The sequence below is a fragment of the Pseudokineococcus marinus genome, assembly GCF_013004605.1.
In the GTDB taxonomy this organism is placed as follows: domain Bacteria; phylum Actinomycetota; class Actinomycetes; order Actinomycetales; family Quadrisphaeraceae; genus Pseudokineococcus; species Pseudokineococcus marinus.
This window is the reverse complement of sequence record NZ_JABEMA010000006.1, coordinates 1-41,469: the sequence shown is the minus strand read 5'-3', so window position 1 is coordinate 41,469 and position 41,469 is coordinate 1. Positions and strand designations below refer to the sequence as shown.

Annotated in this window: 39 protein-coding genes and 2 pseudogenes; 24 read left to right on the top strand and 17 right to left on the bottom strand. The window is 73.8% G+C overall.

Features of this window, described 5'->3' with window-relative positions:
* The 5 genes and pseudogenes from HLB09_RS01280 to HLB09_RS01260 form a co-directional block, all read left to right on the top strand.
* Positions 1-1,281 (top strand): annotated as a pseudogene (locus HLB09_RS01280) (hypothetical protein); the annotation flags it as partial.
* A gap of 4 nt (positions 1,282-1,285) precedes the next feature.
* On the top strand, positions 1,286-2,899 hold the full coding sequence (locus tag HLB09_RS01275; protein WP_171201598.1) for a hypothetical protein: 1,614 nt from the start codon (positions 1,286-1,288) through the stop codon (positions 2,897-2,899).
* Positions 2,899-4,788 carry an ATP-binding protein gene (locus tag HLB09_RS17625; protein ID WP_212755703.1) on the top strand — a complete coding sequence of 630 codons (1,890 nt, stop codon included), beginning with the start codon at positions 2,899-2,901 and terminating at the stop codon, positions 4,786-4,788. Before HLB09_RS01275 ends, HLB09_RS17625 begins: the two co-directional genes overlap by 1 nt.
* A complete protein-coding gene (locus HLB09_RS01265; RefSeq protein WP_171201597.1) occupies positions 4,785-6,602 on the top strand; it encodes a type IV secretory system conjugative DNA transfer family protein in 1,818 nt (605 codons plus the stop codon). The genes HLB09_RS17625 and HLB09_RS01265 overlap by 4 nt, the downstream gene beginning before the upstream one ends.
* A complete protein-coding gene (locus HLB09_RS01260; protein ID WP_171201596.1) occupies positions 6,599-7,243 on the top strand; it encodes a hypothetical protein in 645 nt (214 codons plus the stop codon). Before HLB09_RS01265 ends, HLB09_RS01260 begins: the two co-directional genes overlap by 4 nt.
* A 331-nt stretch (positions 7,244-7,574) precedes the next feature.
* Here HLB09_RS01260 and HLB09_RS01255 read toward each other — a convergent pair whose 3' ends face one another.
* On the bottom strand, positions 7,575-9,887 hold the full coding sequence (locus HLB09_RS01255) for a copper-transporting P-type ATPase (RefSeq protein WP_171201595.1): 2,313 nt from the start codon (positions 9,885-9,887) through the stop codon (positions 7,575-7,577).
* Between the two features lie 943 nt (positions 9,888-10,830).
* Between HLB09_RS01255 and HLB09_RS01250 the strand changes: the two genes are divergently transcribed.
* Positions 10,831-11,535: a DUF305 domain-containing protein gene (locus HLB09_RS01250; protein WP_171201594.1), complete on the top strand. Its 705-nt coding sequence runs from the start codon at positions 10,831-10,833 to the stop codon at positions 11,533-11,535.
* Positions 11,536-11,741: 206 nt separating this feature from the next.
* A complete protein-coding gene (locus HLB09_RS01245; protein ID WP_212755698.1) occupies positions 11,742-12,521 on the top strand; it encodes a F510_1955 family glycosylhydrolase in 780 nt (259 codons plus the stop codon).
* 251 nt (positions 12,522-12,772) lie between these two features.
* Here HLB09_RS01245 and HLB09_RS01240 read toward each other — a convergent pair whose 3' ends face one another.
* The 6 genes from HLB09_RS01240 to HLB09_RS01215 all read right to left on the bottom strand — a co-directional run bounded on the left by HLB09_RS01240 (position 12,773) and on the right by HLB09_RS01215 (position 17,171).
* Positions 12,773-13,462 carry a cation diffusion facilitator family transporter gene (locus HLB09_RS01240; protein WP_171201593.1) on the bottom strand — a complete coding sequence of 230 codons (690 nt, stop codon included), beginning with the start codon at positions 13,460-13,462 and terminating at the stop codon, positions 12,773-12,775.
* Complete coding sequence (locus HLB09_RS01235; RefSeq protein WP_246233963.1) at positions 13,459-13,947, bottom strand: ArsR/SmtB family transcription factor; 489 nt, start codon at positions 13,945-13,947, stop codon at positions 13,459-13,461. Before HLB09_RS01235 ends, HLB09_RS01240 begins: the two co-directional genes overlap by 4 nt.
* A 459-nt stretch (positions 13,948-14,406) precedes the next feature.
* On the bottom strand, positions 14,407-15,027 hold the full coding sequence (locus HLB09_RS01230; protein WP_212755696.1) for a methyltransferase family protein: 621 nt from the start codon (positions 15,025-15,027) through the stop codon (positions 14,407-14,409).
* On the bottom strand, positions 15,020-15,868 hold the full coding sequence (locus HLB09_RS01225; protein ID WP_246233961.1) for a cation diffusion facilitator family transporter: 849 nt from the start codon (positions 15,866-15,868) through the stop codon (positions 15,020-15,022). The genes HLB09_RS01230 and HLB09_RS01225 overlap by 8 nt, the downstream gene beginning before the upstream one ends.
* A gap of 74 nt (positions 15,869-15,942) precedes the next feature.
* Positions 15,943-16,728, bottom strand: coding sequence for a cation transporter (locus tag HLB09_RS01220; RefSeq protein ID WP_171201605.1), 786 nt, complete (start codon positions 16,726-16,728; stop codon positions 15,943-15,945).
* Positions 16,728-17,171 (bottom strand): ArsR/SmtB family transcription factor, encoded by a 444-nt coding sequence (locus tag HLB09_RS01215; protein ID WP_171201591.1) that lies wholly within the window; start codon positions 17,169-17,171, stop codon positions 16,728-16,730. The genes HLB09_RS01220 and HLB09_RS01215 overlap by 1 nt, the downstream gene beginning before the upstream one ends.
* An 86-nt stretch (positions 17,172-17,257) precedes the next feature.
* Between HLB09_RS01215 and lnt the strand changes: the two genes are divergently transcribed.
* The 6 genes from lnt to HLB09_RS01185 all read left to right on the top strand — a co-directional run bounded on the left by lnt (position 17,258) and on the right by HLB09_RS01185 (position 24,184).
* Positions 17,258-18,955 carry an apolipoprotein N-acyltransferase gene (lnt, locus tag HLB09_RS01210; protein WP_322789973.1) on the top strand — a complete coding sequence of 566 codons (1,698 nt, stop codon included), beginning with the start codon at positions 17,258-17,260 and terminating at the stop codon, positions 18,953-18,955.
* A gap of 383 nt (positions 18,956-19,338) precedes the next feature.
* Positions 19,339-19,926: a DsbA family protein gene (locus HLB09_RS01205; RefSeq protein WP_322789972.1), complete on the top strand. Its 588-nt coding sequence runs from the start codon at positions 19,339-19,341 to the stop codon at positions 19,924-19,926.
* A 304-nt stretch (positions 19,927-20,230) separates the two neighbouring features.
* The gene (locus HLB09_RS19655; protein ID WP_171201590.1) at positions 20,231-21,457 is read left to right on the top strand and encodes a peptidoglycan DD-metalloendopeptidase family protein; all 1,227 of its coding nucleotides are present in this window, start codon (positions 20,231-20,233) and stop codon (positions 21,455-21,457) included.
* 5 nt (positions 21,458-21,462) lie between these two features.
* On the top strand, positions 21,463-22,068 hold the full coding sequence (locus tag HLB09_RS01195; protein ID WP_212755694.1) for a TlpA family protein disulfide reductase: 606 nt from the start codon (positions 21,463-21,465) through the stop codon (positions 22,066-22,068).
* A complete protein-coding gene (locus HLB09_RS01190) occupies positions 22,065-22,883 on the top strand; it encodes a cytochrome c biogenesis CcdA family protein (RefSeq protein WP_322789971.1) in 819 nt (272 codons plus the stop codon). Before HLB09_RS01195 ends, HLB09_RS01190 begins: the two co-directional genes overlap by 4 nt.
* 350 nt (positions 22,884-23,233) lie before the next feature.
* Positions 23,234-24,184 (top strand): cytochrome c oxidase assembly protein, encoded by a 951-nt coding sequence (locus HLB09_RS01185; RefSeq protein ID WP_171201589.1) that lies wholly within the window; start codon positions 23,234-23,236, stop codon positions 24,182-24,184.
* Between the two features lie 126 nt (positions 24,185-24,310).
* On the opposite strand, the gene HLB09_RS01180 is transcribed toward HLB09_RS01185, so the two are convergent.
* From HLB09_RS01180 to HLB09_RS01170, 3 genes are all read right to left on the bottom strand, one after another.
* Complete coding sequence (locus HLB09_RS01180) at positions 24,311-25,546, bottom strand: IS30 family transposase (RefSeq protein WP_246233959.1); 1,236 nt, start codon at positions 25,544-25,546, stop codon at positions 24,311-24,313.
* A 188-nt stretch (positions 25,547-25,734) separates the two neighbouring features.
* Positions 25,735-26,094, bottom strand: a complete 360-nt coding sequence (locus HLB09_RS01175; protein WP_171201588.1) for a DUF5615 family PIN-like protein — start codon at positions 26,092-26,094, stop codon at positions 25,735-25,737.
* Positions 26,091-26,321: a DUF433 domain-containing protein gene (locus tag HLB09_RS01170; protein ID WP_171201587.1), complete on the bottom strand. Its 231-nt coding sequence runs from the start codon at positions 26,319-26,321 to the stop codon at positions 26,091-26,093. Before HLB09_RS01170 ends, HLB09_RS01175 begins: the two co-directional genes overlap by 4 nt.
* A 136-nt stretch (positions 26,322-26,457) precedes the next feature.
* On the opposite strand from HLB09_RS01170, the gene HLB09_RS01165 reads away from it, so the two are divergent.
* The 4 genes from HLB09_RS01165 (at position 26,458) to HLB09_RS01150 (ending at position 28,808) form a co-directional block, all read left to right on the top strand.
* Positions 26,458-27,093, top strand: a complete 636-nt coding sequence (locus HLB09_RS01165; protein ID WP_171201586.1) for a recombinase family protein — start codon at positions 26,458-26,460, stop codon at positions 27,091-27,093.
* Between the two features lie 167 nt (positions 27,094-27,260).
* A complete protein-coding gene (locus HLB09_RS01160; RefSeq protein WP_171201585.1) occupies positions 27,261-27,494 on the top strand; it encodes a hypothetical protein in 234 nt (77 codons plus the stop codon).
* Between the two features lie 174 nt (positions 27,495-27,668).
* Positions 27,669-28,079: an NUDIX domain-containing protein gene (locus HLB09_RS01155; RefSeq protein WP_322789970.1), complete on the top strand. Its 411-nt coding sequence runs from the start codon at positions 27,669-27,671 to the stop codon at positions 28,077-28,079.
* Between the two features lie 57 nt (positions 28,080-28,136).
* A complete protein-coding gene (locus HLB09_RS01150; RefSeq protein ID WP_171201583.1) occupies positions 28,137-28,808 on the top strand; it encodes a nucleoside/nucleotide kinase family protein in 672 nt (223 codons plus the stop codon).
* Between the two features lie 121 nt (positions 28,809-28,929).
* Here the strand turns inward: HLB09_RS01150 and mobF are convergent, their stop codons facing one another.
* A complete protein-coding gene (gene mobF / locus HLB09_RS01145; RefSeq protein ID WP_171201582.1) occupies positions 28,930-32,940 on the bottom strand; it encodes a MobF family relaxase in 4,011 nt (1,336 codons plus the stop codon).
* Positions 32,941-33,332: 392 nt separating this feature from the next.
* On the opposite strand from mobF, the gene HLB09_RS01140 reads away from it, so the two are divergent.
* Together HLB09_RS01140 and HLB09_RS01135 are read left to right on the top strand one after the other, a co-directional pair.
* Entirely contained in the window at positions 33,333-33,677 is a 345-nt protein-coding gene (locus HLB09_RS01140; RefSeq protein ID WP_171201581.1) for a hypothetical protein, read from the top strand.
* Positions 33,678-33,702: 25 nt separating this feature from the next.
* The gene (locus HLB09_RS01135) at positions 33,703-34,215 is read left to right on the top strand and encodes a hypothetical protein (protein ID WP_171201580.1); all 513 of its coding nucleotides are present in this window, start codon (positions 33,703-33,705) and stop codon (positions 34,213-34,215) included.
* 19 nt (positions 34,216-34,234) lie between these two features.
* On the opposite strand, the gene HLB09_RS01130 is transcribed toward HLB09_RS01135, so the two are convergent.
* The 3 genes from HLB09_RS01130 to HLB09_RS01120 form a co-directional block, all read right to left on the bottom strand.
* The gene (locus HLB09_RS01130; RefSeq protein WP_171201579.1) at positions 34,235-35,182 is read right to left on the bottom strand and encodes a hypothetical protein; all 948 of its coding nucleotides are present in this window, start codon (positions 35,180-35,182) and stop codon (positions 34,235-34,237) included.
* The gene (locus HLB09_RS01125) at positions 35,179-35,472 is read right to left on the bottom strand and encodes a hypothetical protein (RefSeq protein ID WP_171201578.1); all 294 of its coding nucleotides are present in this window, start codon (positions 35,470-35,472) and stop codon (positions 35,179-35,181) included. The genes HLB09_RS01130 and HLB09_RS01125 overlap by 4 nt, the downstream gene beginning before the upstream one ends.
* A gap of 200 nt (positions 35,473-35,672) precedes the next feature.
* Entirely contained in the window at positions 35,673-36,782 is a 1,110-nt protein-coding gene (locus HLB09_RS01120; protein ID WP_171201577.1) for a hypothetical protein, read from the bottom strand.
* Positions 36,783-36,894: 112 nt separating this feature from the next.
* On the opposite strand from HLB09_RS01120, the gene HLB09_RS01115 reads away from it, so the two are divergent.
* Complete coding sequence (locus HLB09_RS01115) at positions 36,895-37,815, top strand: nuclease-related domain-containing protein (RefSeq protein ID WP_171201576.1); 921 nt, start codon at positions 36,895-36,897, stop codon at positions 37,813-37,815.
* A gap of 63 nt (positions 37,816-37,878) precedes the next feature.
* Positions 37,879-38,151, top strand: coding sequence for a hypothetical protein (locus HLB09_RS01110; protein WP_171201575.1), 273 nt, complete (start codon positions 37,879-37,881; stop codon positions 38,149-38,151).
* Positions 38,152-38,242: 91 nt separating this feature from the next.
* Here the strand turns inward: HLB09_RS01110 and HLB09_RS01105 are convergent, their stop codons facing one another.
* On the bottom strand, positions 38,243-38,473 hold the full coding sequence (locus tag HLB09_RS01105; RefSeq protein ID WP_171201574.1) for a hypothetical protein: 231 nt from the start codon (positions 38,471-38,473) through the stop codon (positions 38,243-38,245).
* On the bottom strand, positions 38,449-38,886 hold the full coding sequence (locus HLB09_RS01100; RefSeq protein ID WP_171201573.1) for a hypothetical protein: 438 nt from the start codon (positions 38,884-38,886) through the stop codon (positions 38,449-38,451). The genes HLB09_RS01105 and HLB09_RS01100 overlap by 25 nt, the downstream gene beginning before the upstream one ends.
* Positions 38,887-39,112: 226 nt before the next feature.
* Here HLB09_RS01100 and HLB09_RS01095 point away from each other — a divergent pair, with 226 nt between their 5' ends.
* Together HLB09_RS01095 and HLB09_RS01090 are read left to right on the top strand one after the other, a co-directional pair.
* Entirely contained in the window at positions 39,113-39,634 is a 522-nt protein-coding gene (locus HLB09_RS01095) for an ArsR/SmtB family transcription factor (protein WP_212755692.1), read from the top strand.
* Complete coding sequence (locus tag HLB09_RS01090; protein WP_171201572.1) at positions 39,631-40,413, top strand: cation diffusion facilitator family transporter; 783 nt, start codon at positions 39,631-39,633, stop codon at positions 40,411-40,413. Before HLB09_RS01095 ends, HLB09_RS01090 begins: the two co-directional genes overlap by 4 nt.
* A 98-nt stretch (positions 40,414-40,511) precedes the next feature.
* Here HLB09_RS01090 and HLB09_RS01085 read toward each other — a convergent pair whose 3' ends face one another.
* Entirely contained in the window at positions 40,512-40,718 is a 207-nt protein-coding gene (locus HLB09_RS01085) for a hypothetical protein (protein WP_171201571.1), read from the bottom strand.
* A 437-nt stretch (positions 40,719-41,155) separates the two neighbouring features.
* On the opposite strand from HLB09_RS01085, the pseudogene HLB09_RS01080 reads away from it, so the two are divergent.
* Positions 41,156-41,469, top strand: a pseudogene (locus tag HLB09_RS01080) (hypothetical protein); the annotation flags it as partial.

The following is a 41,469-nucleotide window of genomic DNA, read 5'->3' as shown; positions in this document are numbered from 1 at the left end:
GTCCTGGGCCTGACCGGCGCGCTGACGGACTCGATCATCCGGTGGGGCATCGCCGGCAGCGTCGAGGAGACCACCGGAGCGCTCAACGACGCCATCGCGGCGGGCAACTCCGCGCAGATGGTCGGCGGCGCCGCCGTCGCCATCATCCTGTTCATGTGCCTGATCCTGGCGCTGCTGCTGGTCTTCGTCGTACTGCTGGTCATGCTCGTCACGCTGTACCTGACCGGCGTGCTGATCCCGCTGTCGCTGGTGTGGCTGGTCCACCCGAGACAGCGGTCCAAGGGCCTCAAGATCCTGATGGTCTGGCTGGGCATCTGCTTCTCCCACGTCCTGCTGTTCCTGCTGCTGGGCGTGGCCTTCCGCATGGTCGGCAACCTGGCGACCGAGTGGGACGAGCCGGGCATGGTGATCCTGACGAACCTGGCCGTCGCGGTCATCGCCCTGCTGCTGGCGACGCTCTCGCCGGTCGCGCTGCTGAAGTTCGCGCCGATCGGTCCGGGCGGGGTCTCGACGGCGGGGCCGTCCCTGTCGGTGCCCGGTGGTAGCAGCGCCAGCGCTGGCCCGTCCTACCCGGAGTCCTCCTCGGACTCCCAGCTCGGGCAGATGTCGCGCGACACCGACGGCGGCGCCGACGCCAGCGCGGACACCGACAGCACCTCGACGTCGGCCACCGGCGGCCTCGCCGGGCGCCTGGACGACCAGAAGGCGTCGACGTCCTCGATGGAGGCCAGCGGCAGCGGCGGCGGCGGCGCGGCCGGCGAGGCCGCCGGTGCTGGGGCCGGCGCGGGTGCGGCTGCCGGTGAGGCCGGCGGCGCGGCGTCCAGCGCCGGGTCGACGGCCGCCTCGGGTGCCTCCGCGGCGGCTCCCGGCGTCGGGGTGGCGGCGGCCGCCGCCAACAGCGACGTCGAGGCCGGTCCCGGCGGGGCCGGCGGCAAGGGGCCGGACCCGATCGGTGCGCCGGCCACGGCCGGGGGGGACGCGGCGGAGACCGCCGACACCGGTGCCCCCGGCGAGAGCTCGGGCAGCGCGACTGCTGGTCTCGCGGAGGCCGGCGGCCAGACGCAGGAGACCGGCGACAAGGTCACCTCGGCCGGGTCTCTGGCGATGGCCTCGGGCGCCGGGGCCCCGGTGGGCGTGGGCCTGATGGCCGCAGGCCAGGGGATGAAGGCGGCCGGTGCCGCGGTCTCCAAGACCGCGCAGGCCGCCCAGAGCGCTGGCGACCTGGCCGGCGAGCAGATGGACCACGGCGCCGACGACAGCGCCGCCGACGGGAAGGAGTAGGGACGTGCAGACCCGCACCCTCGGCGGTGAGGCCGGAAGTCGCGGCTTCTTCGGCGGCACCCAGGGCAAGACCCGCACCGTCGGGCTGATCGTCGTTGGCATCGCCGGGGCCGTGGCCACGATCACGCTCCAGACCCCGGGACTGATCGCCACGGTCGTGGCGGCCGCGGTGGTCTACGTGGCCACGATGCGCACGCACCGCGGCTCCCCGCTGGTGCGCTTCCAGGCCCGCCAGCGGTGGGCCGAGCGCCAGCGCACCGGCACCGTCGACTTCGCCCCCGTGGCCACGCGCCCGGACGACGTCGACGGCACCCCGCGCGGGCGCGGCCGGGCCGCCAAGGCGCAGGCCGCCCGGGAGTGGGCGCGCTACCGGGACTGGCCCGACGGCGCCGAGGGGATGCACTGGCTCCAGCGCGGCCGCGGTGAGCCGGGCATCGCCTGGCACACCCCCACCGGGGAGGACGCCTACCTGTCGGTGGCCTTCGCGGTCGAGGGCCAGATCAGGGGCATGGAGTCCGACGCCTTCCTCGAGCTGGCGATGACGTCGTGGGGGGCGATGCTCGCCCGGTTGGGGTCCAAGGGGTCCCTGGCCAAGCGGGTGCAGTCCTTGACCCGGGTGGTGCCGGTCGACTCGGCCTACCACGAGGCGTGGGTGTGGTCCCAGCTCGACGACGCCGCCCCCAGGACCCTGGTGGAGTCCTACGACGAGGTGGTCACCCGGGTCTCGCGGTCAGGGCTGATGCAGCGGCACTACGTGGTGGCCCGCTGGCCCCTGACGCCGGACTTCATCGCTGAGGCCGCCCGCCGCGGCCCCGCCCAGGAGGGCTGGCGCCGGCTGATGAAGGCCCAGATCACCCAGGTCCGCTCCCAGCTCAAGGGGGCCAAGCTCGGACAGGTCACCCCGGTCTCGGCCGCGCAGCTCGCCGCGGTGCTGCGGCACATGCAGCAGCCGTCGTGGCCCATCGACCAGGCCGCGGACGTCGACATCGACGCCCCGTGGGCGCCCTCCCGCGACGAGTGGTCGGCCACGGTCACCAGCGGCGTCGACCCCGACGGCAACCCCGAGCAGTGGTGGCACCGCACGGCGCTCCTGCCGATCGAGGCGTTCGAGACCGGCCCGCGCACGTCGCTGTGGATCGCACCGCTGCTGTCCCAGCTCCCCTACCCGATCGTGCGGACCCTGAGCCTGCAGACCGAGGTCATCCCCGCCGCGGACGCCCGGCGTGCGGCCCGTACCGACGTCACCACGGACCTGGCGGACCTGGAGGCGCAGAAGGAGAAGGGCGTGCTGACCAGCGAGGAGCTGTCCGCCGGCCTGGCGGCGGCCCGTGCGCGTCTGGACGACCTGCGGCCCGGATCGGGCCACCACGGCGCCGGGTGGGCGGGGCACCTGACGATCTCCGCCCGCTCCCGTGAGGAGCTGATCGAGGCCCGCGCCCGGATCGAGGAGGCCGCCGGCAACGCCGGCATCGCCTCGCTGGAGTGGCTGGACACCCAGCAGGCCGCCGCGTCGGCCTGCACCTGGCCGCTGGCACGCGGCATGGCCCCGGTCGGGCGCTCGACCGGAACGACGGTGCGCGGCCTGCTGGCCGGCACCGGGAGCAAGGAGGCGATGTGATGGCCCCCCGCAGCCCCAGGCGGTCCAAGCACGGCGCGAAGGCGGACCTGGCCGACGCGGGGCCGATGGCCCTCGACGCCGCCAGCTACCCCGCGCCGGCGCAGGCGCCCAAGGCGCCGCGTCGCGCTCGTCGCGGGCGCGGCGCCCGTGAGCAGATCCCCGCGCCGACGGCCCCGGCCGTAGCCGCCTCGGTCACGGGTGCTCTGGCGCAGGCCGGCGGGCCAGCCCTCGACGACGACCCCGCCGCCACGAGCTCGAGCACCGCGACGGCGCCCATCCCGACCCAGGAGCCGGTCGAGGGCACCGACGCAGGCGGGCTCAGCCGCCGCCAGCGGCGGGCGCTGGCCAAGCGCGAGCAGTGGTACGCCGCGGTCGAGGGCACGCCGGCCCCCTCGACGACCCCCGGCGCCGACTCCAGCGCGGGCCGGGCCGGGGCGCCGGCGTCCCCGGCCGACTCCTCCGACACGCGCCGTCGTCGACGTCGCGGCAAGCGGGGCGAGCAGGAGGACGCGCCGAGCACCCCCGCGCCCGCGGCCGACGACGGCGTGATGGTGCTCCCCGAGCCCAAGGGCTACGTCGCGCGCAAGAACGGGCGCCGGGCCCGGCGGGGCTGGTACGCGCCCGTGGCCGCGCCCGCGCTGACCTCGACCCGTCAGGCGGAGGTCCTCAACACGACGCTGGTGGCGGCGCCGACCGACGCCCACGGCATCGTCGTCGGGCGCGACCGGCTGTCGAACACGATGGTCGCCCACGACCCCTTCACCGCCTACGAGCAGGGCGTCGTGGACTCCCCGGCCGTGGTTGTCCTCGGCGGCATCGGCAACGGCAAGTCCTCGCTGCTCAAGACCGTCTACGTGCTGCGCCCGCTGATCCTGCGAGGCCGGCGCGTGGTCGTGATGGACCGCAAGGACCAGAACGGCGAGGGCGAGTACGCCGAGGTCGCCCGCCAGTTCGGCAACGAGCCCTTCCGGATGGTCCTCGGCGGCGGCGGCACCACCATCAACATCCTCGACCCGGTCGTCCTGGCCTCGGCCGGTATCGCCGGCCAGTACCGGCTCCTGCGGGCGGTGACCGAGCTGGCCAACGACGGCGAGGGCCTGACCAAGTGGGAGCGGCCCGCGCTGCGCGCGGCGCACCGCGCCACGCTGCGCCAGGCCGAGGCCGACGGCATCACCCCCCGCCTGGAGCACCTGCTGGCCCAGCTCGGGCGTCTGCACCCAGAGTTCGCCGACCACTCACCGGCCACCAAGGAGAAGCTGCACCAGGGCGGCGTCGCGGTCCGGCACATGCTCTCCGCGCTGCTGTCCGACGAGCTCGCCGGGCTCTTCGACGGCGAGACCAGCCCGGAGGTGCGCCTGGCCGACCGGCTCACGGTCTTCGACGTCTCCCAGCTGCCCGACGAGGGCCCGGCCGTCTCGATGGTCATGGCCGTGGCGAACGTCTGGCTGCTGGGCACGCTGCGCCAGCAGCGGGGCCTTCGCACCAACTTCGTGGCCGAGGAGGGATGGGACCTCGTCGGCGGGCCCGGCGGACGGGTGTTCCGGCGCAACTCCAAGCTCGCCCGCGGCCTGGGGCTGTCGAACATCGCCGCGCTGCACCACGTCGCGGACATCCCCGTCGACGACCCGGCCATCGCCATGCTCAAGGAGGCCGGCACCGCCCACCTGTTCAAGCAGGAGCGCGACGACGACGTCCAGGCAGTCATCCGCACCTACGGCCTGGACCCGTCCTCGGCCGGGGTGCTGGCGAACCTGAACACCGGCCACCACCTGCTCAAGATCGGCTCCCGCCGCGAGATCCACGTCGAGCACGTCCGCTCGACGATGGAGCGCGTCATCACCAACACCGACTCCGCGATGATGCTCGACGGCCGCGGGCGCGGGCTGTGAGCGCCCCCCGCCAGCTCGGCAGCCAGCTCGGCCGCACCGACCAGACCACCTCGGTCCTGTCCTGGCGGGCCCGGGCCAACCTCACCCTCGCGCTGCTCGTGGCCGCCGTCGCCGGCGGCTGGCACCTGGCGGTGGCCTGGACGGCCTCGGGCGTGGCCACGCCCGACGTCGCCGTGACGCTGCGGGCGCTGCTGTCCGGCCACCCCCTCGACGTGCCCGGGGCCGCCTCCACCACCACGACGCTGGCCGTCTTCGGCGCCCTGGCCGTCGCGGCCTTCGGCCTCTTCGTGCTGTGGGCCTTCACCTGGGCCGCGTGGCGCGCCAAGCACCGCCGCACCAAGGGCTTCGCCGGCGACGCCGCCGTGCGCGAGGGCCTGGGCGAGGCCCGCGCCCGCGCCGGCGCCGCGCAGACCCGGCCCGGGATGACCGACGCCCAGCGCAAGAAGGCCCCCGTGTCCGAGGTCGGTCTGCCGATGGGTGCCACGACCGGCGGTCAGCCGGTCGTCCTGGCGCTCGAGGACCACGTCGGCGTCGTCGCCCCGACCGGCGCCGGCAAGTCCCGGGACGTGATGATCCCCGCGGCCCTGGACGCCCCCGGCGCCCTGGTGGTGACCTGCACCCGCGCCGACATCCTCGACGTCGTGGCCACCCGGCGCGGCGCCAAGGGACGGGTGTGGGTCTTCGACCCCCTGGACCGGCTCGGCTGGCCCGAGCCGATGGTCTGGAACCCCGTGGCCGGCTGCGCCGACGCCCAGACCGCCATCTCCCGCGGCCTGGCCTTCGCCGCAGGCCTGTCCGCCGACGACAAGTCCTCCACGAACGCTGGCTTCTTCCGCGCCAACGCCAGCTCCGCGCTGACGCGGCTCCTGCACGCCGCCGACCTCGACGGCCGCCCGGTTTCCGACGTCATCGAGTGGGCCATCCACCTCGACGACGGCGCCGAGGAGGCCCAGGCCATCATCCGCACCTCGACCGACGAGCGGGCCGAGACGATGTGGGCCGGGCTGCTGCGCTCGGTGGCCACCGGCGCCGACGAGACCGTGGCCTCCTCCCGCCAGACCCTCCAGCAGGCCGTCGAGCCGATGGCCATGCGCCGGGTGACCCGGTGGGTCACCCCCCGCGAGGACGTCCCGACCTTCGACCCGGCCGCCTTCGTCGCCTCCACCGACACCCTGTTCCTGGTCGCGGACGCCAACGCCTCGACGAACGTGGCGCCGCTGTGCGCGATGCTCCTGCAGGAGGTCGTCGACGCGGCTAAGGCTGCTGCCGCCCGCCTGCCCGGCGGGCGTCTGGACCCGCCGCTGCGCCTGGTGGGAGACGAGATCGCCAACGTCGCCCCGCTGCCCAAGCTGCCCGACCTGGGCACCGACGCCCGCGGCTTCGGGATGCAGCTCGTCCTCGCGCTCCAGTCCCTCGCCCAGGCCCGCCGGCGGTGGGGGCGAGACGGCGCGAACGCGCTGATGGACAACATGCCCGCCGAGCTGCTGCTCGGTGGGCTCACCGACACCGACGCCCTCAACCGCTACTCCGCCCTCGTCGGGGACGTCGAGCTGACCCGCGCGACCATCTCATACGACCAGACCACCGGCCGGATGACGTCCTCCTCCGAGCAGCTGGCGGACCGGAAGGTCCTGCGCGCCGACGAGGCCCGCCAGATCCCCGACGGCCACGCCCTGCTGATCTACCGCAACCGCGGCGCGGTCCTGTTGCGGATGACGCCCTGGTTCGAGCGGTCCGACGCCAAGACCCTGTCCGCCGACCGGGACGCCGTCGAAAAGCGTCGCCTCGCGGGCAGCGCGGCGGCGCGCTCGTGAGCGCCGGCACGCCCGAGGACGGCGCGGGCGACGTGCCCGAGGACGTCGAGGACCTGCCGCCGCAGACCATCGAAGGGCGCGTCTCGGAGCTCGAGGACGTCGTCGAGGACCTGGGTGCTGCCCTCGTCGACCTCGCGCGTCGTCGTCCCGCTGGCACGGGAGCCGGGCAGGCTGAGGACGAGGGCAAGCCGAACGCCGAGGACGCCGCCCCCGCGCGGTCGTGGGTCGCTCGGGCCAGCACCGAGGACTGGCGCGAGCTCGCGGCCTGGGTCGACTGGCTCAACGCGACCTACGACCTGCGACCGTCCAAGAGCGTGTTCCCGTGTTGGCCTGCTCACAGCGGCGTCGTGCTCGAGCTCGCGGCCCTGCGGGCCGCCTGGGTGTCGGCGGCCACGGTCGAAGCCAGCGACGAGCCGGGCGACGCGATGACGTCCTGGCACGGCGACCTGCTCCGTCCGTGCCTCGCGCGGCTGCACGAGGACTACCAGCTCGGCGCCTGCGAAGACCGCCACAAGCCGCCTCGCGCCCCGCGGCCGACCGACGCGGACCTGCTCTCCGCTGCACTCGAGCGCGTGTCCTCCACGTCCGACGACGACCTCAACGAGGGCGACGTCAACCGCTCCACCGGCGAGCTGCGTTAGCTCCGCATGGCGCGGCGGCAGCGAGAGCACCGACGTCTCATCATCTCGTCACGAACGTCGGGCCGACCGAGCGAGGCCGTCGTCGTCGGCCTTTCGCTACTTCACCTGACGCCCGTTGACCGGGACGGCTCTCCGGGCGGGTCTGCTGGGACACGAGCCGCGAGGCGCTGCCTCAGCGCGGTCCTGACCTGCACCGTCGCCGGTTGAGGGTCGACAACTGGGACGCGACTTGTGTGTCCCGACTCAGTTGTCGTCTGCTCGTGCAGCACGCCTGATCCTTGGGGTGGCGACCCGGGCTGTTGGGGTGTTTGACGACGGAGGCAGGTTCTGGTTAGGCGCGGGTGGTGCGCAGTCGCAGTGCGTTGGTGATGACGCTGACCGAGGACAGGGCCATCGCGGCGGCGGCGATGACGGGGGACAGCAGCAGCCCGGTCGCGGGGTACAGGACGCCGGCGGCGATCGGGATGCCGGCGCCGTTGTAGACGAACGCGAAGACCAGGTTCTGACGGATGTTGCCCATGGTCGCCCGCGACAGCCGGCGGGCGCGGACCAGTGCGGTCAGGTCGGCCTGCAGCAGGGTGATGCCGGCGCTCTCCAGGGCGACGTCGGTGCCGGTGCCCACCGCCACGCCGACATCGGCCGCGGCCAGGGCGGGGGCGTCGTTGACGCCGTCACCGACCATCGCCACCACGTGCCCCTGCTCGCGGAGCTCGCGGACGACCTCGTGCTTGCGCTCGGGAGTGACCTCGGCCTCGAAGCGGTCGATGCCGACCTGACCGGCGACCGCGGCGGCGGTGGCCTCGGCGTCGCCGGTGAGCATCACGACCTCGACGCCCTCGGCGCGCAGCACTGACAGTGCCTCGGCGGTGGTCTGGCGGACCGGGTCGGCGATGGCCAGCACAGCGGCGGGCGTGCCGTCGACGGCGACCAGGACGGCGGTGGCGCCGCCGGCACGCACCCCCTCGGCGAGCTCCTGGACAGGGGTCGGGTCGACGTCGTGCTCTCGCAGGTGCCTGGCGCTGCCGACCAGGACGCGGTGGCCCTCGACGAGCCCGGACACCCCACGGCCCGCCGGGGCGGTGAAGTCCTCGACCGCCGGTAGCGATCGCCCAGCACCGACGCCGCCGACGCCACCACCGGAACCGGCGTCGGCGGCGGTCACGACGGCGTGAGCCAGGGGGTGCTCGGAGGAGCGCTCGAGCGCCGCGGCCAAGACCAGCACCTGGGTGGGGTCGGCGTCGCCGTGCACCTGGACGCCGGTCAGCTGAGGGCGGCCCTGGGTGAGGGTGCCGGTCTTGTCGACGACGACGGTGTCCACCCGCTGCAGCTGCTGCATCGCCTGGGCGTCCTTGACCAGCACCCCGGCGCCGGCGGCGCGGCCGACGCCGACCATCACCGACATCGGCGTCGCCAGCCCCAACGCGCAGGGGCAGGCGATGATCAGCACGCTGACCGCCGCGACCAGGGCGTGCGCCAGGGCCGGGTCAGGGCCGACCAGCGCCCACACCACGAAGGCGGCCACGGCCACGGCGATGACGACGGGCACGAACACCGCGGCGACCTTGTCGACGGTCGCCTGGATCGGGGCGCGGGAGCGCTGCGCCGCCGAGACGAGGTCGACCACCCGGGCCAGGACGGTGTCCCCGCCGACGGCGCCGGCGCGCACCAGCAGCCCCCCACCGGCGGCCAACGTCCCTCCGATCACGGCGTCACCCTCGGACTTGGTCACCGGCATCGACTCCCCGGTGACCATCGACTCGTCCACGCTCGCGCGGCCCTGGACGACGGTCCCGTCGACCGGGACCTTCTCGCCCGGGCGCACCCGCACGAGGTCGCCCACGGCGACGTCGGCGAGGTCGACGTCGTGCTCGGACCCGTCGGCCTCGACCCGCCGTGCGGTCGGCGGCGTCAGGTCCAGCAGGGCACGCACCGCCCCGGAGGTCTGCTCCCGGGCGCGCAGCTCGAGGACCTGCCCGAGCAGCACCAGGGCGGTGATGACCGCGGCCGGTTCGAAGTAGACGTCGACCGTCCCGCCCGGACCGCGGAAGGCCGCCGGGAAGATCCCCGGCGTCAGGACCGCCACCACGCTGAAGGCCAACGCCACCCCGGTCCCGAGGGCGACGAGGGTGAACATGTTCAGGTTCCGGCTGCGGACCGAGGCCCACCCGCGCACGAAGAACGGCCACCCGGCCCACAGGACCACCGGGGTCGCCAGTGCCAGCTGCATCCACACCGACACCGCCGGCGGCACGAGGTCGTGCACCGCCGGGACCAGGTGCGAGCCCATCTCCAGGACCACCACCGGCACCGTCAGGGCCACCGCGACCCATAACCGCCGGGTCATGTCCGCCAGCTCCGGGCTCGGCCCGTCGTCGGCGCTCACCGTCACCGGCTCCAGTGCCATCCCGCAGATCGGGCACGAACCGGGCCCCTGCTGGCGCACCTCGGGATGCATCGGGCAGGTGTGCTGCACCGCGGCGCCGGTACCAGGTGACGCGCCGCGGTGGCGGCGACCGTGCGCCTGTCCCGGGCCAGGAACCAGCTGGGTGGATGACATGCCCACCACAATACCCCTGGGGGGTATGCTTGTTCCCGGCTCCTCGGTCGTCGGGCGTGCGCCTGTGCCGCGTCGTCGAAGGGCCATCGAGGGGCTTGGGGCGGATGCGGCTGGTCCGCGACGACACCGCCGTCCTCGTCGATGACCTGCGCCAGCACCTGAGGAGCGGACCGACGCACGCGCAGCCCTGGCCCGGTGGTTACCGGGGCAGGGCCCTGCCGCAGGCTGGCGGCTGGTGTGGTGCCATCGTGCTGGTCCACGGGCGCCGGCGCCGGCGCCGGCAGCCCGGGAACCCGAGACCAGGAGGAGACGGCGGTGAAGCGCGGTAGTGCCCCGGCCCTCACCACGAGGGGCGCGTGGGCCACGTGGGGCCTGCTCCTGCTGGTGCTGAGCGGTCTCCTGGCCATGCACGGCCTGTCGGCCACGCACGGTCTGAGCGCTGCGGCGGCACCCTCGAGCGGTGCTTCGTCTTCTCTCGCGGCACCCCGTGCCGCGCACAGCCCTGCGGAGCACCCGGCAGGTCAGCCAGCCCAGGGCCATCCGCCGTTCGCCGCCCGCGCAGACGACGCGGCCGCCGCCGCGGCCGACCGTCGACCTGGTCTCTCGGACCCGAGCTTGCCGGGCGCCCTCACCGAGGTGCCGGGTGCCCATGTCGTCCCTGTCGACCCGACCTCCGCGCAGGTCCTGTCTGCGGAGGAAGACCACGGGGGCGACCACCTGATGGCGGTCGGGTGCCTGCTGGCCCTGGTCGGGGCCGGCGTGGGTCTGGGCGCCCTCGCAGCGGCGCGTCTGCTGCGCACGCCGTGGTCGACCGCCGCGGCGCGGTGGCTGGCCCAGAGCCACACCCTTCCCGGAGGCACAGGCGCCCGCGGTGTGCCGTGGCGGCGCCCACGGATCTCCTTGTGCGTGGTGCGGGTGTAGGAGCCGGCGCGGTCCCGACCAGGGACCACGAGCTGCCGCATCCCTTCCCCCGCCCGTTCCACCCGCTTCGCCGTGGCATCCCACCCGGAGCGGCTACAGGAGACCCCTCATGAAGAAGACCCACCGACTGGCCGTTGCCGTCGCCGCTTCAGCCGCCCTGTCCCTGGGGCTGGCCGCCTGCAGCACCGACGGCTCCACCGTCACGGCAGGCCCCAGCAACACCCCCAGCCCCAGCACCCCCGGCCCCAGCACCCCGAGCAGTCCCGGCTCGAGCAGTCCTGGCAGCACGGGCACGGCGACGGTCGCCGCAGAGCACAACGACGCCGACGTCGCCTTCGCCCAGCAGATGATCGTCCACCACCGCGGCGCACTGGCGATGGCGCAGATGGCTGACAGGCGGGCGCAGAGCCCGCAGGTCCAGGCCCTGGCCGAGCGCATCACCGCGGCGCAGGGCCCGGAGATCGACGCCATGAGCTCGTGGCTGCGCACCTGGGGGCAGGAGGTCCCCGACGGCATGTCCATAGACGGCATGTCCATGGACGGCATGGGAGGCATGGGGGGCATGAGCCACGGCCCCGAGATGACCGGGATGATGTCCTCGGAGCAGATGGACGAGCTCGAGGGCATGTCAGGTGCAGGGTTCGACCAGATGTGGCTGACCGGCATGGTCGCCCACCACGAAGGCGCGGTGGAGATGTCGCGCACCGAGCAGGACCAGGGAGCCAACCCGCAGGCGCTTGCCCTGGCCGAGGTCATCGCAGCCGACCAGACCGCCGAGATCGACGAGATGAACCAGCTGCTGGAGCAGCTGTGAGCGTCTCGGCGGCCCGGGGCGCTCGACGGGGCGCTCGACGGGGCGGGAGCGCGGTCGGCGGGGTGGTGCTGGTGGCCGTCCTGGTGGCCGGGTGCAGCGCGGACGACCCGCAGGGCGAGGCCTTGCCCGACGCCCCGGGCGCCGGTGCTGGTGCCTCGGCTGGTGCAGGTGCAGGTGCAGGTGCAGGTGTTGGCAGTGGAGGCGAGGTGCAGGGCCAGGAGACCGCGGCAGCGCCGCTGCCCAGCGATCACGTGCATGGCGTGGGCATCAACCCCGCCGACGGCGTGGTCCAGCTGGCCACCCACGACGGGCTGTTCTCCTACCAGGACGGCACGCCCGTCCGGGTCGGCCCGGTCATCGACCTGATGGGGTTCACCGTCGCCGGGCCGGACCACTTCTACGCCTCCGGCCACCCCGGCCCGGGTGTCGACCTGCCACAACCCGTCGGCCTGATCGAGTCCACCGACGGGGGACGGTCGTGGTCGGCCCTCTCCCGGCAGGGCCAGTCCGACTTCCACGCCCTCAGCGCGCTGCAGGGCGCCGTGATCGGCTTCGACGGGCAGCTGCGGATGAGCGCCGACGCCCGGACCTGGACCACGACCCAGGCGCCGGTGCAGCCCTTCGCGCTGGCGTCCTCACCGCAGGGGACGACGGTGCTGGCGACCAGCCAGGACGGTCCGGCGCTCTCGCGCGACGCCGGCGCCTCGTGGTCGGTGCTGGAGCAGGCACCCCTGCTGCAGGTCGCGGCGATGGCTGACGCCACCACGATCGTGGGCATCACCCCCGACGGCACGGTCGCCGTGAGCCAGGACACCGGCGCCACCTGGGCCACACCCGGCGCCGTTCCCGGCCCGCCCCAGGCCGTGGCCGCCTCCCGCCAGGACGGTGGAGCGCTGCAGGTGATGGCCGTGACATCAGCAGCTGTGCTGTCCTCCGCCGACGGGGGAGTCAGCTTCGCCCCCCTCCAGGGGACCGACGACTCCTGACCCCGTCCGCCAGGCGGGGGTCAGCCTCAGCGGCCCAGTGGTACGGGGCCGCGCTGGTGCACGGTCCGCCGGGACTACCCCGGTCGTCTCGGTGACCGGCAGCTGCACCGTCCTTCATGACCCATGGGCGGTGCAGCCTGCCGGACCACCCGGGGGGGCCGGGTGACTGGTGCAGCGTCAGCGGTGGGCGTCGCGGCAGGCAGGTGCTCTGTCAGGGCAGTGGGCCTCAGGTCTACGGCGCGATGCTCAGGTCAGTCGTCGTCCTCGTCGCGGTCTTCGACGAGCTCGCCTTCCCACGCTTCCCGGCCTTCGTGGATGGCGAAGGCGGCGATGACGAACCCGGCGACAGGGTCCAGCCACGCGGCGCCGGTCCAGGCGTAGAGGGCCAGCCCGGCCAGGGTCGAGATGGACAGCAGCACGCAGATCTTGGTCTCTGCGGCGTCGGCGAGGACGAGCTGGTCACCACCGAGCTGCTGGCCGACCCGGCGCTTGGCACGGGCCAGCAGCGGCATGATCACCACGGAGGCCAGCAGCAGCGCGATCCCGACCCGGGAGGTGTCTGGTGCCTGCCCACCGAGCAGCCCGCGGATGCCCTCGACGGTGACGTAGGTCGCCAGGACGAAGAAGGTCAGGGCCACCAGTCGCAGCGCCCGGCGTTCCTTGGCCTCGTCGGTGGCGCCGTTGCGCAGCCGGGCGGCCAGGCGCAGACCCACCAGCACTGATGCCACGGACTCGATGCCGGAGTCGAGGCCGAAGCCGACCAGGGACACCAGGCCGGCCATCAGGCCGGCGGTGATCGCGATCGCGCCCTCGGCGACGTTGTAGACGACGGTGAACTGCGCCAGGCGCAGCCCGCGTCGGGTCAGCCGCTCGACCTGGACCTCGTCCGCTCCGGCGGGCGGGGTGACCGGTCCTCCCGCAGCGGGAGTGTGCTCGCTCACCGCGCGCCCCTGACCGTGCCGGAGGTCGTCGCCTCGGCCGGCGGGCCCGGGGCCGGAAGGCTCGAGGCAGGGGTGTCAGTGGTGCTGCCGCCGGCGTCGGCGGTGCTGTCGGCGCCGTAGGTCGGGCACAGGGTCACCGCGTCACCGGTGGCAGCCAGCACCCGCTCCGCGGCCACCAGCAGCTCGAGCAGCTCGGGGCCGACGGCCAGGGAGAACAGCGAGGCGCGCCCCTGCGGGCGGGAGGTGACCAGGCCGCAGTCCCGCAGGCAGGCCAGGTGACCGGAGACCGTCGCCTGCGCGAGCCCCAGATGGGCCATCAGGTCCACCACCCGGCGCTCACCCAGGGCCAGGTGCCGCAGGATCGACAGCCGCGACGGGTCCGCCAGGGACCGGAACAGGCACGCCGCCGCCAACAGCGCCGTGCCCTCCTCGGATCCTCGAGCCGTCTGGCGCGCGACCACGCCGGGACCAGCCGTCATCGTCATAGGCCGATGTTAGCGGGATGGTGCGGGGTCTCTCTCGGGGCGACGCCCTCTCGCGCCGCGCAGCGACTGCGTGTCCACCGACGAGGACGAGGCCGTGGAAGAGACGATGAGAACGTGCGGTGGGTTCGCCACGTCGGCTTCGGTCTGCGCGCCCTCCGGCCTCGAGCGGGTCCTCGCCGTCTGCGCCGTCGACAACACCGCCTCGACGCCGACGACGATCGAACGGTGCGGCGGGCAAATCGCGGCAGTCCGTCCGACCCCGCTCACGGTTCCGCCCAGCGGTACTGCACCGCTTCGTTAGTTGAGCGAAGAGTCATGCGGGCATCCCAGTTGAGGATCCCCAGTGACACAAGATCACGACCGCGAGCCCGGACCGCGCCTGGAGTCGCGAGGTGCTCCAGTAGGCGGTCGCTTGCTGGGACGGGGGCCGGTCGTGTTCCGGCTGGTGATGGAGCAGCTTCAGGCCGGTGTGGGCCAGGGGTCTACGACGGTGGGTCGTCCGAGCCAGCGGGGTGTCCTGGTGTGGTAGTCGCGGTAGGGGGCGCCGAAGTGGTGGGTGAGGTGGCGCTCTTCGGTGGGGACCCAGGCCCGGTAGACGGCGGCGAGGGCGGCGGTCAGGGCCAGCGCGGTAGGGGAGCGGCGGGCGGCGGCAGCGCCGGTGAGCGCGGCGACGGCGCCGGTGTACTGGGGGTTGCGGCTGTAGCGGTAGGCCCCGCCGGTGACGAGGGGCCCGGCGTCGGTGCCGGTGAGCTGGGCTGGTCCGGCGAAGCGCCGGAACCCGGCGAGGAGGAGGGCGCTGCCGGCGCCGGTGAGGGCCAGGGCTGCCGCGCGTGCCGGTGCTGGTAGCGGGGGCGAGGTCGGCCGTCGGGCCAGAGCGGTGGTGAGCAGGGCGGCGTGGGCGGCGTAGCCGGTCCACATCCACGCGGCGGTACCGGCATGTAGCCGGCCGTCGCGTTCGAGGTCGCGGCGCATCCGGCCCAGCAGCACCGGGATAGCGGTCAGCACCGGTGCCGTGACCACGAGCACGGCGCCGCCGTTGGGACGGCCCGCGTGTCGGCGGGTGGGCCGGGGCTCAGGCATGGGAGGGCGCCTCGTGCCGGTGGTGGGTCCGGGGTTCGAGCTGGAAGGTGGAGTGCTCGATCGAGACGGTGAAGTGCTCGGCGACGCAGGCCTGGAGGGCGTCGAGCATGCGGGGGGCGTGGCCGTCGTGGAAGCAGGAGTCGTCCACGACGACGTGGGCGGACAGCACGGGCAGGCCGGTGACGATCTCCGAGGCGTGCAGGTCGTGCACGGCGTGGACGTGCTCGAGATCGAGCAGGTGGGCGCGTACGGAGTCCAGGTCCAGTCCGCGGGGGGTGGACTCCAGCAGTACCCGGGTCGCCTCGCGCAGGATGCTCAGCGTCCTGGGAATGATCAGGACCGCGATGAGGATCGAGGCCAGTGCGTCGGCGCGCTGGAACCCGGTGGTGGCGATCACCACGGCCGAGGCGAGCACGGCGACCGACCCCAGGGCGTCGTTGAGGACCTCGAGGAAGGCGGCGCGGGTGTTGATGCTGGACCCACGGCCGCGGACCAGCACGAGCAGGCCGACGACGTTGACGGCCAGTCCGACGGCGCCGAAGACGACCACGGCGGTGGCCTGGACCGGTGGGGGGTCGAGCAGGCGTCGTACGCCTTCGACGAGGACGAGGATCCCGACGGCGAGCAGGACCGAGGCCTGCACGCTGGCGCCGAGGACCTCGGCGCGTCGGTAGCCCCAGGTCCGTTGGGCGGTGGCCGGGCGTAGCGCCAGCGTCGCGGCGACCAGGGCGATGGCCAGGCCGGCGACGTCGGTGAGCATGTGCCCGGCGTCGGCCGCTAGCGCCAGGCTTCCGGAGATCAGCGCGCCGATCACCTCGACGACCATCACGGTCGAGGTCAACGCGAGCACCACCACCAGTCGGGTCCGCTGCGATCCCGCGCTGCTACTGGCAGCCGGTGCGTGGGTGTGTCCGTTCACCGGGCCGCGCCCGAGGGCGGCCGGGGCGAGGTGTCGCTGCTCGCCGACGTCGGGGTGCAGCACCCATCGGTGCAGCAGCTACCACCTGCCGGGGCGGACTGCTCGACGCCGGAGTCGGTAGGCGCCGGCGGGGTCACCGCGGTGACCGGGGTGCAGCAGGCGTCCCCGCGCCACGCCTCGCGGCCCTCCTTGACGGCGACAGCGGCGATGACCAGGGCAGCCAGCGGGTCCGCCCAGGCCCACCCCAGCAAGCTGTTGAGCAGCAGCCCGGCCAGCAGCACCCCGGACAGGTAGGTGCACAGCAGCGTCTGCTTGGAGTCCGCGACCGCTGAGGCCGACCCGAGCTCACGACCGGTGCGGCGCTCGAACCACGACAGGAACGGCATCACGACGAGGCTGAGCGCGGCCAGGACGATCCCGACGCTCGAGTGCTCGGCCTCGGCGGCCCCGAGCAGGGTCCGCGCGGCGTCGACCGTGACGAAGGCCGCCAGGGCGAAGAAGGACACCGCGATCACCCGCATCGCCGTCCGTTCCCGGGCCTGCGGGTCGGGGGCGGCGAACTGCCACGAGACCGCGGCCGCCGAGGCGACTTCCACCACGGAGTCCAGACCGAAGCCGACCAGGGCGGCCGAGGAGGCCATCCGCCCGGCGGTGATCGCGACCACCGCCTCGACCACGTTCCAGGTGATCGTGGCGGCCACGACCAGGCGCACCCGCCGGGTCAGCACCGCCCGGCGCGCCGGGTCGTCGGTCGCCACGGGCACGCGGGAGGTCCTCGCCATCACGCCACCACCGCACTTGGGAGGTCCAGCGGTCCGGCGGGCCGGCCCGCGCCCGGCTGCTCGGTCGCCACCGTGTCGGTAACCCCGTGAACCCCGTGGACGCGGGGGATGCCGAGAACGCCGAGCAGCTCGTGCCCGAGGGCGGTCAACCGGTAGACCACGAGCTTGCCGTCGCGGCGGGAGGACGCCAACCCGCACGAGCGCAGGACGCGGGCGTGGTGGGAGACGAGGTTGGCCGCCAGGCCGGTGACCCAGGCCAGGTCGCACCCGCACATCGGCCCGCCGGTGGCGAGGGCCAGCGCGATCCGCAGCCGGGTCGGGTCGCCGAGAGCCTTGGCCCGGGCAGCGGCCCCCTCCAGGTCCGGTGCGGGCGGTAGCGCGGTCCGCACCGCCTCGGCGTGCGGCAGGTCCAGACACAACAGGTCACACGCCTCGTCCTCCACGTCCACATCCTAACCCTCGTTGATTCGTTGTGGGCGAGTCGACGCCCGTGCCGGTGCGGGTGGAAGGCGGACGTAGCGTCCGGTGGGTGGCAGTCGACCGTAGGTGGCCAGCTCTACACGCGCAGTGGGCCGGCGGCGCGGGCCGGTCGCCGGTTTCTGGTACAGGCGCGGCGCCGCCGCTGCCGGTTGCCCTGGTGCTCGCCGCGGTTGGCGGTGGGATGACGTGGTCGGCCTTTCCCGGCGCGCTCGGAACGGGTGGGGTGTGGCCGGCGTCGGTGGTGGGGGTATGTGCGCTGGTGCTGGCCACCCGTGGGCGGCGGGCCCGGGCGGGGCTGGGGGTGGGGTTGGTCTTCGGGCTGGCCTTCTTGGTGCCTCATCTGGCCTGGAGCGGGACCTATGTAGGACTGCTGCCGTGGGTGGCGTTGGCCACGGCTTGTGCGGGCTTCTATGCGGTGCTGGGGGCGGTGATGCCCTTCCTGCAGCGGCTGCCCGCCGGGTGGTCGATCGTGGCGGTGACCGGCGGGTGGGTCGCGATCGAGGCTGCCCGGGCGCGGGTGCCCTTCGGTGGGTTTCCGTGGGGGCGCTTGGCGTTCTCCCAGGTGGACTCCCCGGCCGCGGGGTGGGCCGCGGTGGGAGGTGCGCCGTTGGTCACCGCGGCCGTGGTGGCCGCCGGGACGGCCCTGGCCCTAGCGGTGTTGGCCGCTGCGGCGGCAGCGGGGACGGGCGGCCGGGCGCCGTCGGCGTCGCCGCGCTCGGCAGTTGTGGCAAGCAGGGCTGTGGTGCTGACCTTGACGGCGGTACTGGTGCTGGCGGCGGGGGCGATGGTGCCTCGCCCGAGTGCGCCGCAGGCCGGGACGGCGCAGGTGGCCGCTGTGCAGGGGAACGTGCCGCGCCCGGGGCTGGACTTCAACGCCGAGCGCCGCGCCGTCTTGGACAATCACGTGCAGGCGACGCTGGAGTACGCGCGCGAGGTTCAGGTCGGCGCCGCGCCACGCCCGGACCTGGTCCTGTGGCCGGAGAACGCCAGCGACATCGACCCCTATCTCGATGACAAGGCGCGCCGCGACATCGAGGCGACCGCCCGGGCTGTGCAGGCGCCGCTGCTGGTCGGGGCGGTGCTGGATGGGCCGGGGGAGTACCTGTCCAACGCCGGGCTGGTGGTCACCCCAGCCCAGGGCCTGGAAGGTGCCACCGCCGTGCCCGGCCGCAGCTACGTCAAGCGCCAGCCCGCGCCCTTCGGGGAGTACATCCCCTACCGCGACTTCTTCCGCCTGTTCAGCGACAAGGTCGATCTGGTCGCCCGGGACTTCCTGCCCGGCACCAAGGGGGGTGTGGTGGTGATGGGCGGTGTCCGCGTCGGCGACGTCATCTGCTTCGAGGTGGCCTTCGACGACCTCGTGCGCGACTCCGTGCGCGCGGGAGCGCAGATGCTCGTCGTCCAGACCAACAACGCCACCTTCGGGTACTCCGACGAAGCCGTCCAACAGCTGGCGATGTCCCGGCTGCGAGCCATCGAGACCGGCCGCGCCGTCGTGCAGATCTCTACGGTGGGAGTCAGCAGCATCATCGCTCCCGACGGCAGCGCCCCGGTGCGCACCGACCTGTTCACTCAGGCGGTCTTGCGCGGCGAGGTCCCCTTGCGGACCTCCCAGACGCTCGCTACCCGCTTGGGGCCGGTCCCGGAGGTGGTGCTGGGGGCGGGGGTGCTGCTGCCTTTGGTGTCCCGGTGGTCCCGGAGGCGGCGGTCGCACCGTCAGCGGGGTGGATCAGGTCGCCAGCCCTGAGCCGACCATGAGCACCGCGCCCACCACTACCGCTGCCTGAGGCCGCTGGGGGCCTCTTGGGCACGAAGGACCCACCCAGTGCCTTCGCGGGGCCCGGGCAGAGGGCTGCCTGCGGTTGTGCAGACGGGCCCCGACCGGCGCGCGACCGCTCACACCTCAACCCAGGTTGCTTTGTTACCGTCGGGTCACGGACGTCAGTCCGGCTTGCGCATCAGCCCGTCACCACATCCTTGACCTGGAGGCCGACCGTGCCCAGTACCCCTGCGCGACCGCCCGCCGGGGCGGCTGCGCTCAGCCGCGTCCAGCGGCGGGTTCACAGGACGGGTCGGGTTCTGGGGGGCCTGGCGGGTGGGTTCTTGGCCGCGGTGGCCGCCTTGGTGGTGGTGACGCTGGTCACTGGTGGCCGCAACGCGCCGCCGCCGCCCGGCGCCCAGGTGCCGGTGGTGGCGTCGGACAGCCACTACTTGTCCGACGCCGGGCCAGATGCTCCGGTGCTGGTGGAGTTCTTGGACTTCGAGTGCGAGGCGTGCGCGGCGGCCTACCCGCTCGTCGAGCAGATCCGGGAGGAGTACGACGGCCGCTTGAGCGTGGTCGCCCGGTACTTCCCTCTGCCCGGGCACGCCAACGCTGAGAACGCCGCGGTGGCCGTGGAGGCTGCCGCTGGCCAGGGCGCCTTCGAGGCCATGTACCAGCGCATGTACGCCACCCAGGCGCAGTGGGGCGAGCAGCAGCAGTCCCAGGCCGACTTGTTCCGGACCTTCGCGGCCGACCTCGGGCTGGACCTGGCCGCCTACGACGCGGCGGTGGCCGACCCGGGGACCCTGTCACGGGTGGGGCGCGACCTCACCGACGGGCAGGCCCTGGGGGTCCAGTCCACCCCGACGTTTTTCCTCGACGGCCAGCGCATCGAGCCGACGAGCATCGAGGACTTCCGTGCCCAGGTCGACGCGGCCCTCGCGCAGCGGCGGTGAGGACCGCCGCCAGCGTCACCAGCACGGCGGTCGGCGTCGTCGACAACCGCAGCTGCCAGCCCACGGGGCCGTGCCGGTCCTACCCCTTCACGAATCTTGAGGACGCACACCTGTGAAGCGCACCACCGCATCCGTCGGGACCGCTCCCACCCGCCCGGGGAGCCGCCTACGGGTCCCTCCGAGCAGGCGGGCGCAAGCCCGCCGGTCCCTGGCGGTCGTCAGTGCTGCGGTCGTGGTGTCCCTGGCCACCGGTGCTAGCCCGGCGACGGCCGCTCCCGCTCCCGAGGCGGGGCAGGCGCCGGCGGTGCAGAAGGAGGCTGTCGACGCGGCTCTGGAGGCGTTGCAGGAGGACCTCGTGGGCACCTCGAGGGAGTTGACGGCGGCCTACGCCGAGTACGCCGCCGTGCAGGAGCAGCTGCCCGGGGCCCAGCGGGCCGCGGATCTGGCCGCCGAGGTCCAGGTTCGCGCGCAGGCTGCTGCGCAGGAGCTCGCCAACCGGCTGGCCGCCTCGCGGACCGCGCAGGCCGCCGCCGCGGCAAGCGTGCAGGCCAGCCAGGAGTCGATGGACGCCTCTGCTGCCGCGATCGGGCGCCTGGCCGCGGAGTCCTACCGCAGCAGCGGCACCCCCAGGGCGCTGTCGCTGGCGTTGGGGTCCCAGGATGCGGCGGACTACGCCTCTCGGACCGCGGCGATCTCCGGGCTGTCCTCGGCTGAGGCCGGCCTGCTCGCCGCCGCTGAGGCCGACCAGGCTGTGCGCTCCAGCGCGGCCACACGCCTGGACGCCGTCCGTGAACAGGTCGCCGCCCTGGAAGCCGAGGCCCGCGAGCAGGCCGAAGTCGCCGAGCAGGCTGCCGTCGACGCCCGCGCCCGCCAGGCCGAGATCGAGGCGCTGGCCGTACGCAGGCAGGCCGCGGTCGCCACCATCGAGAGCCGCCAGGACGAGGAGCAGGCCCGCCTGGACCAGTTGCAGGCCGAGTCCGATGCCCTCGGCAGCCGGCTCCGCGAGATCGCCGAGGCCGACAAGGCCCGTGCCGCCGCGGAGGCGGCCGAGGCAGCGGCCCGCGCGAGCGCCCAGAGCGCGCCGCAGGAGCAGGCCTCGCGGGCGCCCTCGGCGGCCAGCCGTTCGGCCAGCCGTGACAGCGGCAGCACGCTGCGGCGCCCTGAGGGGCGCATCACCTCCCCGTACGGCATGCGGATGCACCCCATCCGCGGGTACATGCGTATGCACTCCGGTGTCGACCTGGCCGCCGGGTGCGGCAGCCCTATCCGTGCCGCCGAGGACGGTGAGATCGTCTCGGCCGGCTACAACGGCAGCTACGGCAACATCACCGTGGTCAACCACGGCCTCATCGACGGTCAGTCCGTCGCGACCGCTTACCCCCACATGAGCGGCTTCACCAAGACCTCCGGGACGGTCACCCGCGGAGAGATCCTCGGCTACGAGGGCCAGACCGGCGCCGTGACCGGCTGTCACTTGCACTTCGAGGTCCGGGTCAACGGCAACGCCGTCGACCCCATGGGCTGGATCTGACAGCGGTGGCCGGGGTGGGCTGGTTCGCGCCCGGCGGGTGGAAGGTGGCGGTCTGGGCCGTGGCGGCTGCCGTCGGTGTCAGCGGCTGCGCGACATCGGCCTCGCCAGGGGGCACCCAGCAGGTCGACCAGGGGTACGTCGCCGGGGACGGCAGCTTGGTGCAGCTGGCAGCCGAGGAGCGCGCTGACCCGGTCGAGATGTCCGGGCAGTCCTTGACCGGTGAGCAGGTCGACATCACCGACTGGCGTGGTGACGTGGTCGTGCTGAACACCTGGTTCGCCGCCTGCGGGCCCTGCCGCAAGGAGGCGCCGGACCTGGCGGTGATCTCGGCCGAGACCGCCCCGGACCGGGTCCGCTTCCTGGGCATCAACACCCGTGACGGGGCTGCTCAGGCCATCGCCTTCGAAGAGCAGTACGGCGTGCCCTACCCCTCGCTGCTCGACCGCGACGGGCTCGCGGTGCAGGCGCTGCACGGCGCGCTGCCCCCCTCGGCGACCCCGACCACGCTGGTGCTGGACCGTCAGGGACGGGTCACCGCCCGCTTCCTCGGCCAGATCGACCCGTCCCTGCTGCGCGCGGTGATCGCCCAGACGCTGGAAGAGGCGACGTGAGCCCGGTCCTGCACGCCGCACCGGACACCCTCGGAGCGATCACCTTCGCCGGGCCGATGCTGCTGGCCCTGCCGGTCGCGGCACTGGCCGGACTGGTCTCCTTCGCCTCCCCGTGCGTGCTGCCGCTGGTGCCCGGCTACCTGGGGTACGTCACCGGGCTGGCCAGCACCGGGGGAGGCGGTACCAGGCAAGCCGACACCGGGGTGGGCGCTGGCGGGCTGGAGGGCCGCGGCCGCCGCAGGCTGCTGGCCGGAGCCGTGCTGTTCGTCCTGGGGTTCAGTGTCGTGTTCATCGTCATCGGCTTCAGCGCAGGAGTCCTGGGCGGGCTTTTGACCCAGTGGGCCAGTGAGATCGCCCGGGTGCTGGGGGTATTGGTCGTCCTGCTCGGCTTGGCCTTCGCCGGCGTCCTACCCGCGTTGCCCGTGTTGGGGCGCACGGTCACCGCCCGGGTGCGACCACGCCCCGGTCTGGCTGGTGCGCCGCTGCTCGGGGTGACCTTCGGCCTCGGGTGGACTCCCTGCATGGGACCGACGCTTGCGGCGATCACCTCGCTGGCCTTCGTCTCCGGCTCCGGCAGTCGCAGCATCGTTCTGGCCGCGGCCTACGCCGCCGGCCTGGGCATCCCCTTCGTCCTGGTCGCCCTGGCCGCTGCCCGAGGTGTCCGGGGCCTGAAGGGCCTGCGCCGTCACCGCCTGGTGCTGGCCCGTGCCGGCGGGGCGCTGCTCGTCGTGGTGGGCCTGCTGCTGGTCACCGGCCTGTGGGGGCAGTGGACCAGCGCCCTGGGCGCGCGTTTCGCCAGCTGGGCTCTCCTTTAGAGGTCCACATCGGCGCGACGTCCAGGTCTCGCGCCGGCACGACACCCCACCACGGCGAGAGGAAGGACAAGAATGCTGGGGATCCCGGCCGCGCTAGCCCCTAGCCTGTTCGTCGGGTTGCTGTTCTGGTGGGTGATCCGATCGATGCTGAACGGTGACCGCCGCGAACGCGAAGCCCTGGCCAAGTTCGACGCCCACGAGAGCCAGCGTCCACGCACAGGCCAGGACCATGCTCCCGAGCCCGCCCACGAGGCGCCGGATGCCGCTGCGTTGGGTCGCAATCGCAATTCCTCCCGAGGCGAGCACAGCCTCAGGGCTCCGGGGGCGAGCAGGGCCGGAGAGGTGCGCTGATGGACACCTGGGGGCCGGTATGGGTCCCGACGGCGCCGCCTTCGCTGGCCACGTTGTTCGCCCCGACCCTGCAACCACTGCCCGTCCTGCCGGCGCTGGCAGTGGTGATGGCGACGGCCTACCTGGCCGGGGCGGTGCGGATGTGGACCACCGGACGACGCTGGTCGCCATGGGCGACGCTGTCGTTCCTTAGCGGCTGCGCAGTCCTGGTGGTGGTGATGGGCTTCGGCATCGAGGGCTACGGTCTGCGCCTGTTCTCGGCCTTCATGTTCCAGCAGCTGACGTTGATGATGGCTGTGCCTCCGCTGCTGGTGCTGGGCCGCCCCGGCACCCTCCTGCTGCGGGCTACGCCTCACCACGGCGCCGGACGCATGGTGCTGTGCGGCGCGCACTGGGGGCTGAGGTCCCGCGCAGGACGAGTGCTGCTGCACCCAGCCTTTATGGTGCCTCTATTCCTAGTCTGCTTCTACGGGCTCTACCTTACCGACCTGGCCAGTTCGGTGCTGTCCACCTGGGCCGGGCACACCGGGCTGGAGCTGGCCCTCCTTGCGGCCGGGGTCCTGTTCACCGCCGCGGTCTTGTCCCGCGACCCGCTGCCGGTCCGTCAGAGCCACCTCGGGCGCGCCGCGGACATGTTCCTCGAAATGCCCCTGCACGCCTTCTTCGGCGTCATCGTAATGCTTTCGGTCACGCCCCTGGTCACCGTCTTCGCCGCGCCGCCACCAGGGTGGGGCGTCGACGTCATCGCCGACCAGGAACTGGCCGGCGCCCTGGCCTGGTCCTACGGCGAAATCCCCTCCGTGTTGTTGCTGCTCATCATCTTCGTGCGCTGGCACCGCGAGGAGGACCGTGGCTCCCGCGCCCGTGACCGCCACGTCGACCAGTACGGCGACGCGGACCTGGAGGCCTACAACGCTTACCTCCAGCAGCTCCAACACCGCAGCCACTGACCCACCTCGACTCCTCGGTAATCGTCAGCGGGGGCTGGCCAACCAGCGATCGGATGTGGGACGGCCCGTCGTCGTCGCTGCCGGTGTCCTCGGCCGGCCAAGGCGTATCGGTAGGCGGTGGCGGGCTCAGGTGGTCGTTGCAACAGTGGGTCTTTCGGGGTCGGACAGTAAGCGGTTCATCGCTTCGGCGGGGGTGGCCCAGCCGAGGGTCATCCGGGGCCGGCCGTTGAGCTGCGCAGCGACGGCGGCCAGGTCCTCCGGTGAGTGCACCGACAGGTCGCTGCCCTTGGGGAAGTACTGCCGCAGCAGCCCGTTGGTGTTCTCGTTCGACCCGCGCTGCCAGGGCGAGTGCGGGTCGCAGAAGTAGATCGGCATGTCCGTCGCCAGCGTCACCTCGGCGTGGCGGGCCATCTCGGTGCCGCGGTCCCAGGCCAGCGACCGGCGCAGGTGGCCGGGCAGCGTCTGGATCGTCTCGGTCAGCCCCGCGGCCACGCTCACCGCGTCGTGGGCGCCAGGCAGGTGCACCAGCAGCACGTACCGGGTGGCCCGCTCGACCAGCGTCCCGATCGCCGACCGGCAGTTCGACCCCAAGATCAAGTCACCTTCCCAGTGGCCCGGGACGGCGCGGTCGTCGGCCTCCGGTGGCCGCTCGCTGATGCTGATCGCGCCGGGGATCTTCGCTCTGACGTTCGGTGCCGCGGCAGTGTTCGGCCGGCGCTGCGCCCGCCCACTGCGGAGCTGTTTGTGCAGGTCAGCGCGCAGGTGCCCCCGCCCTTGGACGTACAGGGACTGGTAGATCGTCTCCGGGGACACCCGCATCTCCTGCCGGTCGGGAAAGTCCCGCACCAGCGCGCAGCTGATCTGGTGCGGGCTCCAGCGCAGGTCCATTCTCGCGGTCACGAACGCGCACAGCTGCGCCCCGACGACGGGGTCCTCGAGCTTCATCACCTTCGGACGCCGGGCCCTGGCCGCAGCCCGGTGGTGGGCGGTGTACGGCTCGTACGCCCCGCCACTGCCGCGGTGGGGGCGGGCCCGGCCCGGGCCAGCGGTCGGGACACCGGCGCAGGTCAGCTCCCGGCTGATCGTCGAGGCCGCCCGGCCCAGCACCCGCCCGATCGCCCGCACCCCGTGCCCGGCCAGGTGCAGGTCGGCGATCCGCAGCCGCTCCTCCAAGCTCAGGACCCGAGCCGAGACCTCCCGCGGTGCCGGCGGGATCCGCCCACCCCGGGCCCGACGCCACCGGTAGCCCTGCGCCCTGTCCACTCCAGCAGCCTCACAGGCCGCCGTCCACGTCAGCCCGGCCCGGGCGCCCTCCCAGAACTTCTCCTGCCGCAACCACTGCTCGTGCTTCCACCTCGACATCGACAACACCTCTCAGCAGGGGTGTTGCGACGACCCTTTGAGACCGCCGATCGTCAGCGGGACGCTGACCGGACGACGATCGACAGCCGGGACGCTCCGCGAGCCCATCGAATAGGGGGGAGATGACGCCCTCACCGACGCTTGGGCGCCGCTCAGATGCCGTCGGGAGCGCGGTGGCAGCGCCCTGCTCAGGGCCGCGGATGTTGCACCAGCGCCTCGGGTCCGACCTCGACGAAGTCCGACACCTCCAACGCTGCTTCCATGGCAGGGGCGTAGGCCTCGAACAGTGCGAGGAGGGCGGCGTTCGACGTGTTGCCCGTCACCACGAGCAGCAGCCGCTTCGGCGTCCCCTGCAGCAGGTGGCTGTCGCGGAAGTCGCGGTCCTTCGTGACCACGACGCGCCCCTGCTGATCGGCAGCCTCACGGACCTGACGATCGGTGCTGGCGTTGCCGCGAGGCAGATCGCTGGTGTGCACCACGTCGTGCCCAGCGCTGGTGAGCGCCCGCGCCAGACGGACCGGCAGCTGGGCGTCCAGCAGCAGCCTCACGCCGCGCCGAGGGTGACGCGCTGTCCTCCGACGGTCAGCGCGGCGAACTCGAGCACCGCGAGCAGGTCCTCCCGCTCGAGATCTGGGTAGTCGGCGAGGACGTCCTCGAAGGTCATTCCCGAACCGAGCAGCTCCAGCAACGTCTGCACGGGGTAGCGCAGGCCACGCACGGTCGGTTGCCCGTGGCATACCTCGGGATCGCTGGTGATCCGCTGCAGCCTGGACACGATGACGACGGTACCGCTGGGGGCCGAGGCAGACGCGACCCTGGACAGGCGTCACCGTCCTCGGTCAGCGGCGATGTGCCGCTGCCGGACCTGGTGCGAGGGCGCCCCGGGCCGGCCGCCCTTCGGGAGCACCGTCATGACCGCACTGCTCGTGGGCTATGCCCGCGTGTCCACCGACGGCCAGGACCTCACCGCCCAGCGCGACGGCCTGCAGGCGCTGGGCGTGCCCGAGGCGCGGGTCTACGTCGACCACGGCCTGACCGGCACCAACCGCGACCGCCCGGGCCTGCGAGAGGCGATGGCCGCCTGCCGCGAGGGAGACACCCTCGTGGTCACCAAGCTCGACCGCCTCGCGCGGTCGTTGCCGGACGCCCGCAGCATCCTCGAGGAGCTGACCGCCCGGCAGGTGCGCCTGAGCCTGGGTGGGTCGGTGCACGACCCGCTGGACCCGGTCGGGCGGCTGCTGTTCAACGTGCTGGCGATGGTCGCCGAGTTCGAGGCGGACCTGATCCGGATGCGCACCCGTGAGGGCATGCGCGTGGCCAAGGCAAAGGGCCGCCTCCATGGCCGACAGCCGAAGCTCACCGCGAAGCAGGAGGCGCACCTGGCGGTGCTGGTGGGCACGGGGGAGTACACGACCCTGGAGGTCGCCGAGCTCTTCGGCGTCGGACGCTCCACCGTGTACCGCGCCGTCCACCGCGCCGGGGCCCGCGCCGGCGCCTCAGTCCGGTCGGACAAGGCGACCCCGACCGGCGCAGTGACGTCCAGGTGAGCTCGCGCGGCCGTCCCGCACCCGACACCCCTGCGGGACGGCCGCAGCGCCGCCCTCCCTCGAGCCGCCGAGAGCTCCTCGCCGTCCCAGCAGGCGGTCGACTGCTGGGACGGGCCCCTCGCGCGGATCGGCGGTGGTCTCCTGTCGCCTCAGGGCAAGATCCGCCCATGGATGAGGTGCCCTGGCCCTTCGTGATCGCCGGCGGGCTGATGTTGCTCATCGCGCCGCACTCACTGATGCAGGCCAGCAACCGCTTCAGGCGCGCCGAGCGTGAGGGCGTTCGCGGGGCCATGACGAGTGGCTATCGACCTGAGGACGGCTTCAGATGGCCGCTGGCGCTGCTGGGGCTGGTGCTCGCTGCCGGTTGGACAACCGTCTGGGTGGTCGTCGGCACCCGGTAGTCGATCGACAGCGGCACGCTGTCCGGCCAGCGATCGTCAGCGGGACGCCGACCGGACAGTGATCCTCTGCGGACGCGAGTGGTCGCGCACCGCTGGCGGGCGACGGGAGGCGAGGTGCTCATGACGGGGACGGCAACGGCGCGGGGAGCCGGTGGAGGCCCGGTGGACCACGTCGTGGTCGGCGTGCTGGTGCGCGATGGTCGGGCGCTGATGGTCCACCGCAGCCCGCACCGTCGGTGGTACCCGGACGTGTGGGACCTGCCCGGCGGGCACGTCGAGGCCGGTGAAGACCCACGCGCGGCGCTCGTGCGCGAGCTGCGCGAAGAGCTCGCCGTCGAGGCGCAGGTGCACGGCGCCCCGATCGCACGCACCGTCGCCGACACGTTCGTGGCCGACGTGTGGGCCGTCCACCGCTGGCACGGAGAGCCGGTCAACGCCGCCCCCGACGAGCACGACGCCCTGGCGTGGCTGGACGTCGGCGACCTCGCCGGTCTGGATCTCGCGCATCCGGACCTGCCTGGCCAGGTGCGCCTCGCCCTGGGCAAGTCCCGGCCGGCGCGTACGAGCGAGGGAGTGTGTCCGTAGCAGGTCGCCGGAAGCAGTCGGCCGATCTGGGGGCCGGTAGCGACCAAACTCACCCATGTGCGAGAGGCAGACGCAGCAGGGGCGCGTGCGGAGCTGCTCGGGGAGCTGGCGACCGAGGTGGACGCCCTCCGGCCGGACCCCTACGTCCGGGTGGCGGTCGACGGGGTCGACGGCGCCGGCAAGAGCGTGCTCGCGGGCGAGCTGGCCGGCGCGCTCCGGGCCCGAGGGCGGGTGGTGGTGCACGCCTCCGTCGACGGCTTCCACCGGCCCCGCGACCAGCGGCACGCGCGAGGGCGTCAGGACCCGGAGGGCTTCTACCGCGATTCCTACGACCTGCCCTCCCTCGAGCGCGAGCTCCTCGACCCCTTCGCCCCGGGCGGTCACGGCCTGCACCGCACCCACGTCTTCGACGCCCGCACCGACCGCCCCCACGTGGCCGGGCAGGAGCAAGCAGCACCGGGCACCGTGCTGGTCGTCGACGGGATCTTCCTGCACCGGCCCGAGCTGCGCGGGCGCTGGACCTGGTCGCTGTGGCTCGAGGTCGACCGCGCCACGTCCCTGCGGCGCTGCGTCGCGCGCGACGGAGCCGGCTCGCCCGACCCCGCCGACCCCGCCAACCGGCGCTATGTCGACGGCCAGCTGTTGTACCTGCGCGAAGCGCGCCCGCAGCAGGCCGCCACCCACGTCGTGAACAACGACGACGTCGACGCGCCGGCCCTGGTGCGCTGACGGGCGATCCGCCACCGTCAGCAAGAACCGCGGGCCGCTGAGGTCAGCGCCCTTCCCAGCAGAGGATCGCCTCTGGGACGGCCGCGGAGGAGTAGCGACCGAGGTGTGCGAGCCGCCACGGTCACAGGCGAGGACCGCGGTCGCGGCTGTTGCGCTCGTCTCGCTTGGCGCGCTTGGCCCGCTCTGCCTGACGAGCTGCCTCCTGGCGGCGGCGGTCCTCCTGCTCGGCGGCGCGACGCTCTCCCTGCGCGGCGCGACGGTCGGCCTCGTCGGCGGCCTGCTGCACGGCCGCCAGGATGCTGCCCTTACGGCCCCCGGTAGACGTCTGCGGCGTCTTGTCCGGCGCCTCGGCGCGGGCGGCTGACCGACGGTCCAGTTCGCGCTGCTCGGCACTCAGGAAGCGGTCGAGACCGCGGGGGCGCTCCTGCGTGCTCGTCGTCGTCGTGGCGGGCCGCCCCGGCGTCGACGTCGTTCTGGCGGGCGGCGGCGCCGCGGCCGCGACGTCCACGCGCGGGCCCTGCTCGGTCGGGCGGGCCCCGTCGAGGGCGCGGGTCTGCTCGGCCCTGATTAGGTCTTCGCGGACCTGCGGCGGGAGCTGGACGCTCTGGCGCGACAGCCGCTCCTGGAGGTCCTCCACGCTCAAGGACCGGCCCTCGCCGGCCGCCGGCCCGGCGACCGGCCGCGAGGCGGTATCGGCGCCGGTGGTGGCCGCCACGTTGGCGTAGTGGCTCGCCGCGGCGGGGTCCCAGCCGACGGTCCAGCGCTGCGCCGGCGCGCCCTGGTCCTCGGTGGTGAAGGTGTGCTCGCTCACGGGCTCCTCCTGTACAGGCTCGTGCCGCAACGGCTCCGGTCGCGCGGGTCCCTCCTGCGTCGGGCGCTCCGGGGCGGGGTCACCTGCTCGGGGGGTGAGGTCCGGGTCGACTGCTTCGGCGGGCCGCTCCGCGGTCGCCGGCCGCGCGTAGCGGCCGGGCTCGAGCTTGTCGAGGACGGGCTTGTCGTTGGCGCTGGAGTCGTGGGTGCGGGCGTGCTCGGCCAGGGCGGTGACGACGCGCGCCTGGCGCTGGTCGTCGGTGGTCGGGATCCCGCGGTCGTGGGTCTGTGCGGCGGTCTCGAGCTGCTGACGGCCGGCGAAGATGTGGACGCGGTCGCGGTGGCGGCTGGTGGCGACGTGCATCCCCGGCTCGTCCATGCCGGGGCCGTGGACGAGGACCGATCCGCCTTGGTGGACGCCGTCGGGGCGGGTCCAGTCGGCCTCGACGGTCAGGCCCTCGGCCTTGTGTCCGGTCATGGCGTAGCCGAGGGAGACACCCCCGGCGGCGACGTAGCCGGGGGTGAGGGTGGCGGTCTGCTCGCGGTGGCCGTCGACGTCCTCGCATCGCCAGGCGACGCGGAGGCGGCCGTCGGTCTCGATGCCCTCGACGACGCCGCGGTAGCCGTTGAGGACGTCGGGTCCTTCGTGCATCCGTTGGGCGCGGTCGTTGAGGCGGATGAGGACGTGGTCGCCCTCGTGCAGCGTCAGCGTGCGCCCGCCGCGGACGTCATAGGTGCGCTGGGGGCCGAGCTCTCCGGCGGCCTCGCGGACGGCTTGGGCGGCCTCGTTGAGCCGGCCGACGGCCTCGTTGGAGGAGGCGAGCATGACGACGCCGCGCATCTCGGCGTGCGCGTCGGGGGCGCCGGCGCGCTCGTCCATCCAGCGGGAGACCATCGCCACTAGGGCCTGGTCGCCGGTCTCGGTGGCCACGAGTCGCCCGCGGTCCGACCACGACCCGAGCGCGTCGCGGTAGCGGCCGTCACGCCAGGCGGCGATGGCGGCGCGCTCGTCCTCGTCGCGCTGGCGCCGGTTGGCGGTCAGCTCCCCGCCGCCGACGATGTCGTGGACGCGCCCGAACAGGGACCCGCACCCGACGCCGCGGAGCTGCTGGGGGTCGCCCACCTCGACGACCTTGGTGCCGGAGGTCTGGGCGGCGCGGTAGAGCGTGGCGCGGTCGCGGTCGTCGGTCAGGTTTGCCTCGTCGAGGACCAGGACGTCGACCCCGGCCAGGCCGCTGCCGGTGCGGATGCGGTGGACCCACTGCGCGACGGTGCGGGAGGCGATGCCCGACTCGGTGGACAGGTTCTGCGCCGCGACGGCGGCGGTGGCGGCGCCGGCGACGACCAGTCCCTCGGCCTCCCAGGCGGTGCGGGCGGCACGCATCAGCGTCGTCTTGCCGGTGCCCGGGGGCCCCAGGACGGTGTCGAGGGCACGGTCGTCGGTGACCAGCCGCTCGACCATCCGGGCCTGCTCGGAGGACAGCTCGAAGCCCTGCGTGGCCTCGACGGTCGACCGCGCGAGGACCGCGGTCGTCGGTGCGACGTGCGCCGCGCCCTGCCCGGGCGCGGACGCCTGCGCGGCCTCGAGGACGACCCGCTCGGCGGCCACGACGTCGCGCGTGGTGAACCTCCTGGCGTTGGCCATGTGGTCGGCTCCGAGCTGCCGGCGCGCGGCCGCGGGCACCCGCAGGCCGTCGACGTCGGCCACGGCCAGAGACACGAACCCGGCGTCGGTCAGGGCCGCGTCGGTCAGCCGCTCGACCTCGGCGACGTCGGCCGCGCCGGACGGCAGCGCGTCGGCCACGGCCGCCAGGGCGTCCACGCGGGTGAAGCGTCGGCGGGTCGAGGTCAGCCCGTCCTCGGGGTCCTGGAGGGACCGGACGACGTCGGCCAGCAGCTCGGCTGACCGTTGGGCCTCCTGCTCCTGCCGGTGTTGCGCGGCGGCCTCGGGGGAGTCCCCCTCTTGGCCTTGGGCGTCGACCGGGCGGGGCCCGGGCATCGCCGCTGCCGCGACCGCGGCGGGGTCCAGCCCGCTGGCCCTGGCCTCGTCCTGCCACGCCTGCCGCAGCTCCTCGTCGGACGAGGCGGTGGCGTGGCCCTTCTCGTGCCGGGTCTGCGCCGCGGCCAGGTCCTCGGCGCGACGGGTAGCCACCTCGGGGTCGAAACCGAGGTCGCGCAGCATCGCCTCGATGCTCGCGCCGCGCTTGGAGAACGTGCGAAGCGTCTCGTCGGGGATGGCCTCGACCTCCCACGCCCCGGTGCGCGTCGACCGGGCGAAGGTGACGCCGAACTCGTCGGACAGCTCGCGCCGCACGAGGGCCTTGAGGACGTGGTCGGCGGCCGGCGCGTGGCGCATCAGGTCGCGCCCACCGGCGGCGACGGTCGACCACCGCCCGTCCTCGCCCTTGGTCATGTTCGCGATGGTCACGTGGACGTGCCAGTGCGGGTCGCCGGTCACGGCGTCCCCGACGGGGCGGGCGGCCCGGTGGACCATCGACCACCCGAGGAAGCCGCTGCCGGGGATCGTGGCAGCGGACTTCCCGCCGCCGTGCTTGCCGCGCATCCCGTACGCGGTCTGGGCCTCCAGCCAGTCGAAGGTGTCCCCGACCTTGGCGGTGTAAACCTGCTCCACCGACGCCGCAGCGCGCTCGTCCGCGAACGCCAGCAGGAGGCTGTGGGACTTCGGCAGCGTGAAGGACACGTCGTAACCGAGATTGCCGACGACCTTGCGCCGGGGGACGACCTGCTCGCTGGTGGTGCCGTCCTCGCCGGTGGTCGAGCGGACCTCGACGAGGTTCCCGACGGCCGTCGCGTAGGCATCGGCGCCCCACACCTTCTCGACGTCGACCCCGGCGCGGTCGGCCAAGACGCCGGCCTCGTCGGCGCGCAGCATCGCCCCGTCGCCGTCGCTGGCAACGGCCCGCAGAGCACGCTGCCAGGACGCCGACACCTTGGCGGAGGTGAACAGCTCGGCGGGCTCGACGCCCTCCTCGGCGGCCTGCTGAGCGACCGCCCGGACCAGCGGCGCGAGGGCGACCTTGGCGTCCTCGTGGACGGCGAGCTTCGGCTCGACCAGCCGCTCACCGCTGCGAGGATCGACTCCGGCCATCAGCGCGCGGGCGGTGTTGAACTGCGCCTCGTCCAGCACGGTCCCGGCCTCGATACCGACCTCGGCCAGGCCCGCGCCCGTCCACACTAAGGGCCGCTCCCGGCCGTCGACGTGGTAGTCGACCTGGGCGGTCGACGCCTGCGCTCCGAGGCACCCGTGGGAGCCGGCCAGCCGGTACTCGACCTGCTCGGGCGCGGCACCGATGGTCGTCACGTACGCCACCGGCCCCACCGCCCTTCGCTGTACCGCCCTGAACCGCCTCGCGCGGGCCGCTCGTATCCCCCGGCCCGGGGGATACCTTAGTGCAAAGGCCTCTCACGCTTCGGGGACCGCAGGTCCCTCGCTCGTAGGTGCTGAGGGTCGACGCCTCGACTCCGGAGGGGCTGTCCGTCGTCCTGGGAGGTCCCGCAGGGACCTCCCAGTCATGCCTAGTCGGCTAGTCCTCGGTCGGTCGGCATCGGTGCAGCTCGACGCTCTGGCTCTGACTGGTGGCTGGGTCCTGGGGGAGGGCAGGAAGGTCCCTCGGTACGGCGCATACAACTACTGAGTTCCGGGCGATAACCTCTGGACCGGAAGAACAGACGTCCCTTCGTGAGGAGACAGTGGTGGCGACGACGGCGCGGCAGGTCCGGTCCCGGGTCCGTGAGCAGATGGCCCGGCAGATGGCCGCTCGTGAGGAGAGCGCCCTGGCGGTCGCGACGGCCTGGGACAAGGTCGAGAAGGCCCGAGCTCGCACCACCGCCGCGGAGGACGCCGCGCGGGCCGCTGTGGTCGACGCTGGCTCGACGTTCTCCCTGCCTGACCTGGCCGACCTGTCGGGTGTGCCGCTGGCCGACCTGCGCCGCCTCGCGCGCGGCGCACGGGCCACGGCGGACAGCAACCCGGCGGCCACCACTGACGACGTCAACGTGAACCAGGAGCAGTCGGCCACCGACACCCCGGCCGGCTGACGACCGAAATCACCGACCACCGACGATGAGCGCCGCACCGATCACGCCCGCCGCCGCGCGGCGGCTGCGGTGTGCGCTCAGCGAGGCAGATGTCGTCGAGCGCTACCGGGCCAAGACCGCCCGGGTGGACGGGCACTCATGTCTGTTCTGGATCGGTGCCGTCTCCGGGCGCGGCCACGGCCGCCTGTGGGTCGGCACGGACGAGGACGGCCGCAACGTCGCGGTCATCGCCCACCGCTTCGGTTACGGCCTGGCGCACGGGTGGGACGCCCTCGCTGGCGCCCCGGTCGTCACCCACGCCTGCGACAACCCCCTGTGCCAGGAGCCGGGCCACTGGCGCGCCGGGACCCACACCGACAACCGGCTCGAGTGGGCCTGGCGACGACACCAGCTCGCCGGGCCGCTGCGGGACCTGCGCGGCGCCCGCGGCCGCGCGCTGGCCGTCCGCGATGCCGTCCGCGACGGCCGCCCCCTCGACGACGTCCTCACCGCCGGGACCAGCGAGGGCGACCGCGACCAGCTCCCGTTGTGGTGTTAGGTCCGCTGGGCTGAGGGCGTCAGTCCTTCATCGCCGCCGGGGGGCACGCGGCCTCGACCTCGGCCGCGAGCTGCGCCGCCGCCAGGCGGCCCAGCGGGGACGGAAGGCTGGTCACCCAGGCGCGGACCCGCTCCGGCTCGCGCACGGTCATCCGGGCGTAGACGGCCGGGTGCGTCGGCGCGGCCGGGGTCTTCTTGGTCTGCGGCGGCTGGAGCACCTGGCTCCACCGGCTCGTGACCGCGCCGGGGTACATCGCCACCGGGTAGACCGGCCCGGTCCACGGCCACGCGGACAGGCGCTGCATCAGCGCGGCGTTCATGGTGTTGGCCTCCCACCACCGGGAGGAGAACCAGTCGACCAGGGGCGTCTCTCCCGTGAGCAGCACGCCGCCCTCCAGCCGCAACGGGGCCTCGACAGGCAGGACGTTGGCGATGACCACACCCGCCGGGCCGACGAGGACGTGACCGACCCGGTGCTCGGTGCCGACGAGGAGCCGGTCGTGCATGACGGTCCACCCGTGCCCGCGCAGGGTGTCCAGCGCCCGCGCCGCGCGGCGCTCCCGGTCGATGGCCACCGACAGGTCCCGTACGACGTCGCCGCGGTCGTAGCGGGCCGCCACGCACCAGAGCCCGGCCGGAAGGGCCAGTAGTACCGGCCACACCAGCAGCAGCGCCGCCGGGTCGACGGCCAGCACGGCACGGGCGGTCAGCACCCCGCAGACCACCGCCACTACGGCCAGGACCACCGCGGCCCACGCCCGCCAGTCACGCACCACGGCCGGGCGCTCAGCGCGCCGCTGCGCCAGCTCCCGGTCGCGGGTCTGGATTAGCGACCCCGCCACCCCGCGGTCCACCCGGCCGCGCACGTCGAGGAAGGGCACCTCCGGCACCGACGCCCCGATGTCGTGCTGGCTCGACGTCACCGGCTCCGGCTTCGGCGTCGGGGCGGCCCCCTCCTCGGCCATCACGACCCCGCAGGGTCGAGCAGATCCACGTTGGCCACGACGAAGCCCGGCCAGCCGCCCTCGTACCGGCGGTCCACCAGGTCGCGCACGAGGACGTCTGGGATGTCGTCGGCCTCGGCCTGCCACCCGCAGTCGGCCAGCCAGCCGCGCGCCTCCTGCAGCAGCGCTGCCCGCTGCGGCACCGGCACCGCTGGCAGATGGTCGATGGCTAGCAGGGCGGCCGCGCGCTGCGCGCTGGTGCGCGTGGACAGCGCAGCCAGCTGTGCCTCGTCGAGGACGTGCGCGACGCTCATGGCCTTCTCCGTCCGCTCCCGGTGATCGAACAACGCGGTCCGCCGCTCAGACGCCGGCCCGACGCCATGGTCGCCGACACCGCCGCCACCCCCATAAGGCGCGCTCACTGCCGCCACCACGAGGCGACAGCCCCCGTGCCGCTCACATCCTCACGACTCGGCCCGGCCAGCGACAGCCACCAGCCCGTTGGAGGTGGCTGTCAGCGGAGCATGTACGCGTCCCACCCGACCCTGCGCAGCACCGGTGAGGTCCGCGCGAGCTGCGTGCTCGACGACGGCGCGTACCCAGCCTCGGCCAGCGCCGCCGCGAGCTCGGCCGTGCTCACCGGGCGCCCGGCCGCGCGGACCGCGTCGGCCATGACCAGGTCGCTGCGCACGCCCGCCTCGGGCGGGCACCTCAAAGCACCCCCCGACCCACCGACGTCAGCGGCGTCCTGGTCCTCGCCGGTGGCCAGCAGCCCGCCCGAGACCAGCCACGCCACCCACACCCACCCCGGCGCCACCCGCTCGACGTCGACGCCGGCGCGGGCGCTCGGAGGCACCCGCGAAAGGACCTCGACGACCGCGGCCCGCAGCTCGGACGGGGCGTAGGCGCGCACCGCCAGCAGCCGCACCACCGTGGCGGCCACCAGCCCCCGCTGCCCCGGACGTGCCCCGCGGCGCCAGCACCACCACGAGCCGTCCCCGCCCTGCAGCACCACCCACCGGGCGTCCCGGTCCAGCACCCCGGCCACCACGCGCGACGGCATCCCCGCGGCCTCCGCCACCGCCGCGACGGAGACGACGTCGACGCCACACACCGCCGCGGCCGCCGCGGCACGCGCGTCCCGCTCGAGAGCGGCGCGCCCTGTAGGGGCGAGGACCACCACCCCGCCGGTCTGCACGAGCTGGGCCCGACAGGCCACCCCGACGACCTCGGCGACCCGCAGTAGCGCGCCCGGATGCACCCCCGCCGAGCTCACCCCGGCCTCGACCAGCGCGGCGCGGGCTTGCTCGAGGGCGCGCACCGGGCCGCCCTGGAGAGCCTCGACGTCAGCGGCCACGCACGCCGGTGGGCCCGTCGCCAGCGCCAGGGCACGGACCTGCCCGAGCAGGTCCCGCAGCCACGACCGGGTGAACCCCGCCGCCTCAGCGGCCACCCCCGCCGGCACCGGCGGGCCGCCGTCGACCCCGAGCAGGTGCGCGCGCAGCATCGCCCACAGGTCCGGGCGCAGCGGCGCGACCCGCGCTAGCAGCAGCCCGACGGCGCTTTCGAGGTCACCCGGCGCCGGCACGACGGGCGAGGGCACCAGCGCTGGTGTCGTGGCCATCCGGGCAGCCGACCACACACCGCCGCCGTCGGTGCGTGCCCGTTCGGGTGCACACCCGTCCAGGCGCCGACCACGGATGCCGATGCCCTCCCTTCGGCAGAGGGGCGGACAGGTGGAGCCAGGCGCAGGAGCAGCAGAGCAGGCACGGCGGCACGCCGCCCGAGCCGAACGCCTCGCCGCCCAGCACTCCCTCGAGGCCACTACCGACCAGGCCCGCGCCGCGCTCGAGCGCGCCCAGCGCCAGGCCCAGCAGTGGGCGACCGGCGCCCAGGGCGAGGTCCAGGTTGCCAGCGCCCTGCGCGCCCTCGACCAGTACGGCTGGACAGCGCTGCACGACGTGCGCTGGCCCGGCCGCCAGCAGGCCAACCTCGACCACGTCGCCCTCGGCCCCGGCGGAGTCGTCGTCGTCGACGCCAAGAACTGGACCGGCCAGGTCGACGTCCGCGACGGGGTACTGCGCCAGAACGGCTACCACCGCACCCGCGAGGTCGACTCCGTCCTGACCGCCGCGGCCGCCGTCACCGTCCTGCTCGACCCCGCCCACCGCACCGCGGTCCGCGCCGTCCTGTGCCTCGCCGGGCGCGACCTTCCCGCCACGGCTACGACCAGCGGGGTCGTCGTCGTCGGCGAGACCCACCTCGCCGAGCATCTCGCCGCGCTGCCGGCACGGTTGAGCCCCTACGACGTCGCCGACCTCGGCCGGCACCTGCACGGGCTCCTCGAGCGACCAACCAGCGCGCCAGCACGCCGGCGCCGTCGGGCGACACGTACGACCGCGCCCCGCCGCCCGCGGCGTGCACCCGCCCGCCCCCGCAGGCGGCGCCTCGGGACCCGCCTCGCCGCGACGCTGGCGATCCTGCTCGGCCTCTGGTGGGTCCTGCAGTCGGTCGCCGGGCTCGTCACGAGCTACCTCGAGGACCTGAGCACCCCACCCGCACCCGTGCCGGTCACCAGCCTTGCCCCGCCTGCACCGGCCTCAGTCGCCCCAGTGCCGGACGCCTCGCTGCCCGCTCCGGCGCCTGACGCGGGATGACCGACCACGCCGCGACGCCTCGGCAGCGCGACCGCCACAACGCCGCGACGACATGCTGATCCGGTGAAGCACGGTGACGCGGGCGCCTTGGAGCTGGCCGACACGGCCCATCGGGAGTGGGACATCGTGATGACCCGCGAGCAGCGCTGGCGGCGCGTCAGCACCGGCATCACCGATCCCGACGAGGTCCACCGCCAGCTCGCCTGGTACCGCCTGAGCAACACCTCGGTGACCTTCCACGTCATCGAGCGCACCAGGACGCTGCACGAGCAGCTTGTCGACGAGCACGACGTCGCGCAGGCCTCCGGGGGAGGAGAGGCCATCGACGGGTCCTGACCAGCACTTATGTCATAACATGGGTTATCGGCTAGGCGCCGGGAGTGGCACAGACACCGATCACCGGTCCGCACCAGCGCACCGGTGGTTGCTAGCCGGCCTGCTGCGCCAGCTCGATGATCCACGGGGCCGTTACTGCGCCGCGCTTCTTGTCGGCACTCACGCGCGCTCGAGCCGCGGCGACTCGCTCTGGTTGGGAGACGTAGCGGCCCGTCACAGCGGTGCGGGTGCGAGTCACCATGGCGTCGCTGCGCGACGACGCGCCAGCCTTGTCCTTGCTGACATATCTGCCGGTGCTCATCGGCCTGCCGTTGTCAGCCATCGCCACCACCCCTTCCACTGCGACCTCAGTGTGCGCCGGGGCGCGTCCTGCGTCGAGACGGCCTCGCTCTCGTCCGCCACCGGGCCCAGCGCACGGTCGGTGGCCGCGGCGATGAGCTCGGCCTCGTGCTCATCGGCCCACTCGCTGTTCGCCAGCGCATCGAGCATGTCGTAGCCGACGGTGCGGATCTCGGTGTCCTGGCTGAGCGTGAGGTCGAGCGCCCACTGCGCGCGGGCCCACCACTGGTTCTTCCGCTCGGCGCGCTCCCGCTGCTTGCGGTCCTCCTCGGCGTTGGCGCGCTGAGTGTCGGCCGCCTTACGCGCCGCCCGGTAGGCGATGACGGCGGCCACCACGGCCGCCAGGCCACCGAAGCCGGGCGACTGCGCCCACGCACCGAGCCAGTCGAGAAGCACCCGGTGAGCGTAAGTGCGGCCCGAGGGGCGAGCTCGCGTCCGCCAGCCCACCGGCCCGTGAGCGTTCCGCTGACGATCGCTGGCCGGACAGTCGCCTGGGCGGTGCGGCCCGCTCTTTCGACGTGCGGGCACCCCGAGCAGGTGTGCGCAGGGCGCTTCGACCGCCGTGAAGGAGTCCCGGCGCGCGGCTCCGACGCAGTCCGGTCTCAGTGTTCCGCCGCGGGCGGTGCTGTCGCTGCGGCGTTGCAGCAGTCGACAGCCTGCCGCGGCCGCCAGCACGACGACGACTCACCATAACGTCCTCGCGAACGTTAGATTCACCGGTGTGGATCGAGCCGACGACTGCGACTTGCTGTGCCTGGACCTACTGCACGCCGAGCAGGTCCGCGCAGGCCTACCGGCCCGAGAGGCCCTGGACGACGTCGCCGCGCGGGCCAAGGCCCTCGCCGACCCGACTCGCCTGCGGGTGGCGACGGCCCTGGCGACCGGCGGGGCGATGTGCGGGGGCGACCTCGCCTGGGTGACCGGGCTGGCGACCAACCTCGTCTCCCACCACGCCCGGGCCCTGCGCGCCGCTGGTCTCGCCGCCTCTCGCCGCGACGGCAAGCTCGTCGTGTACCGCCTGACTCCCGAAGGCGAGGCCCTTCTCGCCGCCCTGACCGGCACCCCCTCGACCGCCGCCGGGGCCATCGTGCGAGCCGCGGTGCCGGCGACCACCACGACCGATCTGGAGGCGGAGACCCGATGAGCGCCCCGACCACGCCCACGACGCCCGACCTGAGCGCGACACGACGCGCAGTGCTGACCCGCCGGGTGCGCTGGGTCGTCGCCCTGACCATCACCTGGAATGTGGTCGAGGCGGTCGTGGCGATCACCGCCGGCCACGTCGCCTCCTCGAGCGCCCTGGTCGCCTTCGGCCTCGACTCCGTGGTCGAGGTCCTGTCGGCCGCCGCGGTGGCCTGGCAGTTCTCCGCCCCCGACCCCCAGGCCCGCGAACGCGTAGCCATGCGACTGATCGCCGTTTCCTTCGCCGGGCTGGCGCTGTTCGTCTCCGTCGACGCCGTCCGCACCCTCCTCGGGGCCACCGAGCCCGAGCACTCCCCCGTCGGCATCGTGCTGGCCGCCCTCAGCCTCGCCGTCATGCCCTTCCTGTCGTGGTCCGAGCGCCGCACCGGCCGCGAGCTCGGCTCTGCCTCCGCCGTCGCCGACTCCAAGCAGACCTTGCTGTGCACCTACCTGTCCGCGGTCCTGCTCGTCGGGCTGCTGCTCAACACCACCCTCGGGTGGACCTGGGCCGACCCCCTCGCCGCCCTCGTCATCGCCGCCGTCGCCCTCAAGGAAGCCCGCGAGGCCTGGCGCGGCGACGCCTGCTGCACCCCCACCGCCCTGACCACCCGTGCCGACGCCGACAGCAGCAGCGTCTCCGACGCAGCGACAACGGACGACGGGTGCGCCGACGGCTGCTGCGCTCCCACCACCGCCGGACGACGCCCGCAAGCCATCACTGTCACTACCAAGAAGCCATGACGGACTGCCGCACGAGTCCCTGACCGCCAGATCCTGGCGCCCAGGCGGCGTTCCAACAGACCACCGCCTGCCAGCGACCCGAAGGCCGCCCGAGCACCTCACCGCCGCTCCCCCGCAGCCGTCCCACATCGGATCGCCGGTGCTGCTGGGTGGGTCTCAGGCGACGGGTCGGCGTCTGGTGATGTCACCGTCGTCGCGGAGCCGAGGGTGAAGACGTCCTCGAGCAGGTCGATGCAAAGGCCGGGTCCGTCGTCGTCGACGCTGATGAGGACGCCGTCGTCGTCGGTGACCGCCGATAGGCGCACGCGCGAACGTGTGCCCGACGGCGCTGTCCACGACCGGCTGCAGCAGTAGCCGCTGGACGATGACGCCGAGCCCGGCCGGGTTCCAGGTGCCGGCCCCGGGAACCTGGTCCTGCCGTCCGGGTGCACGTGTACTCGAGGTCCCCCCCCCCCCCCGCTGAACATGGGTCGTCCAGACCGTGCGTCGGGACGGACGAAAGGCCTGCGGCGGTGATGTCGAGCATTCCGTGGAGCCCGCGCTGGCGAATTGGGGGGATGGTGCTTGATGGGCCCTTCTTCGGCGTACCTATCGGGTGATGTGCCACGGGCCGGAGCCTGTTGGAGCGGCAACCGATGACCACGTGTGCTCGACTGCCTTGCGTTACGACCGCACCGGCTGTCTGTTGGCTGGCCAGCGGGAGTCACGCATGTCCTGCTCGATGACGAGATGGAGTTTTCTGATGACTGCGACCTCCCGCGCTCTAGCCCTGGCCTCGGCGCTGACCCTCACCGCGCTGCCGCTGGCAGCCCCCGCCATGGCGGCCAGCAGCGGCACCACGGAGCTCACCGGCAACCTGACCCAGCTCAACGACAGCGGCGCCAGCGCCGAGGTCACGGGCTCCGTCACCGGCGACGAGCTCACCATCAACATCACGCCCCAGGGCCTGCTCGAGGGCGCTCCCCACGCGCAGCACATCCACATCGGCGGCACGAACTCCTGCCCGTCGAACGACATGGAGGGCTCCGGCGCGAACGGCGCCCTGCAGGTCACCGA

Excerpts from the sequence above, each read along its gene's own strand:
- HLB09_RS17625 (WP_212755703.1), top strand. The coding sequence starts at position 2,899 with ATGGCCCCCCGCAGCCCCAGGCGGTCCAAGCACGGCGCGAAGGCGGAC.
- HLB09_RS01090 (WP_171201572.1), top strand. The coding sequence starts at position 39,631 with ATGAGCGCCCCGACCACGCCCACGACGCCCGACCTGAGCGCGACACGA.
- HLB09_RS01165 (WP_171201586.1), top strand. The coding sequence starts at position 26,458 with ATGACCGCACTGCTCGTGGGCTATGCCCGCGTGTCCACCGACGGCCAG.
- HLB09_RS01180 (WP_246233959.1), bottom strand. The coding sequence starts at position 25,546 with ATGTCGAGGTGGAAGCACGAGCAGTGGTTGCGGCAGGAGAAGTTCTGG.
- HLB09_RS01250 (WP_171201594.1), top strand. The coding sequence starts at position 10,831 with ATGAAGAAGACCCACCGACTGGCCGTTGCCGTCGCCGCTTCAGCCGCC.
- HLB09_RS01135 (WP_171201580.1), top strand. The coding sequence starts at position 33,703 with ATGAGCGCCGCACCGATCACGCCCGCCGCCGCGCGGCGGCTGCGGTGT.
- HLB09_RS01235 (WP_246233963.1), bottom strand. The coding sequence starts at position 13,947 with ATGACGATGACGGCTGGTCCCGGCGTGGTCGCGCGCCAGACGGCTCGA.
- HLB09_RS01220 (WP_171201605.1), bottom strand. The coding sequence starts at position 16,728 with ATGGCGAGGACCTCCCGCGTGCCCGTGGCGACCGACGACCCGGCGCGC.
- HLB09_RS01105 (WP_171201574.1), bottom strand. The coding sequence starts at position 38,473 with ATGGCTGACAACGGCAGGCCGATGAGCACCGGCAGATATGTCAGCAAG.
- HLB09_RS01120 (WP_171201577.1), bottom strand. The coding sequence starts at position 36,782 with ATGGCCACGACACCAGCGCTGGTGCCCTCGCCCGTCGTGCCGGCGCCG.
- HLB09_RS01185 (WP_171201589.1), top strand. The coding sequence starts at position 23,234 with ATGGACACCTGGGGGCCGGTATGGGTCCCGACGGCGCCGCCTTCGCTG.
- HLB09_RS01125 (WP_171201578.1), bottom strand. The coding sequence starts at position 35,472 with ATGAGCGTCGCGCACGTCCTCGACGAGGCACAGCTGGCTGCGCTGTCC.
- HLB09_RS01230 (WP_212755696.1), bottom strand. The coding sequence starts at position 15,027 with ATGCCTGAGCCCCGGCCCACCCGCCGACACGCGGGCCGTCCCAACGGC.
- HLB09_RS01255 (WP_171201595.1), bottom strand. The coding sequence starts at position 9,887 with ATGGCCCTTCGACGACGCGGCACAGGCGCACGCCCGACGACCGAGGAG.
- HLB09_RS01160 (WP_171201585.1), top strand. The coding sequence starts at position 27,261 with ATGGATGAGGTGCCCTGGCCCTTCGTGATCGCCGGCGGGCTGATGTTG.